The organism is Mycobacterium sp. NGS40, assembly GCF_059812735.1.
Genome location: NZ_JCALDG010000020.1, coordinates 57,672 through 98,356, shown reverse-complemented (window position 1 = coordinate 98,356; position 40,685 = coordinate 57,672). Strand labels below are relative to the sequence as shown.

39 protein-coding genes and 1 pseudogene (1 of these 40 only partly in view) are annotated in these 40,685 nt (G+C 64.7%); 22 read left to right on the top strand and 18 right to left on the bottom strand.

The features are described from left to right. Positions 1 to 126 precede the first annotated feature (126 nt). From AC5Y5O_RS25305 to AC5Y5O_RS25270, 8 genes are all read right to left on the bottom strand, one after another. The gene (locus AC5Y5O_RS25305; protein ID WP_139043406.1) at positions 127 to 5,388 is read right to left on the bottom strand and encodes a helicase-like domain-containing protein; all 5,262 of its coding nucleotides are present in this window, start codon (positions 5,386 to 5,388) and stop codon (positions 127 to 129) included. Positions 5,389 to 5,636: 248 nt separating this feature from the next. Then, the gene (locus AC5Y5O_RS25300) at positions 5,637 to 6,242 is read right to left on the bottom strand and encodes a hypothetical protein (protein WP_061560265.1); all 606 of its coding nucleotides are present in this window, start codon (positions 6,240 to 6,242) and stop codon (positions 5,637 to 5,639) included. A gap of 276 nt (positions 6,243 to 6,518) precedes the next feature. Then, entirely contained in the window at positions 6,519 to 7,106 is a 588-nt protein-coding gene (locus tag AC5Y5O_RS25295) for a hypothetical protein (RefSeq protein ID WP_061559554.1), read from the bottom strand. Further along, complete coding sequence (locus AC5Y5O_RS25290) at positions 7,103 to 7,648, bottom strand: hypothetical protein (RefSeq protein ID WP_061559555.1); 546 nt, start codon at positions 7,646 to 7,648, stop codon at positions 7,103 to 7,105. Before AC5Y5O_RS25290 ends, AC5Y5O_RS25295 begins: the two co-directional genes overlap by 4 nt. Further along, entirely contained in the window at positions 7,645 to 8,052 is a 408-nt protein-coding gene (locus AC5Y5O_RS25285; RefSeq protein ID WP_139043407.1) for a hypothetical protein, read from the bottom strand. The genes AC5Y5O_RS25290 and AC5Y5O_RS25285 overlap by 4 nt, the downstream gene beginning before the upstream one ends. Next, positions 8,049 to 8,960 (bottom strand): alpha/beta fold hydrolase, encoded by a 912-nt coding sequence (locus AC5Y5O_RS25280; protein ID WP_061559557.1) that lies wholly within the window; start codon positions 8,958 to 8,960, stop codon positions 8,049 to 8,051. Before AC5Y5O_RS25280 ends, AC5Y5O_RS25285 begins: the two co-directional genes overlap by 4 nt. 678 nt (positions 8,961 to 9,638) lie before the next feature. Next, on the bottom strand, positions 9,639 to 10,127 hold the full coding sequence (locus tag AC5Y5O_RS25275; RefSeq protein ID WP_061559558.1) for a hypothetical protein: 489 nt from the start codon (positions 10,125 to 10,127) through the stop codon (positions 9,639 to 9,641). Continuing rightward, complete coding sequence (locus AC5Y5O_RS25270) at positions 10,124 to 10,684, bottom strand: hypothetical protein (protein ID WP_061559559.1); 561 nt, start codon at positions 10,682 to 10,684, stop codon at positions 10,124 to 10,126. The genes AC5Y5O_RS25275 and AC5Y5O_RS25270 overlap by 4 nt, the downstream gene beginning before the upstream one ends. A gap of 37 nt (positions 10,685 to 10,721) precedes the next feature. On the opposite strand from AC5Y5O_RS25270, the gene AC5Y5O_RS25265 reads away from it, so the two are divergent. After that, positions 10,722 to 10,907, top strand: a complete 186-nt coding sequence (locus AC5Y5O_RS25265) for a hypothetical protein (RefSeq protein ID WP_061559560.1) — start codon at positions 10,722 to 10,724, stop codon at positions 10,905 to 10,907. 15 nt (positions 10,908 to 10,922) lie between these two features. On the opposite strand, the pseudogene AC5Y5O_RS25260 reads toward AC5Y5O_RS25265, so the two are convergent. Beyond that, positions 10,923 to 11,096: pseudogene (locus tag AC5Y5O_RS25260) on the bottom strand (WhiB family transcriptional regulator); the annotation flags it as partial. A 346-nt stretch (positions 11,097 to 11,442) separates the two neighbouring features. On the opposite strand from AC5Y5O_RS25260, the gene AC5Y5O_RS25255 reads away from it, so the two are divergent. Continuing rightward, entirely contained in the window at positions 11,443 to 12,069 is a 627-nt protein-coding gene (locus tag AC5Y5O_RS25255; protein WP_239723498.1) for a helix-turn-helix domain-containing protein, read from the top strand. Here AC5Y5O_RS25255 and AC5Y5O_RS25250 read toward each other — a convergent pair. The 4 genes from AC5Y5O_RS25250 to AC5Y5O_RS25235 all read right to left on the bottom strand — a co-directional run bounded on the left by AC5Y5O_RS25250 (position 12,017) and on the right by AC5Y5O_RS25235 (position 16,152). Next, on the bottom strand, positions 12,017 to 13,060 hold the full coding sequence (locus AC5Y5O_RS25250) for a C40 family peptidase (RefSeq protein ID WP_276553231.1): 1,044 nt from the start codon (positions 13,058 to 13,060) through the stop codon (positions 12,017 to 12,019). The two genes, AC5Y5O_RS25255 and AC5Y5O_RS25250, sit on opposite strands and share 53 nt — an antisense overlap. A 58-nt stretch (positions 13,061 to 13,118) precedes the next feature. Continuing rightward, positions 13,119 to 14,204: a hypothetical protein gene (locus tag AC5Y5O_RS25245; RefSeq protein ID WP_061559578.1), complete on the bottom strand. Its 1,086-nt coding sequence runs from the start codon at positions 14,202 to 14,204 to the stop codon at positions 13,119 to 13,121. A gap of 341 nt (positions 14,205 to 14,545) precedes the next feature. Further along, entirely contained in the window at positions 14,546 to 15,436 is an 891-nt protein-coding gene (locus tag AC5Y5O_RS25240) for a ParB/RepB/Spo0J family partition protein (protein ID WP_061559579.1), read from the bottom strand. Next, entirely contained in the window at positions 15,436 to 16,152 is a 717-nt protein-coding gene (locus AC5Y5O_RS25235) for a ParA family protein (RefSeq protein ID WP_061559580.1), read from the bottom strand. The genes AC5Y5O_RS25240 and AC5Y5O_RS25235 overlap by 1 nt, the downstream gene beginning before the upstream one ends. A 739-nt stretch (positions 16,153 to 16,891) precedes the next feature. Here AC5Y5O_RS25235 and AC5Y5O_RS25230 point away from each other — a divergent pair. The 4 genes from AC5Y5O_RS25230 (at position 16,892) to AC5Y5O_RS25215 (ending at position 21,495) form a co-directional block, all read left to right on the top strand. Beyond that, a complete protein-coding gene (locus tag AC5Y5O_RS25230) occupies positions 16,892 to 17,854 on the top strand; it encodes an AAA family ATPase (RefSeq protein WP_061559581.1) in 963 nt (320 codons plus the stop codon). Between the two features lie 140 nt (positions 17,855 to 17,994). Continuing rightward, the gene (locus tag AC5Y5O_RS25225) at positions 17,995 to 20,424 is read left to right on the top strand and encodes a S8 family peptidase (RefSeq protein WP_239723497.1); all 2,430 of its coding nucleotides are present in this window, start codon (positions 17,995 to 17,997) and stop codon (positions 20,422 to 20,424) included. A 46-nt stretch (positions 20,425 to 20,470) separates the two neighbouring features. Then, positions 20,471 to 21,130 (top strand): DUF4226 domain-containing protein, encoded by a 660-nt coding sequence (locus tag AC5Y5O_RS25220; RefSeq protein WP_061559583.1) that lies wholly within the window; start codon positions 20,471 to 20,473, stop codon positions 21,128 to 21,130. Next, a complete protein-coding gene (locus AC5Y5O_RS25215; protein ID WP_061559584.1) occupies positions 21,130 to 21,495 on the top strand; it encodes a hypothetical protein in 366 nt (121 codons plus the stop codon). Before AC5Y5O_RS25220 ends, AC5Y5O_RS25215 begins: the two co-directional genes overlap by 1 nt. Here AC5Y5O_RS25215 and AC5Y5O_RS25210 read toward each other — a convergent pair. Next, on the bottom strand, positions 21,492 to 21,992 hold the full coding sequence (locus AC5Y5O_RS25210) for a hypothetical protein (RefSeq protein WP_244890287.1): 501 nt from the start codon (positions 21,990 to 21,992) through the stop codon (positions 21,492 to 21,494). The two genes, AC5Y5O_RS25215 and AC5Y5O_RS25210, sit on opposite strands and share 4 nt — an antisense overlap. A 375-nt stretch (positions 21,993 to 22,367) precedes the next feature. Between AC5Y5O_RS25210 and AC5Y5O_RS25205 the strand changes: the two genes are divergently transcribed. Further along, entirely contained in the window at positions 22,368 to 22,673 is a 306-nt protein-coding gene (locus tag AC5Y5O_RS25205; protein WP_061559586.1) for a hypothetical protein, read from the top strand. Between the two features lie 18 nt (positions 22,674 to 22,691). On the opposite strand, the gene AC5Y5O_RS25200 is transcribed toward AC5Y5O_RS25205, so the two are convergent. Next, positions 22,692 to 23,813 (bottom strand): helix-turn-helix domain-containing protein, encoded by a 1,122-nt coding sequence (locus AC5Y5O_RS25200; RefSeq protein WP_061559587.1) that lies wholly within the window; start codon positions 23,811 to 23,813, stop codon positions 22,692 to 22,694. A gap of 832 nt (positions 23,814 to 24,645) precedes the next feature. Between AC5Y5O_RS25200 and AC5Y5O_RS25195 the strand changes: the two genes are divergently transcribed. The 9 genes from AC5Y5O_RS25195 to tnpB all read left to right on the top strand — a co-directional run bounded on the left by AC5Y5O_RS25195 (position 24,646) and on the right by tnpB (position 32,466). After that, positions 24,646 to 26,235, top strand: a complete 1,590-nt coding sequence (locus AC5Y5O_RS25195) for a DUF4226 domain-containing protein (RefSeq protein WP_239723496.1) — start codon at positions 24,646 to 24,648, stop codon at positions 26,233 to 26,235. Positions 26,236 to 26,269: 34 nt separating this feature from the next. Continuing rightward, positions 26,270 to 26,587, top strand: coding sequence for a type VII secretion target (locus AC5Y5O_RS25190; protein WP_061559589.1), 318 nt, complete (start codon positions 26,270 to 26,272; stop codon positions 26,585 to 26,587). Between the two features lie 4 nt (positions 26,588 to 26,591). Next, positions 26,592 to 26,891 carry a DUF2694 family protein gene (locus AC5Y5O_RS25185; protein WP_061559590.1) on the top strand — a complete coding sequence of 100 codons (300 nt, stop codon included), beginning with the start codon at positions 26,592 to 26,594 and terminating at the stop codon, positions 26,889 to 26,891. 47 nt (positions 26,892 to 26,938) lie between these two features. Continuing rightward, positions 26,939 to 28,687 carry a hypothetical protein gene (locus AC5Y5O_RS25180; RefSeq protein ID WP_232530498.1) on the top strand — a complete coding sequence of 583 codons (1,749 nt, stop codon included), beginning with the start codon at positions 26,939 to 26,941 and terminating at the stop codon, positions 28,685 to 28,687. Between the two features lie 109 nt (positions 28,688 to 28,796). Next, the gene (locus AC5Y5O_RS25175) at positions 28,797 to 29,183 is read left to right on the top strand and encodes a YbaB/EbfC family nucleoid-associated protein (protein WP_061559591.1); all 387 of its coding nucleotides are present in this window, start codon (positions 28,797 to 28,799) and stop codon (positions 29,181 to 29,183) included. Between the two features lie 265 nt (positions 29,184 to 29,448). Continuing rightward, a complete protein-coding gene (locus AC5Y5O_RS25170; RefSeq protein WP_061559592.1) occupies positions 29,449 to 29,931 on the top strand; it encodes a hypothetical protein in 483 nt (160 codons plus the stop codon). After that, a complete protein-coding gene (locus tag AC5Y5O_RS25165; protein ID WP_061559593.1) occupies positions 29,931 to 30,269 on the top strand; it encodes a hypothetical protein in 339 nt (112 codons plus the stop codon). Before AC5Y5O_RS25170 ends, AC5Y5O_RS25165 begins: the two co-directional genes overlap by 1 nt. Positions 30,270 to 30,562: 293 nt before the next feature. Then, positions 30,563 to 30,850: a hypothetical protein gene (locus AC5Y5O_RS25160; protein ID WP_061559594.1), complete on the top strand. Its 288-nt coding sequence runs from the start codon at positions 30,563 to 30,565 to the stop codon at positions 30,848 to 30,850. Positions 30,851 to 31,086: 236 nt separating this feature from the next. Further along, positions 31,087 to 32,466 (top strand): IS607 family element RNA-guided endonuclease TnpB, encoded by a 1,380-nt coding sequence (gene tnpB, locus AC5Y5O_RS25155; protein ID WP_061559595.1) that lies wholly within the window; start codon positions 31,087 to 31,089, stop codon positions 32,464 to 32,466. A 1,057-nt stretch (positions 32,467 to 33,523) separates the two neighbouring features. On the opposite strand, the gene AC5Y5O_RS25150 is transcribed toward tnpB, so the two are convergent. Continuing rightward, entirely contained in the window at positions 33,524 to 33,850 is a 327-nt protein-coding gene (locus AC5Y5O_RS25150; RefSeq protein WP_175364738.1) for a hypothetical protein, read from the bottom strand. On the opposite strand from AC5Y5O_RS25150, the gene AC5Y5O_RS25145 reads away from it, so the two are divergent. The 4 genes from AC5Y5O_RS25145 (at position 33,750) to AC5Y5O_RS25130 (ending at position 38,001) form a co-directional block, all read left to right on the top strand. Beyond that, positions 33,750 to 34,901, top strand: a complete 1,152-nt coding sequence (locus AC5Y5O_RS25145; RefSeq protein WP_491562440.1) for an EspK C-terminal domain-containing protein — start codon at positions 33,750 to 33,752, stop codon at positions 34,899 to 34,901. The genes AC5Y5O_RS25150 and AC5Y5O_RS25145 overlap by 101 nt on opposite strands. 103 nt (positions 34,902 to 35,004) lie before the next feature. Further along, entirely contained in the window at positions 35,005 to 35,244 is a 240-nt protein-coding gene (locus tag AC5Y5O_RS25140; protein ID WP_061559494.1) for a type II toxin-antitoxin system ParD family antitoxin, read from the top strand. Between the two features lie 158 nt (positions 35,245 to 35,402). Next, a complete protein-coding gene (locus AC5Y5O_RS25135; RefSeq protein ID WP_139043411.1) occupies positions 35,403 to 36,959 on the top strand; it encodes a hypothetical protein in 1,557 nt (518 codons plus the stop codon). After that, positions 36,892 to 38,001, top strand: a complete 1,110-nt coding sequence (locus AC5Y5O_RS25130; RefSeq protein WP_139043412.1) for a tetratricopeptide repeat protein — start codon at positions 36,892 to 36,894, stop codon at positions 37,999 to 38,001. Before AC5Y5O_RS25135 ends, AC5Y5O_RS25130 begins: the two co-directional genes overlap by 68 nt. 216 nt (positions 38,002 to 38,217) lie before the next feature. Here AC5Y5O_RS25130 and AC5Y5O_RS25125 read toward each other — a convergent pair whose 3' ends face one another. Both AC5Y5O_RS25125 and AC5Y5O_RS25120 read right to left on the bottom strand, forming a co-directional pair. Continuing rightward, a complete protein-coding gene (locus tag AC5Y5O_RS25125; protein WP_061559490.1) occupies positions 38,218 to 38,634 on the bottom strand; it encodes a type II toxin-antitoxin system VapC family toxin in 417 nt (138 codons plus the stop codon). Then, complete coding sequence (locus tag AC5Y5O_RS25120; protein ID WP_061559489.1) at positions 38,631 to 38,882, bottom strand: FitA-like ribbon-helix-helix domain-containing protein; 252 nt, start codon at positions 38,880 to 38,882, stop codon at positions 38,631 to 38,633. The genes AC5Y5O_RS25125 and AC5Y5O_RS25120 overlap by 4 nt, the downstream gene beginning before the upstream one ends. Positions 38,883 to 39,076: 194 nt before the next feature. Here AC5Y5O_RS25120 and eccB point away from each other — a divergent pair, with 194 nt between their 5' ends. Then, positions 39,077 to 40,567 (top strand): type VII secretion protein EccB, encoded by a 1,491-nt coding sequence (gene eccB, locus AC5Y5O_RS25115; protein ID WP_061559488.1) that lies wholly within the window; start codon positions 39,077 to 39,079, stop codon positions 40,565 to 40,567. A gap of 74 nt (positions 40,568 to 40,641) precedes the next feature. Continuing rightward, positions 40,642 to 40,685, top strand: partial view of a hypothetical protein gene (locus tag AC5Y5O_RS25110; RefSeq protein WP_061559487.1) — the start only. The gene runs 1,009 nt beyond the window's last position; 44 of the gene's 1,053 nt are visible here — the first part of the coding sequence; it begins with the start codon at positions 40,642 to 40,644; its stop codon lies off the right edge, out of view.

The following is a 40,685-nucleotide window of genomic DNA, read 5'->3' as shown; positions in this document are numbered from 1 at the left end:
ATGACGATGTGCCACCGCAGCCAGGGGATCGGGTAGTGAGTGGAATTTGGGTAGTAGGTGCAACATGACGGATGCCTTCAGATGATTCGAGTGGCTCCTACCGAAGTCACGGCTATTAAACACATGTTAGACAGCACCAATGAAGGTGGCAATGTGTCCGACAGCGCCGGGATGGTCGAGGCTTTGTTGACGTTGGTGTTGTTCCAGGGTGAGGTGTTCGCGGGCCCGCAGGGTTCTGCGTAGGGCGTCGGCGCTGGGGAAGCCGAGTTCTTCGAGCAGTGCCGGGGTGGGGTTGAGGAGCAAGCTCCAGCCGGGTTTGCGACCGCGGGCTTGTAGGCGTTGCTCTGCTGCTGCTGCTTTGGCTTTTGCTTCTGGACTTTCGGCGGCCATCCGCAGCTCGAGTGTGAGCGTCTTGAGTTCTGCGTCTTTGGAGGCCAGCTCGTCGGTGTGCTCGAACGGCTCTGGTGGGTTGGCCAGGAAGTCGTCGAGTGCTGACTGGTCGCGGTCGCGGTCGTGTCGCAGGCGTGCGTGGTGCTCGGGTAGGCCGGTGTAGAGGTTTTCGACGCGGCGTAGCAAGCCGAGTTGCTTGGGGCCGTTGACATCGGCGCCCAAGCCTGCGCCGGTGGCGAGCAGCTCGAGGCCGTCGATGTCGGTGGTGCGTGACGGCACGGCGAGCCGCAGCAAGAGTTGGTCGTGGGTGAGGTCACGGGCGGCAAGGATTTCGATGCCGTGGATGCGGGCGTCGGTGGGTTCGAAGCGGCTGGCGCCGCGGTCTTTTCCGGCGGTGTAGGCGCGGCGCAAGGCGGCCGCTAAGGCCTGGGCGGCGGGGACGCGTTCGGTGTAGGTGGTGTCCGCGACGGCGATCCGGGGCGGCCCGCCGGCGGCAGCGTGAGCGGCGGCAGCTTTGGCGATCGGTGCGACCTCGTCGATGTCGCGCTGCTTGTTGGGGAGGGCACGCTCGAGGATGCTGACTTGCCAGTCGCGGTTGCGGACGGATTGTTGGTGGGCGCGTTGCAAGGCGGTGAGGCGTTTGACAGTGTCGTCGAGCTCGACTTGGCGCAAGTAGCGGGGGTCGCCGGTGGCGATGGCTTTGGTTTCGGCGGCCGCGGCGCCGATGTCGCCGCCCGAGAGGTCTTCGATCTCGGTGTCGATGATTTCGTTGCGATGCATTTGTTCGATGAACAGCGCTTTGGCTTGCACTTTTTGCCACATGACGGTGTCGTAGGAGCCCTCGGTGACGTAGTTGAAGATGTGGATGCCGTCGAGGTTTTGGTTGCCTTGACGCAGGATGCGGCCTTCGCGTTGTTCGAGGTCGCATGGCCGCCAGGGGACGTCGCAGTGGTGTAGGGCGGCGGCTCGGGCTTGCACGTTGACCCCTGTGCCCATCTTTTCGGTGCTGCCGATGAGGACTGACACCTCTCCTCTGTTGCATTGGGCGAAAAGGGATTTCAGTTCTTGGAGGTTTTTGGCGTCGTGGACGAATCGGATTGCGGTCTCGGGCATACCGCGTTGTGTCAGTTCGTCTTTGATCGCTTGGTAGATGCTGAATTGGGCAGGGTTTCTCGAAGGGGTGCCGCGATCGCAGAATACGATTTGTAGTGCGCCGGTGCCGGCGGGTGCGCCGGTGTCGGGGTGGGTGTAGGTGTGGTCGCGGTATTGGTGGTGCACGCTGATGATGCGTTCGGCCACGGCGGCGGCTCGACTGTGCGGTGGTGCGGGTAGGTGGGCTAGGCGTGGGTCGAGGGAGACGTTGCGTCCGTCGGTGCTGATTTTGAGCTGGTTGTCACGCTGGGGTTTTCGGGCATCGAGGTGATCGAGGCGGTATCCCAGGTCGGTGATGAAGTCGACGACTTCGATGTCGGGTTGCAAGCTGATGATTTGGCGTTGCCCGGTGTGCAGGGCAGGAAGTGCGACGGGCACCTGGTCGCGGGTGACGACGTCGGTGTAGATCGAGGACAGGGCAAGCAGTTCCGGCAGGTTGGTGAATTTGCCGACGCGGGTGACCGGGCGCAGCTTGGTTCCGGTGGAGTTGACCTCGATGGTGGTGGTTGTGGCAGTAAATGCGGCACCCCAGTCCCCCAGGTCGGCGACTCCTGCTTGTTCGAGAAGGTCTGGGCACAAGTAGGTTTGCATGACCCACAGCTCGCCGAGTGAGTTGGCGATGGGGGTGCCGGTGGCAAAGGTGGCCACCCGTTCGACACAACGGTGCGCGGGAATCCCTTTGGCTCGGGCTTCGTCGCGGCGTCGTTGGCGCAGCGCTTTGAGTTTGAGGGCGAGGTCTTCAGCGCGTTGCGAGGCATTGGGGCAGGAGAGTTCCTCGATGTTGCAGGTGCGGCCGAGGTTTTTGTAGGTGTGTGCCTCGTCGATCATCAGGTAGTCGCAGCCTGATTCCTCGAATCGCAGGCCGGCGTCTTTGGTGTTGGCGGCGAGCAGCTTCTCTAGGCGGTTTTGTGCGGATTTGATCGCCAGTTCGATGCGTTTCTTGCTGCGATCGGCTTCAGCGGATTCGAGTTGCCCGCGCAAGGTGTCGAGTTGTTCTTCGATGTAGTTGACCCGCATGTCCTTGGAGACGTTGATCGCGGTGAACGCCGATTGGGGGATAACAACGAGATCCCAGTCGCTGGAAGCGGTTTGAGCGATGAAACGCCGTCGACCGTCTGCGGTGGTGGCTGATGACCCGAGCAGCACTTTGGCGGCTGGGTACCATTGTTTGGCTTCTCGGCCAACCTGTTCGGTGATCGAGTTCGGCACGACGAGCCAGGGTTGGCGCACCAGCCCAAGGCGCCGGAGCTCAAGGGCTCCGGCCACCAGACTGCCCGTCTTGCCGGCTCCGACAACGTGATCGAGCAGGACGGTCGGTTCAGAGAGGATGCGTGCGACCGCATTGCGCTGGTAGAAGTGCGGGCTGAAGTGATCTGACATGCCCGGAAAGCGCATGTGCGCCCCGTCGTAGACGGGCGCGCGAAGCGAGTTGAAGCGCCGGTTGTATTCAGTGACCAGACTGTCGCGGCGGGTGTCGTCCGACCAGAGCCATCGGCTGAATTCCTCACTGATTTTGGCCATTTTGGCTTGCGCGGCGAAGGTGGCTTGCGGATCGAGGACACCTTCGTCGGTGTTGACTAGGACGGCTTTGGAGTTGCAAGCGGCCTCGAGGAGGGTGACCGCGTCGCAGCCGCGCCGGTCGATGCCCCATTCGTCGGTCATCAAGCGGCCGTGGCGTTTGTAGGACGCGATGTCGACGATCCAGCGTCCACCGATGTGTTCGGCGGTGACTCCGGTGGCGCCGAAGGTTTTCTCGGCGAACGCCGCGATGAGGGGGGTGGGGATCCAGGGCGCGCCGGGGCGCACTTTGATGTCTTGGGCTTCACGTTGTGGGGGCAGCACCTGTTGGAGGGCGGCGGCGTAGTCGTTGTAGGTCGGGTTGGTCTGGGCGGCCTCGAGTGCGCGAGCGAGTTTGGTCCGCACGTTGCCTGAGAGGGCGGTGACGGCGGGGACGAGTTCGTCGGGGTCGTCGAGGCTGGGATAGACCAGGCCGGCGATCAGGTCGCGGGCGTCGTCGGCGCCGACTTCAAGCAGCCTGGCGATGAGGTCGACGTCGACCCGCTGGGTGCGGTCAAGGCACATCGCCAGCGCTTCTTCGGGGGTGTCTGCGGTGTCTCGTTCGAGGGGCGCGGTGAGCAGGTCGGTGGAGAAGATGGGCGCTTTTTGGGCTGTGCCTGTGTCTTCGTCGAACATTTCCAGGGACGCCACCAGCGCCCAGCCGGGATCGTGGCGCATTCCCCCGTCGAGGTGGCGTCGCTTTTTGTAGGGGGCGGGTGCTTCTGATGCTTCGGTGTCCCATTGGGCGGCGAGCTCGTCGGGCACCGGCCCTGTGTAGGGGTGTGCGGGGGTGCCTTCGGCTGTGCGCCAGGCTTTTTCGGCGTCGTCGAGGCGCCGGGCGCGACGTTCTGGGGTGATGCTGGGGTAGATCCAGGTGAAGCGGTTGAGGGGTCCGTGGCGGCCTACGTAGTTGTCGTAGAGGGTGTTGAGGTGGCCGCGCAGCTGGTCGCGTTCGGCGGGAGGTCGGCCGTCGCGTTGGGAGGCGATCAGGCTGGCTGCCACGTCACGCAGGCTGATGAGTTTGCGGGTCTCTGCCAGCAGTGTTTTGGGGGTTTTGTGGGGTTCCCATTGGTGGCCGGCCCAGTACTCGATGCTGCGGTTGGTCTCGTTGTAGCGCAGCGTGTACAGGGGCGTGTCCTCCGCGCGGTCGCCGGCGCTGAGGAGTCCGGGGTCGAAGAGGTCTGCCGAGATGTCGGTGAGGTCGGTAGGGGTGGCGGTGAGGCCGAGGCCGCGCTGGCGTGCTGAGTCGATCAGCGGGCCTAAGCGTTGGCGTAGCTGATCGGCGAGCTGGGTGCCGCTGGTGCCGGCCACGGCGAGTTGGGCGGAGCCGTTGAGCCCGTGGCCGAGTTGCATCTGGCCCAGCACGTTGTGCGTGTTCGCCGCGAAATAGGCGTTGATGTGCAGGGTTTCGGTGTGCCCGGTGTCGGGGTCGGTGAGTTCGATGGGTTCGGTGTTGACCCAGTCGGGCAGTTCGTCGGGGGCGGGTGTGCGGGGGTCGCGGCGCCGAAGGATCAGTAGGTCGGTGACGACGTCGGTGCCCGCGACGCGGGCGAATGCTTTGGAGGGCAGCCGGATTGCGCCGATGAGGTCGGCTTTGGCGGCGATGTCACGCCGGGCCGCGGTTTTCGCCGCGTCCAGTGTGTAGCGGCTGGTCAGCACGGCTACGTAGCCGCCGGGCGCGGTAAGGGCGAGGGATTTGAGGATGAAGTGGTTGTGGATGGAGTGGCGGGCTGGGTTGTGGGCGGGGTCGGTGACGGCGTAGCGGCCGAAGGGGACGTTGCCGATGGCGGCGGTGAAGCTGTTCTCGGGGACGCGGGTGGTTTCAAAGCCTTCGTGGCGGATTTGCGCTGAGGGGTAGAGCTGGGCGGCGACCGCGGCGGTGGTGGCGTCGCTTTCGACGCCGACCATGACCGCGTTTTCGGGGGCGTGGGCGATGAATGTTCCTGATCCGCAACCTGGTTCGAGGACCCGGCCACCGGAAAACCCGGCCCGCCCTAGTCCTTCCCACACCGCGGCGGCGATGGCGGGATCGGTGTAGTGGGCGTTGAGGATGGAGGCTTCGGCTTGGCGGTATTGGTCGCGGTCGAGCAGCTTGGCCAGGGTGTCACGTTCGGCGGCGAGGTCGTGGTTGCGGGTGTCGAAGATCTGGGGTACGGCACCCCATCCTGACCAGGCGGCCAGGATCCGTTGTTCGCTGGTGGTGGCCGGGCGTTGGGCGTCGCGCAGGGTGTCCAGCAGCTGTAGGGCGGCAATGTTGGCGCGGATACGGGCTTTGGCGCCCGATGGCACCAGGGTGTCGAGGCTGGCGGGAAAGTCGGTGGGGGTGGCGAAGGCTTCTGATGTCGGGTCGACGTCGGCAAGCTCTTCCTCGGCCGCCGGGGTTGGGACGCTAGCCTGATCTGCTGATCGCTCACGCGATCCCTGTTCCGGTGGTGCCGGGCTGGCCGATGTTGCAGGTGGCAGCGGTGTTCCGCCGGGATCGATCGCACGCGGATCGGTGGGCTGATCGAGCTGGTCGAATAACGAAGGCTGGGCGCTTACCGCTCGGGTAGGCCGTCGTGGCGCAGGTCGCTGTAGACCATCTGCGCTAGCTGGTCGGTCAGCGGGTCCTGCGGGCCGCTCGGCAGCGGGAGGCCCTCCTCGGCCCGGGCCGCGAGGAGGTATCCGGCTTTGATCCGAAACACCGCCGAGAATCGCGGATCCGGCCACAGTCGGGCGATCAGGTCCTCGATGTCCTGGCCCGGTTTGCTGCGGTACTGCGGCCGAGTCCAGCGTTGATCCCAGGGCACGTCGCTGCGATCGGGCACCGGCTGGCCCTCGCCCCACAGCGTGCTCGGCTGGTCGTCCTCGGTCGGGATCTGTTCGTAGAGCTCGTTGCTCAGGACGATCTCCATCGCCTGGCTGCGGGCGGTGTTCAGCAATCCCACCTTGGTTTGGTAATCCGGGTGCTGTCCGCGGGCTTGGGTCCACTCCCCCACCGCTTGTGCCCCCAGCTGGGCTGCCAGCTCGGCGACTTGATAGCTGATCCTGCTCGCCTCGTCGTCCAAGAAGGCGTCGCGCTGGGCGGGACTCCACTCCTGGGGCATCTGCAGGGTCTGTGCGTAGGCCTGCGCCACGATCTGACGAATCTCTGGGCTCGTCACTACCACCGTCCCCATCGAAGATGTCGAACAGACCCGGTTGCTGTGGATCTGGCCGCTTGCTCCGCGCCATATTGTGCGCTCCGATCGTATTGTGTCGGGGTCGGGGTAACCGTGGTTGGCCATATATCGGCGCAGCCGACGCTCAGCGAGCCGTCGCCCCTCTCGGGGGGTCATGGCATCGTGGCCACGTCGAATAACGTCGGCGCAGAGATCGCCCGGTTAGACCACACGACCTCCGTGCGCGCCGTGACGCCTTGGGTAGCCGTCACGGATGTGCTATCGCTGACGGTCGGTGAATCCGTGGCAGCACGATGGGCAAAGGTCATCAGATGCTGTACCCAACCGAGAGCCGGCGTGCGGGCGAGGATAGCCAAACATGCTGCGTAGCAGGCCGCGACCGGCGCGGGCGGCCCCCTCCTCGGATAGCTGGGTGAGATCCCACCCCACCAGCACCCTGGTGACTCCGTCTGCGATGACCCAATGGGTGCTCTTGACCATCGGCGCGACTGTGCTGGCCTGGCGCAGACCCTCCAGATCGCCGACGGCGCAGTTGATCCGGAACCATGTGTCGATCTCGGGCCGCGATGCCTCCTGCTGGGGTGCGGTGTAGACCCGTTGCCACCGGACCCGCTGGCCGCTTCGTGAATCTGCGAGTGCTGCAATTGCTTTAGCGATATGGCGCTCGTGGCGGCGCAATCGTAAGCCGATTAACAAATGCTGTCGGCGCGTCACAGGGCCCCACGGTGGCGGCGTGCGCCACGTGAGTGCGGTGGCTGGGTCGGCAGCGGCGAGGCGATCAAGACGGGCTCGGGCGTTGAGCGTACCGACGATGTCGTTGGTGGGTGCTAACAGGATGGCGGTCATTTGCGTTCTCCTCCTGGCGGGTTGGTGTGAATCGAGCGAATCGTGTTGCGCGGGTAGTGGCGTGGGTGGATGTCGCATGCGGGAGCCGCGCTGGTGCGCTCGCGCGGGCGAAGCTCGGCGAAAAGGTGTTCACGCCACCGTTGCTCCCACTGTGGGGGCGCGCCGGCGGGCCGTGCGCCCGGTGAGCTGAAATGCCAGTAGGTGCGGTATTCGGGGTGATCAGGTGGCGGCAGGTGCTCGGCGACCCAGGCCGCGAGCGCCGATGTGGACGACGGCTCAGGCACGGCAAGTTGGTAGTTCCAGATCCACGTGTGTGGCCAGCAGCCGGTGGCGTGGACCAATCGTGCGGGGCGGTCGATGATTTCCCAGCGGCCATCGGGGTAACGCCAGGCCTCGGTGCATACGACATGGATCACCACACCGGACTCTGGTTGGTCATGGGGTCCACGCGAGTCGCTATAGGCGCGGGCCGCGTAGCCGCGCGTACGTAGTTTCGCCGCGACGTGTTTGGTGATGCTGTGCAGTTCGGTCGTGCTGGTCATCGCATACCTGTTGGGCTGGAATGGTTATCGGGCTCGGGTTCGGCAGCGGCGATGGCGAGTGCTTGCCCAAGCAGGCGTTGGGCGCGGCGGGCGGTGGGGACATCCCATGGAGTCGGCGACTGGGCGTCGAAGACGATGTCACGCTGACGTGTGGGTCCTTGGCTGGTGAATTGTTCGACTTCCTCGACGGTTATCGATTGGTACTTGGTGATCTGGCGTCGCCGGGTGTGAAAGCGCACGGGCCCGGCTTCCCAGGCGTCATCCCATTCGTGCCCGGCGGGCTTTTCACACCACACAGGGCATGGGCCGAGCGGTGGATCACAGTAGTCGGGCTGGGCGAGGTCCTGATGCTGCACTCGCCGTGAGGCGAGGTCGCGCACCGCGTGAGGAGTCGACGACGTCATGATCCCGATTCCTGGCGATCGTGCCCGGTGCTGCACTGCGATGGCCCGCTTCGGGCTGTGCGTGTAGGCGTCTGCCGAATCGGCCATGGGGTCATTGCGTCGGCGATGGCTCGGTCGATGACCGCGGAGGCTTGTCGCGGCAACATGTGACCGGCGCCGGGCACACTGATGTAGCGCGCGCCGGGGATGGCGGCGGCCATGTCGCGGCCATGAGCTGGCGGGGTGATGGGATCAGCTGCGCCGCTGATGATGGTGGTTCGTGCGCGAATGGCGTGCAGGGCCGGGTAGAGGTCGTAAGTGCGAAGTGCGGGAAGGAATCCCAACGCAGTGCTCGGCGCTGTCATGGTCAACGCGGTCAGCGTCATGGCGGCCAAGGTCGACGCCGGCAGTCGGTTGCCGAGGTGGGTCATCGCAGCACATACCGGCTTGAGGAATCCGCACAACAGGTGCTCGGGGGTGTATGTGCCCAGGGTAAGCAGTCTGGCGATACCCGGTGCGCCCAGCAGTCGGCCCAGACCGCGTTCGGTGAGCTTGCCTGCCGCGGTGGCGACTAGGACAAGACCGGTGGGGTCCGCGGGGCGTTGGGGTATGGGGCGCTGCAGGTAGGCCAGTACTGTCATCCCACCCATCGAGTGCGCGACAACGGTGAGGGAGCCGGCGACGTTGAGGGCGCGCAGCACCTGGGCGAGGTCATCGCCGAGCTGATCGATGGTGTAGCTGCTCAGTGCGGCGCTTCCTGATCTGCCGTGACCGCGGTGGTCGTAGCTGATCAGCCGCACGTCGGGTCCGTATTCGCGGCGCAGCCGTTCGATGTGGGCATCCCAGGTGCTGCTGTTGAGGCATAGACCGTGGAGGAAGACGATCGTGTGTCGAGGGTGTCGGGAACCAAAGTCGTTGACTGCCAGCACAACACCGTCGGCGGTGGGGACCCGGAGTGTCCGAGGTGATGTGGCTGCCGGCGCCCAGGTGTGAGACCACAGGTGCGCGCTGCTCGGCGTTGAGGGCCGCGGTCGGACCCAAGGCGCCGCGACGAGCGGTGGTGGAGTTTTGCTGCTGGCCGGTGCTGGTAGGGCCAGTGCGGGGCTGGCCATTACCAGCTCCCGTTGCGAGTGAAAACGGTCTGCGCGCAGGCAGTTTGTCGGCGAGGTCGAAGGGCTACGAACACCACCGCGGCCGCCACGCTCAAAGGGGTGCTGGCCGTGCACAGTTCGGCGGGCGCACCGGCGTGGGTGAATACGCCGATCAGGACGTGGGATGTGCGATTGGTGGCAGCGCTTCGTATTGAGCGTAGCGCCGCGCATGGACCGTCGCGCCACGCACGGCTAGTGGCTGCCACCAGCACTGCGGCGGTTATTGCGACGCAGATAACGATTCCGGTGTGGTGGTTGACAGCGGTTTCCAGAAGACTTGCGGCGCACCCGATGACGGTGCTCAGTGCGCGAGGCGGGCAGGTGCTTTGGGCTCGCGCGCCAGGCACTGATGCATCGGTGGGCGCGATGGGAGCAACACGGAGTCCCGGCTGCAGGTTGCGGCCGAGCAGATCGTTACAGGTGACACACTGCCCTGTGCTCATCAAAAGTGCCTTCCTACTGGATTAGCGCGAGACGTTGGGTGGGCCGGCCGGTGGGTGCGGGACGGGTGCCGCCGTTTGTGGTGCAGATTTCGATGCTCCAGCCGGTGAGCTGTCGGGCGAGCTGTATGTTGTTGCCCGCTTTGCCTACTGCAAGCCGATAGTCGGCGGTGTCGACATAGACGCGTATCCGGTGCTGCTCGGCGCTCGCGACTTCAGCGGTGGCGCCGGTTAAGCCCAGGGCATTTGTCACGTATGTGACCGGATCGCTGTCGTGGGCGATGATGCTGACCCGTTCGCCGTGTAAGCGCTTTTCGACGTCGGCGATTCGAAGCCCACCCCGCCCAATGCAGACGCCGACTGGGTTGATCCCCGGAATGCGGGCTCTGACTGCGACTTTGGATCGTAGGCCAGGATCGCGTGCGATGGCGACAACTTCGACGAGGCGTCTGGCGATTTCAGGAACACGATCGCTTAACGCCGCTTGAAGCGGACATGTGATCATTGCCGAACCTCACTGCCGTTGTCGATCAGGTTGCCGCGCAACGCAACCACTCCCCCGCCGCCGTTGACAGCGGGCAGGTTTTCAAGTGTTGTGGTGTGCGCCAGCAAGTCGGCACAGTGGATGAGCACATGCGAGAGCGTGGCCGCTGCGGTGTGGTCATCGCCGTCGATGGCGATCCGGTGCGCGCAGCGGGCGCCTGCGCTGAGATGTTCGCTGGCGCGTGCGATGGCTGGGCGGTCGGCGCGCTGCACCGTGGTGGAGTCGGTGAAAGTGGCTTCTAGGGCGGCGATTTCGCGGTCGGCGGGATTTGGGGCCGGCAGCCACGTGACTTCGCGGCCTGGGGCGGATCCTCGTTTGACGAGGCCTTGGCGTTCAAGAGCGCAGAGGACGCGGTAGATCTGTTCCTGGATGGGAGGGCAGGACACGGCGGTGCCGGCGACGGGTACCGCTGGGGCGTGACCGCGCAGGTGTGCTGTGGTCAGGGGGCGTTGCGCACTGCGTAATTGGGCGAGCAGATCGTCGCGCAGGATGCGGGTGGCCGCGCTGGTGCTAGGCACTGGCTCGCTCCGTGAGGGCTGGGGACGCCACGGGCGCGTGGCGGGTGGCCGCTGCTGCGTGGCGGCGGCGTTGTTCGCGTTGGGTGGCGGCGAAGTGCACAGCCTGGCGAATCTGCAGGGACCGGCGCCGCCATTCCGCAGGCTGGCGCTGGTAGCGGTCGACCACTTCCTGCAGACGCGCGCGAGCCTCTCGCAGAGCGTCGGCATTTCGGGAGCCCGGTAGCGGGACCGATGCCCACACGCCATCGGTGACGCCCAGTTTCAGAGCGCGCTGAGCGCAGCTGACGATGATGGGGCAGTTAGTGCAGATCGCGGCGGCCTCTCGTTCGCCGCTATAGGCCCTGAACCACTTGTCGCGGTCCTCGTACTCGCACAGGCCAGTGTCTGCTTTTAAGGGCCGGATGTTTGTCACAGCAATCTCCGTTCTTAACCATAGCTGTGCATGTATCTGTGTACGTTGCCTCTTGTAGACGTTTATAGCTGCTTACGCTGTTCTAGGCAACACCAGGGCGGACAAAGGTTTCCTAGCCACGCATTCGCACAGGTAAATGGCTCTGTATGATGCAGACACGGCGGGCTAGCTCTATCTCGGGTCGCGCAGATCCCGCTTAATCATGTGTATTGCTGTTCATTCAGTCGCGCGGAATCCTGGCGTCTTACGTGTCCAAGCGTGCGTGAATGTGGTCAACTTCTATAGTTGACTTGGAAGTAGCTAATGGTCGTCGGTCAACATGGACTCGCGATATCGAAGGGATGCGGTGAGCACGTCAGCCCCAACTGATGAGACCCCGTTGGAGCGGGTGGGCAAGGCAGTCGCCGACCGCCGGCTCGAAGTCGGGTTCGAAACGCAGCGGGAGTTAGCCGAAGCCGCCGACGTGTCGCTGAACACCGCTGCGCTGCTGGAGCGCGGGAAGTCGTTTCCCCATCGCGTCAACCGCGCCAAGTTCGAAGACGCCTTGCAATGGCCGCGTGGCGCTCTTGACGCGCTGCGCCGCGGACAGCCCATCCCGCAATCCGCGCCGCGGCCCGCCACGGCGCCGACACCGACTCCGGCGCCGACCGATCCTCGGACCAACCTGCAGGCGCTGGGGATTGCTACAGCTGTGGCGGCCATCGCCGCAACGTGTACGCAGATCCTGGTGTCTCAGAGCAATAATCCGCAGGCAAAGGCGGCGCTGCGCGATCTCGATACCCAACTGTTGCAGCTAGAGTCGCTGATCGCTGCGAGCCTGCCACACGTCGGCGGATCATCGTTTAGTGAAACCATGTCGGCGCTAACGCAATTACACGAATATCGAGACATCATCCGTGACGCCGCAGCGGACGAAAGCGCTACCCCGTCGGCCGGCGCGCCACGTACGAGGATGGCATCGGCGAGATCTTGACCGGCACGCCGGATTGTTGGGCCTCGACCACTTGGGTAGGGCTGATCGCGAGCATCACGTGTCCCGCGTGAGGGAAGATCAGGTCTCCGGCTTGGACCTGTCCGTGACCCACCGCGGCACCCTGGTGGACCTGGGTGTAGGTGTCTGGACCCAAGGTGATGCCAGCTTGCGCATAAGCCCAGTGGACCAGGCCCGAGCAGTCAAACTGATTGGGCCCCTTGGCTCCCCACACGTAGGGACGCCCTAAGCGCGTCAGCGCCGCTTTGACTGCGATGCGCGCTAATGGACCACCACCGCCGATGGCCGCATCGTGGGTGTCAGCTAGATCTGGGTTGGTGTGGTGGTCGCCGCGGTCGAGGGCCGAAAGGGCGCTACTGAGGCCGGGAAGCGACGCCAGCGGGCTGCCCACTCCCCCACCACCGCCCATGCCCATCGGCGCACCACCCATCGGGCCGCCACCCCCGGCCATCGGGGCGCCACCGCCCATCCCGCCATACCCGGCCGAACCCTGCTGGATCAGCCGCGCCAGCTCAACGTTGCGCCGCTCAGAGACCCGCAACAGCTCCTTGGCCCGGTCCAGCTGCCCTTGCAGATGAGTCACCAACTCCCGTTTCCCCGCCGGCGTCCCGGTCGCCGGGGCGATCGCGGCCACCCCCGAACGGGTATCGGTGATCACCCCATCCATGCGCCCGCCACCGCGACCAGCGCTCTGGCCGCTGCCGATCAACGGCGGTCCAGTGGCGTTATCGCCGCCGATCGCACCATCGAGAGCGAACTGCTGACCCCGGTTCGCGATCCCGTAACTCGCGGCGGCCGCCCCACCCCAACCAGCAGCAGCGGCCTGCCCCGCCTTGGCCACACCCTGGCGAACAGTCACCAACGCCGGCGTCGACGACCAGCCGGCGGTCGTCACTGGCGAGGCCCCAAACAGCCTGCGCCCATCGCCGAGCGCACGGCCAGCCTCGGCCACCAGCTCATCGAGCGAGGTCATAGCAGGCAGTATCACCCACACCCCACCCAAGCGGCTATCACCACCACCAACTTTGGTCTTAATAACCTTTCGGTGGACGGGTGGGATCGGCCTGTTGGATATTGGCCGCCAGGTTCGACGCATCGACCGCAACGTGGTAGCGGCCACGGGCATAGTTGATGAACGCGCATGCTTCTGCCACGTCGTCGGATCGGCTGCCCGACGTGCCGGGCTGATGATATTGCCGGAAGGTCCCCCCGGTGAACTGCCAGGACCCGTCGCTCGGATCCCCGTTTCGGGCGTTTCTGTCGTCGTGGTTTCGAGCGCCGTTGTTAAATCCGGACTCGCGCTTGGCGACCAGCATCATCCCGGCTTCCCACCGAGCGCGGGCCACCGGATCGTGGATGCCCTCAATATCGAGGGCCTTGCGGATGGCTGCGCGCACACGCTCTGCACTGGGGCCAGCGGGTTCGGTGGCCAGGGTTAGCTCGTCGCCAGGGTGGTGGTTGGTGTGGTGGTCGCCGCGGTCGAGGGCCGAAAGGGCGCTACTGAGGCCGGGAAGCGACGCCAGCGGGCTGCCCACTCCCCCACCACCGCCCATGCCCATCGGCGCACCACCCATCGGGCCGCCACCCCCGGCCATCGGGGCGCCACCGCCCATCCCGCCATACCCGGCCGAACCCTGCTGGATCAGCCGCGCCAGCTCAACGTTGCGCCGCTCAGAGACCCGCAACAGCTCCTTGGCCCGGTCCAGCTGCCCTTGCAGATGAGTCACCAACTCCCGTTTCCCCGCCGGCGTCCCGGTCGCCGGGGCGATCGCGGCCACCCCCGAACGGGTATCGGTGATCACCCCATCCATGCGCCCGCCACCGCGACCAGCGCTCTGGCCGCTGCCGATCAACGGCGGTCCAGTGGCGTTATCGCCGCCGATCGCACCATCGAGAGCGAACTGCTGACCCCGGTTCGCGATCCCGTAACTCGCGGCGGCCGCCCCACCCCAACCAGCAGCAGCGGCCTGCCCCGCCTTGGCCACACCCTGGCGAACAGTCACCAACGCCGGCGTCGACGACCAGCCGGCGGTCGTCACTGGCGAGGCCCCAAACAGCCTGCGCCCATCGCCGAGCGCACGGCCAGCCTCGGCCACCAGCTCATCGAGCGAGGTCATAGCAGGCAGTATCACCCACACCCCACCCAAGCGGCTATCACCACCACCAACTTCGCCGATCAGCGCGCCGTAGCGATGGTCACACGACCCGCACCCCATCTCGGGGTTGTTCCGCAGCGACTACAACCGACCACTCAACCGGCAACAGCCGACAGCGCGCGCCAGGCACGTGGCTGCTAGCCCTCGCGGGTCACTGTCGGGGCGACCATGACCTGCCGTTCCGAATGCCTCGCGGTGAAAGCGTTTGACGCCCAGCGGATTTCAGCCGCGGGCGCACGTAGAATATGTTTCGTGACCTGTATGGATAGGTCAGTTTTCCGCGGAAAACTGACCCCTGCGCGCTATTTCAGGATTTTCCTGAGCTGGGTGACCAGCAGCTTGGCCCCGGTATCGCCAAGTTGATCGCGTAAGGCTAGCGCCAGCGCGCTTGGGTCGGTGTCGAACTTGCGAAGCGCCCGCGTCACGGTGCGCAGCGGCGGTGTCGTGGCGCCGTTTTTGGCAGCTGATTCCGAATCGCGCTCCCCGGCGTCGTCCTGGGCGTTGGCACCGTCACCGTGTCGGCCGCGGGCGGCGTTCCATCGGGCGACCTGTTGCGCGAGCGGAACTTGGGCAAGTGTGCGCGCTTCGCGAATCGCCAGATCGCCTCGGCGGGTGGCTTCCTGAAGATCCGGTGCGAGTTTGAGTAGTGCGCGCCGGTGTGACACCCAGGTCTTGCTCTTGCGAAGGTGCTCGGCGGCGGCGTCAGCGCTGCCGTACTCCCCCACGAGCCGTTCAACAGCTTTGGCTTCCTCGATCACGTCGAATCCTGACCGGTCGACGTTTTCGGAGATGACGGCGGTGAGCAACGTTGCGCGATCTTTAGCGAGCTCGTCTTTGATCACGATGTCGAGCTCTGGGCGGCCGAACTTGTGAGCAGCGGCCAGGCGCCGGTTGCCGATGATGACTACCCACCGCGCCGATATGGTGGTTTCGGGATAGAGCGCTTGAAATGCACCTCGGGTAACGGCGACCACGGGCTGTAGTTGGAACTCAACGATGGACGCCAACTCGTCAAGGTCACCGACGGAATCACGCGGGTTGTGTGGGTTACCCACCAGATCACGAAGAGCCACCGACCGCGACATGCCCGATCGCGGGGCCACGACGGGAGTGTTCGCGCTGCCGTCAACAGATGACTTGTCACCGACCTCATCAACGAGCGCATCGAACGTCTTGACACCACCGCGGCCCACTATCGGACCCCTACCATGTTCAGTTCGTCGGCGAGCTTGTAGAAGTCAGCCGCGGCGTTGGCTGCCGAGCCACTCTTCTTGTACTGGGTGACCACGATGCCCTCGCTGGAGGCATTCGTGTGGATCTTGTAGTGCCGCACTACTGTCTCGGCTAAGGGCCATCCCTGTCCGCGAACGAACTTCTGCGTTTGCTCCAGCCAGTGTTCGCCGTCGCGCGGATCCCAGTCATTGATGAACACCCGGTAGGGGATGTTGCGTGGTTCGAGAAGCTTACGGATCGTGCGGGCGGTCGGGTCAAAGCACATCGGCGCCGGCAGCACGGGGACGATCGCTTCGTCGGTGACGTCGAGGACAGTCCGCAGTGCATCGGCGGAGTAGCCATCACCGAGACCGTCTCCGGAGGAGTCCGGGTCGAGGTCGAACCAACCCGCGGTATCGACGTAGACCTCGACGATGCCTGGCAGGTTGTTCAGTTGCTGGAGCCATTCAAGGGGATCGTCGTGGGCTTGCACGAGATGGAAGGGAAGTTCGTCGACCCGGTTGGCCCACCATTTGGCCGAGCCCTGCGGGTCGATCGACACCGCCGCGACCGGAGAAAAGGCGTCGGGGTCCAGTTCGGCCGTCAGCCTCTGGGCGCGTACTGCCGCGAGGTTGACGGTGGCGGTGCTCTTGCCGACACCGCCCTTTTGGTTCAAAACAGTGACAACTTTAGTCATGGGGGAGAAGACCTTTGTGTGCTTCGGTCGCGACGGCGACCTACTCCGGGAACCGGCCACCAAAGAGTACGTCGAAGACGCGACGGCTCGCTCTCCGACACGCTGAATTGTGCGTTACATCTCGCTAGTTTTCCGCGGAAAACTGCACAAACGTTGACGGTGAGTGCGTGGCGCTTCGGGGGCGCTTTGCGGTTATTAGTAGTACTAATAACCTGGCGTACCTGTGCCTTTGCGTGTTAATGATCTAGTTTTCCGCGGAAAACTGGATCGGCTGAGACCCGGAGCGGGGCCACGACATCCGACGATTACGAAGCGCGGGTGTCGCAGTTGTTGCTAGTGGCCGGGAGCGGAGGGGGCCTGGCCGCGGTGCTCAAGGCTGACTGCACGAGACCCGGATCAGTGCGCGTTGATGCTCTCAGCCCGGCCCGGTGCGCACCGGCTGCGGGACACGTTGTGGCCCGGGGGGAGCGGGCAGCGCAGACCAGGCGCCGACCTGACGGGCCAGAAGCTCGGGGCACGGTGATTGTCCCGGTAAGGCATCGTCTCGGGACTAGGCGCAATGAGCGCGCCGCCCATCCCGGCGCCGAATTGACCTGAACGAAACGCCGCGCCCTGGGCGTAGAACTTTTCGCGGCGCGTGACCGGACCTGACTGGTCTTGACGCCGTGGTCTGGAATGATTCACGTAGCACCGGGTGGCTGCACTTGGGCTGGCGGGTGTCGTGCACGAAGGAGGGGTTGTGGCGAGGTCGGACCTGGTCGTTGATTTGGTGGAGGCCCAACAACGTGGCGACACTGCACGGTTTCGCATGCTCGTCGAAGCGATCATCGCCGAGGAACGCAGCAATCAACACCACCTCGTCGCCGATCGACTTTCAGAGCTGATCACGACAGCCGGAGCGCGCAGTTTGCTCACTCGCGACGATTCGGCGCGGCAAGTCGCCGACCTCGTGCAGGAGATTGTTCCCAAGCGGCGGCTCGCCGATGTACAGATGGTTCCGGCACTCGCCGCTGCGATCAGCGAAGTCATCGAAGAACACCATCGCAGTGAGTTGCTGCGCAGCCATGGACTGGAACCGCGCAATCGTGTGCTGCTTGAAGGTCCGCCCGGCAACGGTAAGACATCGCTGGCCGAAGCGGTCGCGGCGGAGCTGATGGTGCCGTTCTACGTGGTGCGATACGAGGGAGTGGTGTCGAGTTTCCTCGGTGAGACGACCAGCAGGCTCGATCATGTCTTCGAATTTGCGCGCACCCGCCGCTGTGTCTTGTTCTTCGATGAGTTCGACACCATCGCCAAAGAACGCGCCGACACCCACGAAACCGGAGAGATCAAACGGGTTGTTTCCACGTTGCTGCTGCAAATTGACCGGCTCCCGTCGCATGTCGTGGCGATCTGCGCAACCAACCACGGGGAATTGCTCGATCGCGCCGCATGGCGCCGCTTTCAGCTGCAGTTGTCGCTAGAGCCGCCCTCGCGTACCCAAGCCACGCAGTTCATCGAACGGCTGCGCGTGCAGCTCGGCGGCACCCTGGGGTTGGCCCCTCGCACCCTGGCTGACAAGCTCGCCGGGGCCAGCTACGCCGACATTGAGCAGTTCGCCCAGGACGTGATGCGCCGGCATGTGCTGTCGCTACCAGACGGTCGGATTGAAGACATCGTGCGAGACCGTCTAAAACAGCGTCAGGCCACGAGGGAGCCGTGACCTCGCCTCGCCCACCCCTATCCTTTGGAATACCGACTTCGGCGCCGATCCCTGCTGGCGTCTCGCGTTTTGCCCCACCCGGGGTTGTCGGCCCTGGTCCAGCCCGCCAACAACAGCGCCTGCAACCACAATTCACCGCGTTGCAGCAAGCGCTGCAGGCAGGTCGCGCCGACGTGGTGGACGCCACCACCGAAGCCGATCCCGAACTGGTGGTCGTATTCGACCTGGCCGACACTGTGGCAGCCTTCGCGCGTGCCGCCGCCCGAGTGCCTGGTCTGGAATTTCTGCTTGAAATTGATGGCGACGAATTCGAGTCAGACGACGATTTCCACGCCATCCGCGCAGGTGAGCGCAGCGATGACGCGGTCACTGACAGCTTGTATGTGGTCATGTCCAACGCTCAAGCCGTCACCGAACTGCTATCGCTGTTCGAACGCTGGCAACAGGATCGTGCTGGGAAGATGCCAACTGGCTTGGCCCCGCTGCGCAACGTGTTCGAACTGCTGCGCGAGATCCGGCGGTGGGGTCCCCAGGACCGCATCCGCGAAACAGGGCTACTCGAGCAGTGGCGTGAGGATGTTGCCACCGTCGGGCAATCCGCGAGCGCAGCACGCGTGGAGATCGAACTTTGGTACCGCCAAGACCCGCAGCGCAGGACCGAGGCCGAACAAACCGTACGCGCAATCGTCACCGAGGCCGGGGGAGAGGTCATCACTGAGGCGGCACTGGACGGTATCGCCTATCACGCGATCCTCGCCGACATCCCATACAGCCAGGTAGAAGTGGTTGTCGAGCGCGGACCAGAAGCAATCGCGCTGCTGATGACCGACACCATCATGTACGTGTCGCCGGCTCGGCCCATGTCCGTTCCCGGTGTGAGTGCCTCAGACGACGCCCTGGATCCAGACTTGTTCACGGCTACGCCCACCAGCGACGTTCCGCGGGTGGCCCTGCTGGACGGTCTTCCTATGGCCGGACACATCGCCCTCAACGGGCGGTTGGTCATCGACGATCCCGATCAGGTTGCAGACTCCTACACGAGCGCTCAAATGCAGCACGGCACGGCGATGGCCTCACTGATATCCCACGGAGACCTCAACGCCATCGGGACCTCGTCGGCACGGCGCGTTTACGTTCGCCCGATCATGCAGCCGCACCCGTTCGGCCTCGACGAGGAAGTCGTCCTGCGTGACCGGCTCTTGGTCGACCTCGTCCACCAGGCTTTTCGACGAATGTTCGAAGGTGACGGGTCCGGCCAGCCCCAAGCTCCCAGCGTACGAGTCGTCAATCTATCCATCGGCGATCCCGTTCAGATGTTCGTGCGCCGGATCAGCCCACTGGCCAAACTGCTGGACTGGCTCGCACACCGCTACAACGTCCTGATCCTGGTCAGCGCCGGAAACCACTCCATCGAAGTCGAGGTCCCCGCGGTCTGCCTGGCCGACCCCGCTGCGCTGCGCAGCGCCGTGGCCACCGGGATCTACGAACGCGCCCGCCACCGGCGAGTCCTATCGCCGGCCGAGGCGGTCAACGTCATAAGCGTGGGTGCACTGCATGCCGACGCGGCCACCGCGCCGACAAGTGACACCGTCCTCGACGCGGCCGAAGCGGGAATGCCTGCGCTCTACAGTCCTGTGGGTTTCGGTCATCGCAACTCCGTCAAGCCCGAGGTGTTGTTGCCCGGCGGGCGTAGCCTGCATCAACGCCCCGTCGCCGCCGAAGGAGCAACAACGCTGTATCCGGCCGAGACCACCGTGACCGGGCCGGGCACCCGCGTCGCCGCACCCGGTCCAGGAGGGGCCATCAACGCCACGGCCTACACCCACGGCACCAGCAACGCCACGGCCTTGGCGACCCGCGCAGTCGACGGCATTTTTGACGTCCTTGAATCGCTCGAACCGCAACCGGGCGAACCCCCTTTTCCGGCAGCCGAATACCACCCCGTGCTGGCAAAAACGCTGCTCGTGCATGCTGCGAGTTGGGGCCCGATGCGCGACGGCTTGGAACAGGTGATCGCCGGGATGGACTTAAGCCGCCGCGGTGTATCGCGGCTTCTCGGCTACGGCGCCGTGGAGGGTGACCGCATTGTTAGCGCCGCATCGCACAAAGTGCTCATCGTTGGTGCCGGGTCCATTTCAGCAGGTCAGCGCCAGGCGTTCTTTTTTCCGCTGCCGCCCAGTCTGGTGGCCACCACCGACTGGCGTCGCCTGACGATCACCCTGAGCTGGTTGTCGCAGGTCAACACCCGCACGCGTCAGCACCGGATGGCGCGGTTGTCTTTTGATCCACCCGGTGATGCCCTTGGCATTGAGCGCACCGAAGCTGAGTATTGGGCTGCCCGCAAGGGCACCGTCCAGCACGAAATCCTCGAAGGAGATCGCGCCGTCGCATTCGCCGCCGGCGACGCACTCGAGATCAACGTGGACTGCCGAGTCGATGCGGGAAGCCTGTCCGTACCTGTTCGCTACGGCCTGGCAGCGACCCTGGAAGTCGGCGCAACGGTCCGCGCGGATATCCAGGCCGAGGTGCGCCAACAACTCCAAATACGCCTGCGCGCCCGAGCCAGATGAGCACAACGGGCCCCTACGGCGTCCACGAGGAGGTGATACTGGCGGTATGTCTCTGGACGAGCTGATAGTGCAGGCTGGCCGCGCGCTGAGCGATGCTCGCAGGCTGTTCGGATCCTCACCGATCGACGGGCGGTGGCCATCCCCGCAGGCGTTGGTCACTGGCCGCCAGGCCGTGGCTGAGGCCGGCCAAGCCGCGGCTTCGGATTGGCACGGTGTGGCCGGGCCTGTGTATCGCGCAGCCAACAACGAGCGGCTGCAACGGTTGGATAATGCGCGCACCGCTGATGCCCAGATCGCTCCGGCGTTCGTCACCACCGGCCAGGCTGCAGCTGCCGGCGCACACAGCATGGACAGCCTGATCGCCGAGACCCGCGCCGGAGTTGACGCGCTAGCGCCGCGCGCTCGCAGCGCCGCGGGCCAGCAGGAGTTGGCCACCTATCTGCAAGGTCAGCTCAACAGGGCCAAAGGGTTGGTGCAGAACTTTCAGGAACACAACGCCGAGCTCGCGGCCCGCATCGATGCCGCTGCTGCGGGTTACCAGGCTGAGGGCCCCGTGGTAGCTCAGATTGCACTGAAACCTCCTGTTGGATACATCATTTGGTGCAGCCCAGCTATCGTGGGGGGATACATCTGCGAATTCCTGCAAAATGACGGCTCGATCATTTGGCGGCATTCGCCCATCGACATCACCGGAGGGATGCCGTAGTGAACGTCGAAACGCAAGCAGATATCGAACGGGTGATGGTGCAGCGCAACGTCTCGTTCGTGTTCAGGCCTTCTGTGACCGAACAGGCCGACGGAAACTGGATCGCCCGGTATCCGGGCGCTGATTGGTCAGTCAGCGGCCGTGACGCCGACGAGGCTCGCCAGCGGCTGCACGCCGAACAGCTGTCGCGGATGGGCGATTCAACCCACGCCGACTGGAAGATTGAAGCTGTCCGTCAATACCTGGAAAACGGCCCCATCGACGGGGTGTACGCGCTGGATAACGACACCGTCGACCGCGTCGTCGACGCCGGGACGCCGGCTGCCCTCGACGCCGCGGTAGCTGCCATCGACCAGCCTGGCTAGAGCGGTCCGATCGTGTCGGGGGCCAGCAGTTGGGTCAAGGCATCGGAGTACGCGTCGAGAATGCGTTCGGTGCGCTCGGTATCGACTGCGAGATCGTCCTTTAACTGCTCGATCAGTTCGGCTTGCTGGATCGTGACTCGTGCCAGCTTGGACATCAGCTGGCGGGCTTTCTTGCGGTCTTCGCTGGCCTGTTGGCGTGCCAGATCGGCAGCGACTTTAAGTTCGTGAGCGGCGGCGTTGACGCGCGCTTCTTGACGTTCCCACCATTGCGCGAAGACATCGCGGTCGGCGGCCGGGTCGGGTTGGTGGTGGGCGGAACGTGGTGAGGGAGTGGATTGCCGGCGGGCCAGCTCTTGGTCTAATGACCATTTCCAGACGCGAACTGCATGTTTGGGGACGCGCTTGTGTGGATAGTGCGGGCCGCTGAGTTTTCCGGCGCTCAGCATCTGGCTGACTCGTTGGGCTGTGACGCCGAGCAGCTCGCCGGCGTCGGCCAACGAGTAGCCTTCCGGTTTGCTTGGCGCTGACACGGTTCTATTGTGCCTAAGACGTCGTATGTAAGTAAGAGATCAGCGCAATCTTGGTGACACGCGCTCGAATTTTCCCACCGGTCAGCTCCGGCATGGGAGACTTACTTACATGACGATGAGCTGCCCGGACTCGCGGCGCCACGGCGGCGCTGCCCATTCTCGCGATTCATCAGCGGTTTTACGTCGGTTGCTGAGGCCTGCGCGAGCTCGTGATGCAGTGAAAGCACATCCTTACATGAGTGCGGATGGTGAAGCGAGCAGACCTGCCGTCTCGGGCTGGACTTACTTACGTGCGCAGACCACCGTGCGCGCCGGCGGTCACATTGGAGCGAAGGAGTCGCAATGAGCAGCCAGCCTGCCCTGAGGCACCACAGCGGGGCCCACGACGCCGAGGCGTTGCGCCGCAAGAAGCGCCAGGGGTCTGAGACCCGGAAAAAAGTGGATCGGCTTCAGGTGCGTTATGACACCGACAAGCTCGAGGCGCTTGAGGCGGTGGCCGGGCGCAAGTTGCCGGACCTGATTCGCCAGTATGGCGATCTGTTGACCGAGCTTTTGCCGGTGGCTGAGCAGCAGGGATTGGATCCGGTGGAATTGATCCGCCAGACAGCGACCTCGCTGCTCGGTACGCCAGAGCTGTTGTCGGCCTAACTGCACGCACCGCACGGCTTAGTTGAGACCGCGGGCGCGCCGGACTGCAGCATCGACAACAGCCGCTTCGGCGGCTGCGCTGATGGTGCGGCGTGCGGCGGCGTTTCGCGCCGCGGCGGCCGCGGCCGCACGGGCGGCCTGGTGACCATCACCGCCTAACGCGGCACGCGCAGCATCTCGTGCCTGCTGGGTGGTGGTGCGCTGTGCGAGCTGCTGACTAACGCGCTCCCGAGCAGCGGCGACTTCGGCGGCTTCGCGCGCCTCGTCGAGCGCGGCGGGGCGGTCTTGGAGACTGTTGTGGCTGGTATGCCAGGCCAGCAGTGTGCCGAGCAGGGCAATCGGACGATGCGGATTACTCGGTATCCGGTGACCGGTGCCCAGCCAATCGCCGACAAGTGCGGTGAGATCGCGCGGTGTCCAGCCGGCGGCGGCCGGGGCTGCGAGCATCGCTGCCCAGCTGCTGATGCCATAGCGGCGAGCCCAGGGCGGTGCGTGGGCCTCGGCGCGCCAGCGCGCCGCCAGGCGTTGTCCGTCCTTGTCTGGGCTGAGGCGGCGCGTAGCGGCGCCTTTCCGGGCGCTTGCGCCCGCGTGGGTAGTGAACAGTTTCTTGTGAGGTGAGGTTCTTGTGGTTAGTCGGGACCGTTCCAGATGGGGTGACAAGTTGTGAATAACGCGGTTAATCTGGGCGTTGTCGTGCAGCGCCCAGACCGAGGCCCAGCCGCGGTGGCGATCGCCCATGCGCCAGGAGGCCATCCGTTCGGTGTAGGTGCGTTGGCGGCCGCGGAGGATTTCGGTGGCTACGCCGAGCAGTCGCAGGCATTCGCGTGCGCGCTGGATGGTGCGTAGGTGAAAGCCAGTCCGGGCAGCGAGTTGATCGTTGGTGGCCCGGCAGTTGCGCCCGGTGCCCCAGTCGGCGTAGTGGGCCATGGCTGCGGCGATGATGATCAGCGGTTTTTTGGCGATGCCGCCGTCGCACATCTGCGGCCGGATTGTGGGGTAGTGCAGGTCGTAGGCCACAGCGACTGTGATGTGTGCCCACTTGGTGGGTCCGGCGCTCCAGCAGGGGACGCCCGCGTAGGCGTCTGCTTCGAGTTCAAGGTTGACGAACGCGCTGGGCTGGGGGAGGACAGCGCCACGCAAACGGTGTCCACGCCGAATAGCCAAGACCTCGGCTAGCCGTGTTGTGCGGATGACGCCGCGGCGCGCCCGAATAGCGGTGCAGCCGCGATACGGCAGGGTCGAGCCGTTTTTGCGGCGTGGGAACAAAAGTTGATCACGAAGCGCGTGATGGTCTGGCAAGGCAGACAGGCATGCGCTACCGTGAGACGAGTCAGGCAAGACACGTCCCTTCGGGGAGATGGGTGAAGACCCAGAACTGAGTTGGCCCTCAGTTCGAACCTCAGACACGGGCCCCGCCAGAGGCGGGGCTCTTGTCATGTCAGCGGTCAGTCACTCCGGCTATTGAGATGTGCGGCGTCGGCCCGAAAGACCGGGCGGGCGCGGGTGTTTGGCTCGCGGCGCTAGGTATCCCTCCTTGAGTCGATGCTGGTTTGGCCGTCGCGGTTGCGTGGCCGTGGTGGTCGGTGTGGTCGCCGATACCCGCGACGTGCGGGTGGCAGGCGCGGTAATCGGCTCTGTGTCTGCCGGGACAGGCGCCTGGCCGTGGTGTTGGCTTGGTGTGAGCACCGAAAGCGTTTGTGCCATAGGCGGGTTGAGGACGCTCGACGGTTGGTGCGGCACATGGAATAGTTGCCGTTATCGGCGATGGCGAGGCGTTCCTTCCGTTGGGACAGGTGGTGCTATCGCGCAAAGTGTTACACCGCCGACGCGGTACTACCGCGCATCTGGTGCGGCGTGTCTTGAAAGACAACAAAAGTCGACAGGCCGCGTGGACATGCTGTGGCAGCCGGTTTTTCGTGAATGTGCCGTTGTTGGTAGCGGTTCAGTCGACCCGGGACTTATCGTCCCGAACATGACTGGCTGGGCCGATGTAGCGCTGTCTCAAGTGCTGGGTGGAGTATCCGAGGTATTGGGGGCACCGTTTCCCCAAAACCCGGTACCGGGCGGCCCGGTGCCACTGGACCCCGCTCCAACGGCACCGTTCACGTCGCGAGATGAGCTGACCAAGCTCGACCGGGCCAGGCTCACCTACATGGGTATTAACCCTGATACGGCTCCGATGCCTGAAATCAATAAGGCGCTGGGCCGCGATCAACCCGCGTCGCCGCCGCCGCCTGCACCCCCTCCGGGATCGCCAGGGCCGACGACCCCGGCCGGGACGCCACCGCCACCGGGGCTAAGCGGGGCTGGGGCCGAGGCAGCCAAGCGCCTCGACGAGGCGCTGGCCAAGAACCATTCGGCGCTCAATGACGCTGATGACAAGCTGGCCGACGCGGTGCTTAAGGCCTCGAGTTCGAGCACTGAGGGCCGTCAGCGGCTGCAAAGCTTGCAGCAAGACATCATCGACCAGGTCAACAAGTTGGGGTCATCGCTAGATACTGCGACCGGCCAGCAGCAGCTGGCAGAATTTTTGCAGGGCAAAACCGGCGACATCCTCAACGTGTTGAAAAACGCTGGGCTGGACTCAGATTCACAAGCGCGGGTGTTGGATGGTCTCTCGGCGCGCTATCAGGCGTTGCAAAACAAGAACTCCGGCGAGGACCCTCACACCACGGGCCCAGACGCTAACCCGGGCGCCACCAACCCCACTGCGGGTGGCGGCGGGGATACGCCCGCTGGGACCGGCGACGGTACAAGCAGTGGCAATGACCCACTGCTTGACGGGCTGGCATCGGATCCATTGATGTCGCGGCTGGGCATGATGGCGGGACCGGCGATGGGTGCTCTTGGCTCGCTGCCGGGCGCACTTGGTTCAGCGATTCCCTCACTCGGCGGCGGCGGTGGGCTCGGTGGCGGCGGGTTGGGCGATTTGGGTTCCGCGCTCGGCGGAGCGCTACGCGATGGCGGCCACGATCCCGATCAAGCCGCTGAAGAGCACGCCAACGCGCTGAAAGACCCGTCCGACTCGCACAGTGACGACAAATCTCACGACGAGACGCAGCCAGCCGGACTGCACGATCCAGGAGACAAAGGCGGCAAAGGGGACAAAGCGGGCACAGAAGACGCCGGCAGCGGCGCCACGCCGCCACCATCAGCGCCTGCAGCGCAGGGGCAGACGCCGACGCCGACGACACAGATCCAATTGCCCGACCAGTCGGTGCGAACAGCGTCCAATGCTGCACTCGCACAGGCCGGGCGGGCGGTGCTCTCCGGAGACGGCATCGACGATGCCTTTGCAGGAGCCAATCTTCAGCTACCGCCGCTGGGTTCCCCGGTGAATGCGCCCATGGCTCCCTCGCGGCTGCAATTCGGCGACGTGGGCCAATACACCGATCATCGCGTCATGGCCCTCGACAAAGACCATGTTTGGCTCAACGGCCAGGTCACGCCGATCGACCAACTCGAGACTGGCCCGAATTTCTTGGGGTGGACCCGAGTGTCGGCTCCAACACCGACAACGGTCGCCGCGGCAGCCACCGCGCCCGCACCGTCGACCACTTAAGCGACCTTCTACAGCAACGCGAGGGAGTACCGTAATGACCGTGAACGAGCAGGCCTTGCAGGTCAGCACCGACAAGCTGATTCAGTGGGCGATCGCCCACGAGCGCGCTGCCGAGGCGTGCGCGCAGGCCCGTGCTGACCATGCCCGCACCGTGGCCGCGGCCCAATCGTGGGGACCACTGTTTTACGAGGCCCGTCGTGCTGCGGTGGCCGCCGTCAACGACCGCGAAACCGCCTTGCGCGACCAACAAGAGCGGCACGCGGCCATGGCCCGGCAGCTTCGCACCGGCGCAGCGCAGATGGCGGAGATGAACGCTGAAAACCGCGCCAACTTGACGATTTCCACGGACTAGCGTCATGTCTGAGGCGCCGTCGACCGACTACGACACCGTCGTGTTCGAGGCCGTCAGTCGCGATGACTCGATCGTGGTGGCGGTAGGCCGTAGCGGAAACTCTTTAGGCGTGGAGCTTCAGGCGGCGGCGATGCAGCTCAGCGACGCCGAATTGGCTAACCGCATCATCAAATTGAACACACTGGCTCATTTACGCTCTCAGTTGGCGCTACGCCAAGAGTGGGAGGCCCAACACGTGACGGTGTCGACCGCGTTGCCCACCGAGGACCAAGTTGCCAGCTATGAGGCCCTGATCGATTTCTAGACAACTCAGCGCAACGTCAGCAAAAAATCAGTAGGGGAGGGGATGCCGTGGTGCTGCAGGTCGATGTCGCAGGACTGCACAGTGCGGTCGCGGGCCTAGTCGCCGCCGCGCAGACCCTCGCCGAGCTCGGCACCCAACTGCCGGTGCATCCCCCGCTGGCCACCGACGAGACATCAGCGAGCGTGGCCGCGCGCCTCAGTGAACACGCCGGGGTGATGGCGTCGCGCGCCACTGACGGGTCGGCGGTCCTTGCGGCCGGCGCCGCGGCGATCACACAGTCCGCACTGGCATATGGGGAGATGGACCAGGCCAATCAATCCGTGGTGAGCTTGCACGGTAACCCTGCGCCCCCCAAGCCGGCCTTCACCCCCGCGGTGACCGTTAACCTGGTCGCTGCGGATGTGCCGATCGCCCCGCCGGCACCACGCCCAGCCGAAGCGACGGCGGCGATCATGGAAGCGGGCCAGCCCGCGGCTGGGGATCCGTTTGTGGCAGACTGCGCCGCCCTCTCACAAGGATTCAGCGCTGCCGCGCAAGCGGCCCGCCGCGGGGCGGCAACGGTCGGTGAACATCTCAAAGGGGAAGCGGCACCACGCATTACGGCGGCGTTGACTCGTTACGCCGACTGGGCGCAGGAGATGGCCCGCCATGCCGACGCCGTCGCAAAGCTAGCCGACAACCACAAGCACAGATTCACTCAGGTCAAACAGGCGACGCCGACGACCACAGAGTTCGCTAACCGACACCGCGAACTGCACAACGCGATCGCACTCAACAGTTCCTATCCCAGTCCCGGATCAGCGGCCGCGGTGGCCAAGGCGCACACCAATTTGACCCAATTAACCAGCCACACCCAGATAGTGGCCGCTGGCTACCACACTGGCGAGCAGATACCTGAGGCTCCGCCCGGGCCACCACCAGCCCCAGTCATCGTGGAACCTGGTGCCGGACAAGGGGACACCCCGACATCGACGACCCCGCAGGGAGCCGATCCCAAACCGACCCGCGATCATGCGGGCACTGGCCACGCGGGCGACGTCGACCCCAGCACCGACCCCAGCGACCTCGACGGTCTCGACCCAGGAGATGCTGATCCCGCCGCTAACCCGCTAGCGCCGACGGGAGAGGGCTCGATGCCGGCAATGGCGTCATCCTTGCCGTCGATGCTGACCGGCGTGCTGGGCGCCGGAGTTGGCATGGCCACTCAGATACCGCAGAAACTGGGCCAAGAGCTGCAGGGGCTGGCCCAGCAAGCCACTCAGAGCGTCGCAGGGTTAGCACAAGGAATGGCGGGCAAGAACGCTGTCGAAGACGCCGCCAAAATTGAGCCAGCAGACTCCCTGGGCAGTGGTGCCGGCGCAGGCAGCGGTGACGACGGCGCTACCACCCCAGCGGCAAGTAGCGGCGCTGATCTCAAACCCGCGGCGTCAGCAATCTCCGGAACGGGTGTCGCCGCCTCAACGTCACCACCTTTGGCCGGCGCGAGCGGCTCCCCGAGTTTCACCGGTGCCGCCGCCGAGAGCGGTATGGGCGGCCCGCCGATGTTCATGCCACCGATGGGGGGCATGGGGGCCGGCAGCGGTGCCACGAACCGCAAAGTCAAAAACCCAGATAAGTCGATCGAGATGCCGGCGCAACCTCATTCCGAACCGGTCAAAGGCGAACGCGGCGACCCAATTCGGCACACGGCCACCGTCGATGCCGCTGCGAACCCCAAAGGCGGGCCCAAGCGCACCGTGACCGTCAGATCACGCAGCCGACCCGTCGACCCCGACCCCGGCGGCGACTCCCAGTGACCGTCAACGGGTTTCTGATCGCCGCGGCCATCGCGCGGATCGATCGTGTGTCGACTGCCTTGTCCGCGCTGCAGCATGACATAGCTTCCGACGACGTTGGGGGGGTCCGTTGACCGTCTATGAATACGGCGGCTATGAGGCAGACAAGAATCTAGCCGCCAACGTCATTGCGCGCATGGAACGGGTGTCGACGATGCTTTCCAAGCTGCTCGAGGAGATGGATGGCATCGATCTGGAAGCCATCGGCGGCGATGGTGACGTCGTGTTGTCGGTTAACTCGCACGGACAACTCACGTCGCTGTCACTGGCACAGGGTTGCACCACCCGCTACTCACACGGGGCGTTGGCTGAGCTGATCAACACCACCATCGACGAGGCAGTCAGCGCCGCGGCCGAGGAAACAGCGAGCGTGGGAGGCGGCCAAGACCAGGAGGCGCTCGACGCCGCTGTGCAAGCGTTCATCGATCCTCAGAGCGAAATCTGGACCGCCACTTGAACACCTGTTTCGTCTCAGATTCGCGCGCAATGGTAGCCCGATGTCGCCGCACGCCAGTACTCTGATTTGCATGAATCCGCAGGCAGTTGGGCAGCCGGGCTATCCAGCTGTATCCGGCGGCCCGCCCATCTCAACCAGTAGTGCCGGCATGCCGACCGGTGCCGCGGTGATGCCGCCGCCACCGAGCTACCTGCCGCCCCCGCAACCCCTTGTACCGCCTCCTGCGTACCCGAGGCGCCGCCCGGGCTGGCTCGCGGTATCGGTAATGCTGGCTCTGGCGCTGCTGTTGGCGCTGAGCGCAACAGTGATGAGTGCGGTGAAGTTGAGCCAATCAACCCCAGCCGCGACAACCACCACGATCACCGCGCCGCCCCCACCACCGCCGAGCTACAGCCCAGACCAAGTCGCTGCGGCCAAAAAGGAAGCCTGCGGCGCAAGCGATACCGCAGACCAATCAATGCTCGCTGCTCAACGGAATTTTTTCGACGCAGCGCGGGACCGGCAATCGCCTCAGTACCATCCTGCCCTAGGCAATTTCCAACTGGTTGCGATGCTGGAAACGCAGTACATGCAACAGCATCTTCCCCCCGCTACCCCTAAGAACGTCCTAGATGCGATCAACAATTACATCACCGCTGTGATCGCGTTGGTCGACGCCAATACCCGCGAGCTTTCCGACCACGACGCCCAGCCGTTCGTGCTCGCGGTTAGAAATGCGGGAGATCAACTCGACAAGGTGTGTGAGTGATGCAAACTGATGACGTTCTGCAGGTCATGCCGGCCGCGGCGGAGTCGGCGAACACGCTGACTGGTTCGGCAGCCGTGGAGTTCCCTGCGGCCGTGGTCGAGCAGGCAGCCCATGGCGCGGCGGTCGCGGCAGTCGGAGGCGCTCATGTGGCATCGATGTGGGCTCCGAGCGTGGCAGCAAGCGCAGGGGTGGACCAGCAAGTGGGCGGCGCCGGCGCAGCGCTGGGACCGCGTGGTGGCAAGGTTGCTCAGCGCAACGATCGATCGTTGACCGCGGACGTGGAGACCGACAATCAGAACGCAGAGGATTTGACGCCGCATCCGGTGGTGAGCATATGACCGCCACTCTTCACCCGCCCCAAGCGGGAACACCGGCACCGCCCGGTATGCCACAGGTTCCACCTCCGCCACCACCGCCGGCAGGGCCGGGTCGCGGCGTTCTGGGTGGTTCGGCGGCGGTGTTGGCCCTGTCGGTCGCGGCCGCGGCGCTTGCGGTAGTGGCGTTCATGACCCCGTCTAAGGCTCCCAGCACCACAGTCGTGCTGCCGTGGTCGCCACCTGCACCAAGTGCCGATCAGGTGACGGCCGCACGCACAAGGGCATGCGAATTGTGGGGGAACGCGGCTACGACCATGGACGACGCCACCAACGCGGTGGCCCATGCTCCAGCTGATTGGAATGATCCTGTCACTCAGGAGGCTTTGGCCAATGAGGCGCGGGTGATCTTGGTGGAAAGCGCGTATCTGCGGCGCGAACTCCCGGCCGGTACGCCGGCGGCGATCCGCTCAGGGATCGACGATTACCTTGCGGCCAGCTCGGATATGGAAGACGCCACCACGCATCGCAAGGGCAGCTTGCGAAATGCGGCGATCGGTCGTGCAAATACCGCAGAGGACAAGGTCAACGCCGCTTGCCGGTAGCAATGAGGAGGGGGTGCCAGCTGTTGCGGGTTGAGTGGTCGTTAGTTGTCGGTGGTGTCCTGTAGGAACGGAGGCATGGCGGTAATGGGTATGAGGATGGGCGTGCTGAACACGTCGTTTTCGTGCTTTTGCTGCGGTGCGGAGTTCCTTTTCACCATCGATTCCGGTGGGCTTTGCGACGCATGTAACGACGGCGAGTGCGCGGCGTGCGGCGAGGATGGCGAGGACTGGTTGTGATGGGTCGGTTCGAGGTGCCCGAGGAGTGGTCGGTGCAGGCGTTCCGGTTCACCCTTGACCCGACCGCCGAGCAATCCGTGGCGTTGGCACGGCATTTCGGTGCGCGGCGTAAGGCCTACAACTGGACGGTCGCGGCTCTGAAGGCCGATATCGAGGCCTGGCACGCCACCAGGATCGAGACAGCGAAACCGTCGCTGCGGGTGCTACGGAAGCGCTGGAACACGGTCAAGAACGACGTGTGTGTCAACGCTGAGACCGACGCAGTGTGGTGGCCGGAGTGCTCGAAGGAGGCCTACGCCGACGGCATCGCGGCCGCGGTGGACGGGTACTGGAACTGGCAACAATCCAGGTCGGGTAAACGGGCCGGTAAAAGGGTTGGGTTCCCGCGTTTCAAACGCAAGGGCCGCGATGCTGATCGGATGTGCTTCACCACCGGTGCGATGCGGGTCGAGCCAGACCGTAGGCACGTCACGCTGCCGGTGATCGGCATGGTTCGCACGCATGAGAACACCCGCCGGATTGAACGCCTGATTCGTGCCGGGCGGGCGCGGGTGCTCGCGATCTCGGTGCGCCGCAACGGCACCCGCCTGGATGCGAGTGTGCGCGTGCTGATTCAACGCCCGCAACAACCCAGCGTCAGGTCACCTGGTTCGCGGGTTGGTGTCGATGTCGGGGTGCGCCGGCTGGCGACGGTCGCCGACGAGGACGGCGCAGTGCTCGACCAGGTGCCTAATCCACGGCCACTCGAGGTGGCGCTCAAAGAGTTGCGGCGCGTTAGCCGTGCCCGCTCGCGCTGCACGAAAGGCTCGCGGCGCTACCGTGAGCGCACCATCGAGATTTCCCGGCTGCATCGCCGGGTCAACGATGTCCGCACCCACCACCTCCACTGTCTGACAACGCGTTTGGCTCAAACCCACGGCCGGATCGTTGTTGAAGGTTTGGACGCGGCGGGGATGCTGCGGCAAAAAGGGTTGCCGGGTGCCCGCGCCAGACGGCGCGGACTGTCGGATGCCGCGCTGGGCGCACCGCGCCGGCACTTGTCCTACAAGACGGTCTGGTACGGGTCGCAGCTGGTGGTCGCTGACCGCTGGTTCCCGTCGTCGAAAACCTGCCACGCTTGCGGGCATGTGCAGGACATCGGGTGGGACGAAAAGTGGCAATGCGACGACTGTTCGGTCATCCACCAGCGTGATGACAACGCCGCGATTAACCTCGCACGCTACGAGGAAACACTTAGCGTCGTCGGCCCAGTTGGGGCCGCCGTCAAGCGTGGAGCCGACCGTAAGACCGGGCCTCGCCCGGCCGGTGGCTGTGAAGCACGGAAGGGACGCAGCCGCAAGGCTGCCGAACAACCCCGAGACGGGGTGCAAGTCGCGTGACTCACTTGCTTGCAACGGGAGCTGTGGCGGACGTGCCCGCAACCAGTATCGCTGGGAACGTCATCATCACTCCGGATATGGTGCCGCCGGCAGCGGAGCCGTTAGAGATTCACGCCGCCCACTACATGGCGTTGGCGGAGAGAGTCGGTGAGCTGCAGCGGCGGCTCAAAGTTGCTAACGCGATGCGGGAAGAGGCTGCACAATCGCCTGGTTGGGAAGCGGGCCACGAAGTAAATCGCCAATTGGCTGCCGATTATGGGCGCATGGCGGGGATCTACAGCGCTGCAGCGGATTACTTCAATGGAGTGGCGGGTGTTTACCGTGACGCGCAAGCCGCCCAACAGAACGTTGTCGTGAGAGCCAACGTTGAACTGGCGCAGGCGAAAAACCCGATACAACAACACGAGATCGTGGCTCGCTGGCACACGCACGCACGTTCCCTGACCACCAGCCTGCTAGGAGCCGCTACCGCGAGGGCCGGGGTTTTCCAGCGAACTGCAGGCGGGGATATCAAGGCGCTAACCTCGCACCTGGGCGGTCCGGCACCTCAAGACCCCGTCTTGCCCCACAGCGGCGGCGGAATAGCCGTACCAACAGGCAAAGAGGGATCTGGACTAGGTGATGACAACCCACCACAGAACGGAGACCCCGGAAACCCCAACGGCCTTGACAATCCGCAGGGTGTCGGCGCCGGTAACGGACACACGCCGCACCACCATGGGGCCGCGAAAGGCGAGGACGGAGACCCGGCTATGACAGGACCGGGATCCGCCCCAGTGGTCGGGGGCCCTTATCCCGGCGCCGGGCAGATGCCTGGTGGTGGGGGTGGTGGCATTGAGTCTGTTGGTTTTCCGCCGGGGTTGACGTCTATGACTGGAGGACTTGGCTCGATGCCAGGCGGGGGCGGCATGGGGGGCCTTGGATCGGGTGGAGGCTTAGGCGGGCTCCCCGGGGGTATGGGACAGCTGCCCGGTGCCCAGGCGGCCGGGTTGGGAAATCTGCCCGCTAGCGCTGCCCCGGCGGCTGGCGGTGGGGAACAGTTGGGACCGGCTTTCTCTCAAGGACTTTCGACAGGTTCGGCGTTGGGGTCGCTGCCGCCTGCGACGGGGACTGGAACACCGGCTGCAGGGCAGGCCGCGGCGGCGCCGGCGGCGGGGTTAACGTCGGGCGCGGGTGTTCCCTCGGCCGGGGTGGCGGCGGCAGGTGTGACTCCGGCGTCGGCCAGCCCGGCGGGGGCGGCGCTCGCCAACTCGGCCGGGACGGCCGGTGGTGCACCGGCGGCGATGATGCTTCCGCCGCCTGGGATGGGTGCGCCGGCGGCCCCTGTGGCTGCCGGGGGGGCGAGTGCTGCGGCGCCGGTCGCGCCTGCCAGCAACACAGGCACACCGGGTGGTTCGGCGCCGTCTACAGGTCCGGCTGCTGGCTCAGTAACCGGATCGGGTGGGGCGGTGGTGGTTCCGGCAAGTGTTGTCGGTGCCGGGGCCGGTGCCCGAGGGCGTGGACGCCCGGAGTCAGCGGAGCTGGCAACTGCAAAAGCTTTGGCGCGCAAGCTCCGTCGTGACAGTGACATCGTTAATTACGCCTGCATCGAGTGGGCTGTGGGTGTGTTTCGGCGTGAGGCCGGTGGGGCGACCGAGTGTGTGGTGATGTCCAACGAAGGGTTCGGTTATATTCCGCGGGGAGTGTTCTTACCGCGTACTGCACGCTTGTTGGTGTCAGATAAGTTGGTGGACAACCAGTTTCGGGAACGTTGGTTCGGTTCGCCCGATCCCGCTGAGGTACTGGCCGAATATGCGCGGCTGCGAGGTCGCGGCGGGACGCATCTTGTTGCCATGGCGGTGACTGCGGACAGTTCTTTCGGTCGAGCGCCTGGTGTGGAATACGCTGTCTGCCAACGGGAGTTTGAGGACGGTGTCTACATCCGGCCCACGCTTGACGACATGCACATGCATCGTCTCGAAGCGTTGCACCTGGAGTTGTATGCCCGGCTTCAGCAGATGACTTCGGCCGAGATTGAAGCTCGGTTGATTGAAAATAAGGTCGTGGTGCCGCTGGCTGTGCAGTTGATCGAGACGGTGAAGATGTCGGGCCAGATGACACCGGAGTTGCGGCAGATGTGGGATGCGCTGGGCACCGGTGACGGCATCGCGGAAGAGGCGTGGAAGCAGTACCAGATTGCCGCATCCGTCTATTACGTGAACCTGAGCGCGAATAGGCCACTGCCAGGGTCGGCAACTGGTGACCGTCAGCGGTATTACGCGCAGTGGACTACCGGGCGTGCGATGGAACTGGTGGGAGGTTGGTCGAAGCAGCCCCTGTCGACGGCGGACCTGGCGGACATGATCTACGCGGGAATCACGTGTCAGGAAGACGACATTGTGGGCAAGATCCAACTCGCGCTCCGCAACCTCGAACTCGAGGCCGCCTGTCCGTAGTGCGGTAGAGATCGCGCCCGATCTGTCACGTGACGAAATTCCAGTGGGTTGGGTTGTCCCTATGGGCGACGTGAATCGCTGCGTCGCAGTTACGGTGCGGTGTATGGGTAAGAACACGTCGTTCAGCCTGGATAACCATTTCAGCGCTTTCATCGAGGCGGAGGTCGCCTCTGGTCGATATGGTTCGTCCAGTGACGTTGTGCGCGCAGCACTTCGACTCCTCGAGGATCGCGAAACGCGTCTGGATGCCTTACGCCAGGCGCTGATTGCCGGCGAACACAGTGGCGAGGCGACTCCCTTCGATTTCAACGCACGGAAGCGGGCGGAGCGGCACGCTCGGTGAGCCGACTCTCTGCCGGCCCCTTGTGCGTGACCATGCCCGCGGCCAGACTCACATGATGTGCATGCCGCGTAGCGAGTAGAACTATGGATGTTTCGAGTTGGGTCGCCCGGCTGCGGGCCCTTCGTGTTGGGTTGCGAGCCCTTCCGGCTGGTTTGGTCGTGGTTGCGGTTCTGGGTGTCGGTGGTGCCGTTGCCACCGCAGTTAGTTCCGTTTTGGCCGCACTGCAGGCCCCGTTATGGTCGCGCCTGCTCGTAATTATCGTTATCGCGGTGGTCGGAGTAGCTGTTGTGGTGGAAAAGCTGCGGACCGACTGGCGCGCCAAAAAAGAAGCTGAAGAGCAGAAGCGGCGGGAGGTTGAGGCGGCAGAGGCCAAATGGCTGCACGCGATCCAGGACTGCTTGCTCTGGCCTCTCCCGCAGATTCGTGACGTCGACCCCTTCCAAGACCTCGGGGTGGCCAAATCGCAGCTTGCGGAGCGCTACATCGCGGACGGAGAACGCTTCCCTCCATACGTCGATCGCGATATAGACCAGACGGCCCGCCAGCGTCTTCAATCCAGTGGCTTTGTGCTGCTCGTCGGCGATCCGGCCAGCGGGGTCACACGCACCGCGTACGAACTCGCATTGACCGTACCGACCTCGCCGCTGGTCCTCGTTCCAATTGCGTCGCATGGCCTCTCGACCGCCCTGGCCGATCTCGATGTACTGTCCCGGGTCCCGCCCGGGGCACCGCTGTTGTTGTGGCTCGATCGGGTCGACACGTTCACGAATGCTGGGCTGACAGCAGCAACGTTGCGTCGCTACGGCGATCGGTCACCGGGGTTACGGGTCGTGGCTACGATCTCCTCGAATCAATATGTAGTCTGGGCAGCCGAAAATCGTGCTGTTGCCGAAGCATTCGGTAAATCGGTCGGGCTTGAGCGGTTACCGTCGGTCAAGGAACTGGGGCGCGCCGAGGCGGCCTATCCCACAGTGGACTTCAGCGAAGGTATCGCGCCAGCTTTCACGACTACTGCGACGCTGATGACACGGCTAAAGGGTGGCGACCATAGTTGCCAATTTGAGCCAGCCGGGGATCGCTGTGCTCTCGCGCGGGCGGTCGTTGAAATCGCCCTCGAGTGGGCCTCGACGGACATTCGTCGTCCGTTGCCGGAGGACCGGCTAGCTGGCCTGGCGCAACAACGACCGACCGGGCATCAGAAGATCGAACCTAGACATTTGCACGGTGCCCTGGAGTGGGCGGCCACCCGGGTTGTCGGTGGAGCTTCGCTGATATCCAAGGAAACCGATTGCCAAGGCAAACAGGTCGTTGCTGCTCACGCTGCGATCGTGGAGATCCACCGTGCTGAGGGGAACGGGCCGGCCGAGGCGGTGTGGACAGCGGCTCTTGAGGCCGCCGGCATCGCCGACGATTCAGAGGCCGTTGGGCGCATCGGATTTCGTGCCCACACTGAGGGCAACGTGAGCGCCGCTGCACGGGCGTGGGCGATGATCACCGCCATCGACGACCCGGCCGCAGAATCACTTAGGCAAGCAGTGGCGTTCAGCCACGCGCATAGGGACCCCAACGCAGAAATTCCCCCCCCGAAAACGGCTATTGGAGCTCACCGAAGCCGCCTACGGTCCCGACCACCCCGAAGTCGCACGCATGCTCACCAATCTGGGGAACGCATGGTTTATCCTCGGGCAGCCGGCCAAGGCGCGCGAGCTCTATGAGCGTGCGCTGCCCATCGGCGAGCGGGAGTTCGGCCCCGACGACGAACAACAGGTCGCGCTCATACTCATGAATCTGGGGAGCGCGTGGATTGAGCTGGGGCAGCCCACCAATGCCCGCGAGCTGTTCGAGCGTGCGCTGTCGATCAACGAGCGGAAGTTCGGCCCCGACCATCCCGAAGTCGCTCGCATGCTCACCAATTTGGGCAATGCGTGGCGTGAGCTGGGGCAGCCGGGCAAGGCCCGCGAGCTCTGCGAGCGTGCGCTGTCGATCAACGAGCGGAAGTTCGGCCCCGACCATCCCGCAGTCGCACGCATCCTCACCGATCTGGGGAGCGCGTGGTTTAACCTCGGGCAGCCGGCCAAGGCGCGCGAGCTCTACGAGCGTGCGCTGCCCATCAGCGAGCGCGAGTTCGGCCCCGACGACGAACAACAGGTCGCGCTCATACTCGTGAATCTGGGCAACGCGTGGAGTGAGCTGGGCGAGCCGGCCAAGGCGCGCGAGCTCTACGAGCGTGCGCTGGGCATCAATGAGCGGAAGTTCGGCCCTGAGCACCTCCAGGTCGCACGCACCCTCACCAATCTGGGCAACGCGTGGCGCGGGTTGGGGGAGCCGGCCGAGGCCTTGAAGCTGTACGAGCGTGCGCTCCCCATCTACAAGCGCGAGTTCGGCCCTGACCATCCCGACGTCGCCGCAACCCTCAACAATCTGGGGGGCGCGTGGAATGAGCTGAGAGAGCCGGCTAAGGCCCGCGAGCTGTACGAGAGTGCGCTGCGCATCACTGCGGCGAAGTTCGGCCCCGGGCACCCCCAGGTCGCAATCATCACCACCAATCTGGGCAACGCGTGGCGCGCGCTGGGGGAGCCAGCCGAGGCCTTCAAGCTGTACGAGCGTGCGCTGCACATCTTCCACACGCATTTTCCAAATGGTCACCCGGCGATCGCCACGCTGGCCCGCAACATACGCGCGGTCGCCCCAGACGTCATCGTTCTCGACAACGGCCTCATCGGCCGCACGGAGGGACCGGGCAACTCCGGGTCATGATGAATTCTCCGACGGCTGTAAGCGGTCGGCTTCTTTCTACGCTGCGGTTGCGGCGTGTAGGGCCAGTCCAGCAACCTCAAGCTCGAAGAAGCCTGCCCGTAGCCAGTACAAGATCGCGGCCCCGGCTGTCACGTGACGAAAGCCCGGTGGTGGTCCGGGCGTGGTCGCCGCTGGCGAGGTGCGCGCCTCTTCTACCCAAGTCTGGTGCACGACGCGTCAGTCCCAGGGGTTGACCAGGTCGACGCCTGTTTCGTCAAAGTGGCGGGTATTGCGGGTAGCCACAGTTGCGTGCCGGGATGCCGCGATGCCGGCGATCTGCACATCGCGAATCTCCACCGCACGCCCGACTCGTTGTTGGGTGGCGGCGATGGTCCCCGCGGCAATCGCGGCCGTCAGGTCGAAGGATTGCACACGACCCTCGAGGTCTTCGTCGAGGAGCTGAGAGAAGGTCTCGTCTAGCCGCTTGCGCCGGCGGCTTGGCGTCAAAAGCTCAATGCCAGTGCGTATCTCGAATACTGTGACCGACGTCGTCCAGATTGATTCGGTGGGCTGATTATCGAGCCATTCCACGACGGCCGGATCGGGTGTGTCCCGCATCAACGCGGAGAGCACATTGGTGTCGAGCAGGATCATGATTCGTTGAACTGTGCCGGCTGGACGGGCTGTCCCCGCAGTTCGGGTATGTCCTCGGTCAGGCCCACCCCCTTGAAGCGTGACGCGATACGAGACCCCAGCCGCCGGGGCCGATCATCGACGTTTCGGACTGCGTTCCTTAAGATTTCGCGCGCTTCTTCCTCGGTGCTGCGGCCGTGGCGGCGGGCGAGTCGCTGCAATTTGGCCTTGGTGTCGTCCTCAAGTTGACGGATAATAATCTGCGCCATAAACCGATGATATCATGATAGCATTCCGCTGCTTCGTTGAGCTCACCGCTGGGGTCGACGAACGCCGCGCCCGCCGCCCGAACATGCGTCATGGCCGCTTCCGGTGCTGTCGAGGTGGGGTCGTTGGTCTGGGTTTTCATTCAATGTGGACGCGCTGGTAGCGGGGGTGTAGCGACGGGCGTTATGGTGCCGGTGTGCCGTTGAAGTTGGCGTCTAAGACGCAGGTTTCGGGTCATTTCTTTGTTCGGCGACGCTTGTCATTTGCCTTGTTGCGCCGTTCGGTGAGCATGGAGATTAATCCGGTTCGCTGGCATCGCACGCTGTTGATGCTGTCAGCGGTGTTGGGTGTGGTGCTCGTGGTGGGCGCGTTCGTGTACGGGTGGTTTCGCCCGGCGGGGGTGATCGATGACTCGTCGAAGATCGTTGCTGATCGTTCGTCGGGTGCGTTGTTTGTGGTGGTCGACAAGCGGCTGTATCCGGCGTTGAATTTGGTGTCGGCGCAGCTGATTGCTGGTGAGCCGGATCGGCCGACGTTTGTGGCGCCAGGGGAGATCGCGAAGTGGCCGAAAGGGCCGACGGTGGGGATCCAGGGCGCCCCGGTGGAGACGCCAACGGTGTTGTCGCCCCAGGTGTCTCGCTGGGCTGTGTGCGACACGGCGCCGACTACGGTTGGTGGTTCGCCGCTGGTGACGGGTATTGATGGGCAACTGTCGCTGGGGGAGGGGGCCGGGGAGCTGGCTGGCGGTGAGGCGTTGTTGTTGTCTTATGGGCCACAGGTATACCTGGTGACCAATGGTGTTCGGATGCCGATTGATCTGTCTCAGTCGGCGATCGCCGCGCCGCTGGGCATTACGCCCGGGGCGCAGCTGACGGGGATGTCGCGGGCGTTGTATGACGCGCTGCCGGCGGGAGGTCCGCTGGTCGTTCCTGCTGTGCCTGGCGCCGGCGGGCCCGCTCAGGTGGATTTGGGTGCAGGGGTCGTTATCGGTGCGGTCGTGGCCAGCCGGGACGTGGCTGCACAATCGGATCGCTTCTATGTAGTGCTGGCAGATGGCGTTCAAGAAGTCTCGCCGGTGGTGGCTTCGATACTGCGCCAACATGATTCGTTTGGTTTAGCCACGCCGCCGCAGGTATCACCAGATCATCTGTCGCATGTTCCGCTGCGTCATGCTCTTGACGTGGATTATTATCCGCGTTCGCCGGTGCGCCTGGTTGATCCGGGCAGTCGGCCGGTGTCGTGTGTGGCGTGGCAGTGGAGTGTAAGCGAGCGCCAGGCGCGGCTGGCGGTGATCTCCGGACGGGGGTTGCCGATCCGCGCGGATCAACGGGCGAAGCTGGTGCCGTTGGTGGGCGCCGGCAATGGCGGGGTGCAAGCGAATCAAGTCTTAGTCGGTGATAGTGCATCAACGTTTGTTAGCACCACTGGTCAGGCGTTGGATTCGCCTGCGCGCGAAACGATGTGGCTGATTAGCTTCACCGGGTCGCGATACGGTGTGCCGTTTGACGGCAATAGCGTGCAGGCGTTGGGTCTGGTGTTGTCTCAGGTTCGTCCGGCGCCGTGGTCGATGCTGCAGGTATGGCCTGCGGGCCCGGAGCTGTCGCGGGCGGCCGCGTTGACGGTGCACAGTCCGTCTGATGCGGTGGCCGTGTTGCCGACGAAAACCAATGTGCGAGCCGGCGGATAAAAGGGGGCGAGGGTTTGTCGACGATACGTTTCAGTCCGTCTCGGCGGCTGAGGGCGCCCAAAGTTGATGGCGGCGTGCAGTCGGTGCGCGATTCTCCGATCGCGCCGCGCCGGTTGCC

Bases quoted from the DNA above. Each gene is read 5' to 3' on its own strand.
- AC5Y5O_RS25295 (WP_061559554.1), bottom strand. From the start codon at position 7,106: ATGACCGCCATCCTGTTAGCACCCACCAACGACATCGTCGGTACGCTC.
- AC5Y5O_RS25290 (WP_061559555.1), bottom strand. From the start codon at position 7,648: ATGACCAGCACGACCGAACTGCACAGCATCACCAAACACGTCGCGGCG.
- AC5Y5O_RS25285 (WP_139043407.1), bottom strand. From the start codon at position 8,052: ATGACGTCGTCGACTCCTCACGCGGTGCGCGACCTCGCCTCACGGCGA.
- AC5Y5O_RS25275 (WP_061559558.1), bottom strand. From the start codon at position 10,127: ATGATCACATGTCCGCTTCAAGCGGCGTTAAGCGATCGTGTTCCTGAA.
- AC5Y5O_RS25250 (WP_276553231.1), bottom strand. From the start codon at position 13,060: ATGACCTCGCTCGATGAGCTGGTGGCCGAGGCTGGCCGTGCGCTCGGC.
- AC5Y5O_RS25245 (WP_061559578.1), bottom strand. From the start codon at position 14,204: ATGACCTCGCTCGATGAGCTGGTGGCCGAGGCTGGCCGTGCGCTCGGC.
- AC5Y5O_RS25235 (WP_061559580.1), bottom strand. From the start codon at position 16,152: ATGACTAAAGTTGTCACTGTTTTGAACCAAAAGGGCGGTGTCGGCAAG.
- AC5Y5O_RS25220 (WP_061559583.1), top strand. From the start codon at position 20,471: ATGTCTCTGGACGAGCTGATAGTGCAGGCTGGCCGCGCGCTGAGCGAT.
- AC5Y5O_RS25205 (WP_061559586.1), top strand. From the start codon at position 22,368: ATGAGCAGCCAGCCTGCCCTGAGGCACCACAGCGGGGCCCACGACGCC.
- AC5Y5O_RS25195 (WP_239723496.1), top strand. From the start codon at position 24,646: ATGACTGGCTGGGCCGATGTAGCGCTGTCTCAAGTGCTGGGTGGAGTA.
- AC5Y5O_RS25190 (WP_061559589.1), top strand. From the start codon at position 26,270: ATGACCGTGAACGAGCAGGCCTTGCAGGTCAGCACCGACAAGCTGATT.
- AC5Y5O_RS25185 (WP_061559590.1), top strand. From the start codon at position 26,592: ATGTCTGAGGCGCCGTCGACCGACTACGACACCGTCGTGTTCGAGGCC.
- AC5Y5O_RS25170 (WP_061559592.1), top strand. From the start codon at position 29,449: ATGCTGGCTCTGGCGCTGCTGTTGGCGCTGAGCGCAACAGTGATGAGT.
- AC5Y5O_RS25165 (WP_061559593.1), top strand. From the start codon at position 29,931: ATGCAAACTGATGACGTTCTGCAGGTCATGCCGGCCGCGGCGGAGTCG.
- AC5Y5O_RS25160 (WP_061559594.1), top strand. From the start codon at position 30,563: ATGGACGACGCCACCAACGCGGTGGCCCATGCTCCAGCTGATTGGAAT.
- tnpB (WP_061559595.1), top strand. From the start codon at position 31,087: ATGGGTCGGTTCGAGGTGCCCGAGGAGTGGTCGGTGCAGGCGTTCCGG.
- AC5Y5O_RS25145 (WP_491562440.1), top strand. From the start codon at position 33,750: ATGATGCTTCCGCCGCCTGGGATGGGTGCGCCGGCGGCCCCTGTGGCT.
- AC5Y5O_RS25140 (WP_061559494.1), top strand. From the start codon at position 35,005: ATGGGTAAGAACACGTCGTTCAGCCTGGATAACCATTTCAGCGCTTTC.
- AC5Y5O_RS25130 (WP_139043412.1), top strand. From the start codon at position 36,892: ATGCTCACCAATCTGGGGAACGCATGGTTTATCCTCGGGCAGCCGGCC.
- AC5Y5O_RS25125 (WP_061559490.1), bottom strand. From the start codon at position 38,634: ATGATCCTGCTCGACACCAATGTGCTCTCCGCGTTGATGCGGGACACA.
- AC5Y5O_RS25120 (WP_061559489.1), bottom strand. From the start codon at position 38,882: ATGGCGCAGATTATTATCCGTCAACTTGAGGACGACACCAAGGCCAAA.